The organism is Clostridium gasigenes (assembly GCF_900104115.1).
Classification (GTDB): Bacteria; Bacillota; Clostridia; order Clostridiales; family Clostridiaceae; genus Clostridium; species Clostridium gasigenes.
Genome location: NZ_FNJM01000008.1, coordinates 57,672 through 115,342, shown reverse-complemented (window position 1 = coordinate 115,342; position 57,671 = coordinate 57,672). Strand labels below are relative to the sequence as shown.

Below are 57,671 nucleotides of genomic sequence, written 5' to 3'. Positions count from 1 at the left end.
ATTATTCGACATAATATAATTAATTCCTTCTTAAAATATGATTTAATTATATTTTAATACATTTTATTTTTTTATATTTCAATTTTTGTTTTTTTATTATAAAAATATTTTCCCCAAAAACAAATTTTATATTTATACTTTTTAGTAAATTACAAACTTTGGTACAAAAATAGAATTAAATTTATTTAAACAATAATCATCACTCATCCCAGCTATATAATCAGCTACTGCTCTTTTCAAGCCTTCTTCTTCCAAAATAATTTTATACATATCTGGAAGTTCTTCTGGATTTTTAAAATAATGATCTATTAATTGTGTTAATATAAATTTAGCTTTACTTCTTTCTACGTTTAAAATATCCCCTAAATACACATTCTTAAACATAAACTGCCTAAGTTCCGTCATAGCTTCCCAAATTTCTAAGCTTAATGTTACATCAGGTATATTTTCATTGATATTTTTTGTAGTATTTTTAATCATATCAAGTACAAGAGTTTCTATTCTTTGTGAATGAGTATTTCCCAGTAATTTTATAACTTCTTTAGGCAATTCTTCTTCTGTTAATAATCCAGCTCTTATAGAATCATCAATATCATGATTTAAATAAGCAATTTTATCGCTATATTTTACAACACAGCCTTCTAACGTCATCGCTTTATTAGATCCCTTAGACAAACCACTATGATTTAAAATCCCATCTATAACTTCTGCCGTTAGATTTAACCCTTTTCCTTCTCTTTCCAATTTTTTAACTACTCTAACACTTTGTTCGTTATGTCTAAATCCTTCATCTAGAAAGTCTTTTAAAACTTCCTCTCCGTTATGAGCAAATGCTACATGACCTAAATCATGACCTAATGAAATTGCTTCTATTAGATTTTCATTTAATCCTATACCAGCACCTATAGTTCTAGCCACTTGAGCTACCTCTAAAGTATGCGTTAATCTTGTTCTATAGTGATCTCCAAAGGTTTTTATATAAACTTGTGTTTTATGTTTTAGCCTTCTGAAGGATTTGCAATGAATTATTCTATCTCTATCAACCATAAAACAAGTTCTTATAGTATCTCCTTCTTCATATCGCTCTCTTCCTAAGCTTTTACTACTAAATGTTGCTTGTGGTATAAATGTCAACTCTTCAAAACCTTCTATTTTCTCTCTTACGTTCACATATCTCACCTCTATATAACATATTCTATATATTTCTCCAAAAACCTTTATTTAATACAAGAATATAAAATATATTTATCATTAAATAGTCTATTTAACATTTAAAAATAATATCCTAATAATAAGTAATTTTATAAGGAGACTATTTATGGAAAATACTATATGTCCCTCCACTAAAGATTTACTATCCATTGAAAGCATGAAATCTTTTGTTTTACCACATTATGACCTTCAATTTGCAAATGTTACAATGGTTAAATTTAAAGATACAGATAAACAAAGAGCCGTTTATCGAGTTGATTTTAAAAATAAAAGTTATTGTTTGAAAAAAGTTTACTATGATGAATCTAATCTTCTATATGTATATTCTGCTATGGAATGGCTATATAGAAACAATTTAAATGTACCAAAATTATTACCTACAAAATCTAACAACAGATATATTAAGTATATGGGTATGTTATTTATATTAACACCTTGGGTAAATGGTTTAAAATGTGATTTTGACAACAAATATCATATGGAACTTTCATCAAAGGATCTAGCAAAGTTACATAAATCTTCCCAAAATTTTGTTCCAATTAGTGGTAGTTGCACTAGAATAGGTTGTGATGATTATCATATTTCTGTAGATAAACATTTAGAACAAATCTTAATTAGTGCAAAGCAAGCAAAACATCATAATGATAGATTTTCTAAAATATTTTTAAAAAATCTTAATATTAATTTAGAACTTGCTAAACTTTCCTCTAAAATATCATCTAGTATTAACTGCTCCGAACTTTCAAAATCATTATGCCATGGTGATTTTGTAAATAAAAATATTTTAATTGCTGATTCTAATGTTTGGATTATAGATTTTGATAAATGTAAAATGGATTATTCAGCTCATGATATTTCATATTTTTTAAGACGACTTCTTAAAAGAGAAAATACTAATTGGGATACGGATTTAGCATTAAAAATAATTGATGATTATATGAAAGTTAATCCTTTAACTCCCTCAGATTTAAAATATATCCTTGCTTATATTGCTTTCCCACAAAAATATTGGAAAATTTCTAGAGATTATTATAAAAATATTAAACGTTGTAATAAAAATGCCTTTATTTCTTTACTTGAGAGAGGTCTTGATAGAACTGATTCTCAGCTTAAATTTATTAAGGAAATGATGGTATTATTAGAAAAAGATTATGAAGTTAACTTTAACTAAAAAAGGAGCGCATATAGCGCTCCTTTTAATTTATTATCTTCTATTTTTCACTTGTGCTTGAGCTGCTGCTAGTCTAGCTAGAGGCACTCTAAACGGTGAACATGAAACATAGTCTAAGCCTATGTTATGACAGAACTCAACTGAAGATGGATCTCCACCATGTTCTCCACATATTCCAAGTTTAATATTTGGTCTTCCTTCTCTTCCCTTTTGAACTGCGAGTTTAATTAATTCTCCAACGCCTTTTTGATCTAATTTAGCAAATGGATCTTGTTCGTAAATTTTATTTTCGTAATAGTCTACTAAGAATTTAGCTGCATCATCTCTTGAGAAACCAAATGCCATTTGTGTTAAGTCATTTGTTCCAAATGAGAAGAATTCTGCTTCTTTAGCTATTTCATCTGCTATTATACAAGCTCTTGGAATTTCTATCATAGTACCCACTTTGTACTCTAACTTAACTCCTTTTTCTTTCATTACAGCTTCAGCAGTTCTAACTACTATGTCTTTAACATATTTTAATTCTTTAACATCTCCAACTAATGGTATCATTATTTCTGGAATTATATCATATCCTTTATTTTCTTTAACAGCTATTGCAGCTTCAATTACTGCTCTTGTTTGCATTTCTGCAATTTCTGGATAAGATACAGCTAGTCTACAGCCTCTATGCCCCATCATTGGATTAAATTCATGCAATGATTCAACTGTTGCTTTTAATTCTTCAAATCCAATTCCCATATCCTTAGCTAGTGATGCAATATCTTCATCACTATGAGGCAGGAATTCATGTAATGGTGGATCTAAGAATCTAATTGTAGCTGGCATTCCTTCTAAAGCTTCATAGATACCTATAAAATCTTCTTTTTGCATTGGAAGTATTTTATCTAATGCACGTCTTCTTTCTTCAACATTTTTAGCAACTATCATTTCTCTAACTGCTTTTATTCTGTCTTCAGCGAAGAACATATGCTCAGTTCTACATAACCCAATACCTTCTGCTCCAAATTCAACTGCTTGTTTAGTATCTTTTGGAGTATCTGCATTTGTTCTAACTTTTAACTTTCTTATCTCATCTGCCCAACCCATGAATTTAGCAAAATGTCCTGATATTTCTGGTGTAACAGTTTTAACAGCTACTCCATATATATTTCCAGTTGATCCATCTATTGAGATGAAATCATCTGCTGTATAAACTTTTCCATCTACTTCTAAAGTTCTATTAACTTCACTTACTTTTAATTCTCCACAACCTGCAACACAGCAAGTTCCCATTCCTCTAGCAACTACTGCAGCATGAGATGTCATTCCACCTCTAACAGTTAATATACCTTTAGCTGCAATCATACCTTCTATATCTTCTGGTGAAGTTTCAAGCCTTACAAGAACTACATTTTCACCCTTTTCAGCTCTTTCCTTAGCTTCTTCAGCTGTGAATGCAATTGTGCCGCATGCAGCTCCTGGAGATGCTGGAAGTCCCTTACCAATAACCTTACTATTCTTTAAATCTTCCACATCAAAGGCCGGATGAAGTAATGAATCTAATTGTCTTGGCTCAACTTTTAGTATTGCTTCTTCTTTAGTTAAAGTTCCATCTTCAACTAAATCAACAGCAATTTTTAAAGCTGCTTGAGCTGTTCTCTTACCATTTCTAGTTTGCAAGAAGTATAACTTTCCTTCTTCAATTGTCATTTCCATATCTTGCATATCTTTATAATGTTTTTCTAAAGTATCTATAATATCAGTGAATTCTTTATATATTACTGGGTTTTGCTCTTCTAATTTTGAAATTGGAAGTGGTGTTCTTATACCAGCAACAACATCTTCCCCTTGTGCATTCATTAAGTATTCACCATAAACTACATTTTCACCAGTAGAAGGATCTCTTGAGAACACAACTCCAGTTCCTGATGTTTCGCCCTTATTTCCAAATACCATTTCTTGAACACTTACAGCTGTACCCCATTCTCCTGGAATATCATTTAATCTTCTATATACTATAGCTCTTGGATTATCCCATGATCTAAATACTGCAGTAATTGACTCTATTAATTGTTGCTTTGGATCTGCTAAGAATTCTTCACCCTTTTCTTTTTTATAAAGAGCCTTAAATCTCTTTACTAATTCCTTTAAATCTTCACCTGTTAAGTCGGTATCAACTTTAACACCTTTTTCTTCTTTTAATTCATCTATTATATTTTCGAATAATCTTTTTTCAATTCCCATAACTACATCTGAGAACATTTGTATAAATCTTCTATATGAATCATATGCAAATCTTGGATTGTTAGTTAATTTAGACATAGCTTCTACAGCTTCATCATTTAAACCAAGATTTAAAACAGTATCCATCATACCAGGCATTGACACTCTTGCTCCTGATCTTACTGATACTAATAATGGATTAGTAGTACTTCCGAATTCTTTACCTGTTATTTTTTCTAGTTTCGCAATATTTTCATGGATTTCTTTAATGATTTTTTCTGCGATTACTTTTCCATCCTCATAGTACTTATTACAAACTTCTGTTGTAACAATAAACCCTTGTGGCACTGGAATTCCTAGTATGCTCATTTCTGCTAAATTTGCCCCTTTGCCCCCTAGAAGATTTTTCATTGTTGCGTTGCCTTCACTAAAAAGGTAAACGTACTTCTTATTATCCATCTCAATACTCCTCCGTTCGATACTAATTCGATTATATACTATCGGAACTTGTGCCCCGTAGCTACCCATTTAAATTTACCCATTTTCAAACTTCACTCTTCGAATTACTATTTATACCCCAAGGGTATAACAATTATTAACTTCATAAAAAAAACTAAATTTGAAGTTAAAAATCATTTTACAAACTACCATTTTCGAACTTCTCTTAAGTACTTTCTCCAAGCTTTACAAATAGCTTTGTTATGTTAGTCTTTGAAATCTTACCTACTATTTTAAATTGCTCTTTTCCTTCGCACTTCTCATTAATTTTTTCAACTATAGGAACACTGTCTATTTCATGTTCTATAATTTTTTTAGCAACACTATATGCACTTTCCTCTGCATATGCACAAACTAGGTTTGGCATTCTTGTCATTATTACTCCTACTGGAACTTTATAAATATCGGTGCCTCCAATTGCAATTTTCAAGAAATCTTTTCTAGATACAGCACCTATGAGTATTCCGTTATTTTCAACAAATAATGTACCTACATCGTTTAAAAATAAGAATACGATTGCATCATATACCATAGTATTCTTATTAACAGTGATAGGTTTCGACATTATATCCCCAACCAATACTTTAGATATGTTATCCAAAATAGCAGTATCTGTAGGGTTACCAGCGTAAATATAACCAACCTTTGGTTTAGCATCTAATATTCCTATCATAGTTAGTATTGCAAGATCAGCTCTAAGTGCAGCTCTTGTAACCCCTAACTTTTCAGCTAATGCTTCACTTGTAATGGGCTGTCCTTCTTTTACTAACTTTATAATTTCCTCTTGTCTTCCTGATAACTTCAATTTTATACCTCTCTCCAACAACTTAAGGAATATTCAGATAATTTTGATTTGTTTGATATTTACAGTATAATTATAACATTTTATAAAAATTTGACTATGCTTAATTTTCTGAATAATTAGTCAAATTCGCTGAATATCCTTAATTTGTTCATTTTATTGACTTATATTACCTGTTTTACTTTCATTTACTCCTTATTTATCCGTTTCTTCAAAATTAGCAGTATAAGTATATACAGATTCTTCATTAGAATCGGCTTTATTACTACTTTTAGGACTCTTATATCCTTTAAAATTAACTTCATTAAATTTATTTTTTACTTTTTCAGCAATATCACTTGCTTTTTCTTTTACTTCACTTGTTGCCTTAGAAATATACTTATTTACAACTTCAACACTACCATCTGCCATAGTTAATTCTATAGTAATTTTAGTTACTACTGCTGCTATAACTCCAAACGCTAATACTTGAGGTAATATTATCCCGATCATTCCTGCTGCAATACCTGCATTTACTGGAATATCTATTAATTCTTTTTCATCTTTACTAATTCTTATTCTTGAAACATTTCCTTTATTGATTAAATCCTTTAACCAAACTTTAAATTCTTCAACAGTTTCTCCATTTTTATCATTTTCACCTTTTTCACCTTTTGATGATGTTTCAATAATAGGTAAAACTCCATTTATGCCTTTAATTTCTTCTATATATATTATTGCATCTAAAACTTCTCCATGACTAATTTCTAATGCATACTTTGCCTCAGCATAACTTGATCCTGTTCTTTCTTTTACTTTATCTACCTTTTCTAATGTTATTTCCATATATAATCACTCCTTTATATAATTTAGCATTTCTAAACTTTTAGGTTTTCTAGCGTAATTTGAAGATATAAGTAAAGTATTTACTTTGCTTATATCTTTTTTCACCTCTGAATTAATATTAAGTCTATAAACCTTCTCCATATCAGTGTTATTTAAGAATCTTAGCGCATTATATGCTGGCTTTGAAATATACATCCCATGTTGCCTATTACACATTTCACACACCCCACCAAAATGAGAAATAGATATATAATTAGTTACTGTTATTTTTTTTCTGCAACTAACACATTGATCTAAATTTAGTCCATACCCTGTTGATTTTAAAAGTTTTAATTCAAAAGATCTAATAAGCATTTCATAATTTAACGCATCTGTATTTAATAAATATAAACATTTAATAAAATCTTTATATAACTGTTTATTATTTTCACCATCTTCTAAACATATATCTATTAACTCACAAATATAGGATGAATAAGTAAGCTTCTCTAAGTTACTTAACAAACCTTGAAAAGAATTCTCTATTTTACCCTCTTGTAAATTAAATAGGTTTTTTCCTTTAAAGAGAACATAATCTGCATAACATAAAGGTAAAGTAAGAGCAAATAATCTGCTCTTACTTTTTTTAGTTCCTCTTGCTATAGCTGTTACCTTCCCGAATTCTTCAGTATATAACCATACTAATTTATCATTTTCTTTATAAGCCTGTGCTTTTATAACTACTGCTTTTGTTTTCTCTAATGACAGCAGAACCATCCCCTATTTTATCTTTTTGTATCCTAACTCTTTCAAGAAATTTTGATTATCTCTCCATTCTTTTCTAACTTTAACCCAAACTTTAAGGTTAACCTTAGCATTTAAGAATCTTTCGATTTCATATCTTGCTGTTTCACCTATCTTCTTTAATCCTTGACCCTCTTTTCCTATTATAATTCCTTTGTGTGAATCTTTCTCACATATCATATCTACTTCAATATGCCAAGTTCCACTATCACTTTTTTTCATTTGAATAATATCTATAGCTATTCCATGAGGAACTTCTTCTCTTAAAGTTCTTAATGCTTTTTCTCTAATTATTTCTGATATAACAAATTTTTCTTGAACATCTGTTATCATATCTTCTGGATAATATTTTGGCCCTTCTGGCATATTTCCAACCATTAACTCTATTAATTTATCAACATTTCTACCTTTTCTTGCTGATATAGGGATTATTTCCTTAAAATCCATTTCTTTTGCAAATAGTTGTAATGTCTTTGCTACTCTTTCTTGTGTACTTTCATCAATCTTATTTAAAACTAGGAAAACAGGAGCTTTTTGATTTTTTAAAGCTTCTAAGATAAAAGCATCTCCTCTTCCTATTTCTTCATCTGGATTTACAAGGAACAACACAAGATCTACTTCTTTCATAGAATCCTTTGCTGAATTTACCATGTATTCACCTAATTTATGTTTAGGCTTATGTATCCCTGGAGTATCTACGAAGACCATTTGATAATCTTCTTTTGTTAAAATTGTTTGTATATTATTTCTTGTTGTTTGAGGTTTATTTGAAACTATTGAAAGTTTTTCACCCATAATTTTATTTAATAATGTTGATTTACCTACATTTGGTCTTCCTACTATTGTTATAAATCCTGATTTAAACATTTGTCCTCCTAATTTTCTAAATCTTTCTTAGTAAATGCTCCTGGCATTATCTCTTCAAAAGTCTTTAGAATATATTCATCTTTATTTTTTATAATTATAATCTTTGTATCTTTGTCTTCTGCAAACTCACCAATTACTTGCCTACATATTCCACAAGGATATGTAAATTCTTTTGTATCTCCAATTAATGCAATTACCTTTAATTTTCTATTTCCTTTTGATACAGCACTAAATATTGCGCTTCTTTCCGCACAGTTAGTAGCCCCATAAGATGCATTTTCTATATTACATCCAGTATATATCTCACCATCCTCAAATAAAACAGCAGCACCAACTTTAAAGTTAGAATAAGGACAATAGGCTAATTCCCTAGCCTCTATAGCTTTTTGTATAATATTATTATAATCCATAATTATGCCTCCTACTTTGTAATTTGTGTGTTATTATTAGGTTTTATTATATCACTATTTAATCTTAAAGTAGAGTATTAAATTTAAACCTATCTATAGTCTAAATATCGTGAATATAAACACTGTTAATAAAGTTCCAAATATTGCTCCAACTATAACCTCTAAAATGGAATGCACTTCTGAATCCACTCTGCTTTGAGCTGTAATAAAAGCCATTAAATAGCTTAAAAGTATGCATACAGGTTCTTCTGTAATAAGAGCTATAGCTGTTGCTACTGAAAATGATAATGCACTATGACCACTTGGCATTCCACCTTTTAATGGAGTTCCCTCTCCAAATATAGCTTTAACTATTACTGTTGCTATTGTTACAAATACTAACACTATAAAAATCATATAAGGCTCAGACTCTCTCACTTTATCTATCATTACATATGAAATATCTGAAAGTTTACCCCAGAAAATTATATATCCAACTATTAAAGCATTAATTGCAGTTACTAAAACCCCTCCAGCTGCAGCATTTTTAGCAACTTTAGCTAAAGGATGATAAAAATTTGTAGTCATATCTACAGCAGCTTCTATAGCTGTATTAATAAGTTCCGCTGTTATTACAAGCGTTATAGTAATTGCCAAAATTAAGAACTCACTTTTAGAAATATCAAAAAAGAAACATGCAAGTAACACACATAGTGTTACAAAGAGATGTATCTTCATATTCCTTTGAGTTCTTACTGTATCTAAAACTCCATCTATAGCATAGTTAAAACTTTCTAATAGCCTCTTAAATTTCATATAATCATCCTTTTCTTTAGGCATCTAAAAAATTTCTAGTCAATGCTATTATTTTTTCAAAAGCGCCTTATCTTATAATCTCTAATTTATTTAATATTTCCTCTTCTCTTTTTCTCATTATTATTTTTTCAGAATCTTCCATATGGTCATATCCAAGCAAATGTAAAATAGAATGAACTATTAAGTACGAAACTTCTCTTTCATAAGAATGGTTATACTCTAAACTTTGCTCTAAAGCCTTTTCTAAAGAAAGTACCATATCACCTAAAACTAATTCATTTCCATCCATATATGTTTCATCAAATTCATATCCTTTATACATGTTTTTATATACTTTTTTATCTTCATAATCAAGCATAGGAAAGGATAACACATCTGTTTCCTTATTTATTCCTCTTGTTTCTTTGTTAATTTCTTTAATTTTATCATTATCAACAAATAGCAATGAAATTTGATATTCTTTATCTAGCTCTTCTTCTTTTAAAGTAAAGCTACAAACCTCACTTAATTTATCAATAAATTTTTCAGTTACTTTTAATTTATCTTGTCTATTATCTGTATATAACATCTTTCTCCTCCTATGGAGCTTCACAGAAACAACTAGTTTCTATGATTTTTTCGAGTACCTTAAATAATATTTAAATTTTTAAGGGAAAGGCAGATGCCCCTCCCCACTTTTTTTAGCTGTCTAACTTCTAACTTTTTCTGTCGGATATTCTATTCTTTTATGATATATTCCATTTAGAACTTTTAAGAAACATTTTCTTATTTTTTCTAAATCTCTTAAAGTTAAATCACAATTAACTAATTGGTCTGAATGTAACTTATCTTTAATTATATTATTTACCATTTCCTCTATTTTACCCTTAGTTGGCTCATTTATAGACCTTACCGCAGCTTCCACGCTATCTGCCAGCATTAATATACCAGCTTCCTTACTACAAGGCGTAGGTCCTGGATACCTGAAATCTTCTTCTTTAATATCTTCAGGTTTCTCTGCTGAATTTTTCATTGTATAATAAAAATATTTAACTAATGTAGTTCCATGATGTTGCTCTATTATATCTTGAATAACCTTTGGAACTTTATATTCCTTAGCCAGTTCTATTCCATCTTTAACATGAGATATTATTATAAGGGTACTTAAATTCGGAGTAATCTTATTATGTGGATTTTCTTTCCCCATTTGATTTTCTCCAAAGAAATATGGCCTTTTAATTTTACCAATATCATGATAATATGCTCCTATTCTAGCAATTACAGGATTCCCTCCGACTTCTTCAGTTGCAACTTCGGCTAAGTTAGCTACCATTACACTATGATGATAAGTTCCCGGTGCCTCCATTAGTAACCTCTTCATTAGAGGATGGTTTGGATTCGACATTTCTAAAAGCTTAATATTAGTAACTATATCAAATGTTGATTCTAAGAAAGGTAAAAACCCAACTGCCAGCACTCCTGACATAATTGATCCTAAAATAACAAATCCAGTATCTATAAAAATACCTGTTAAGTTATTAGATAACAGCATACCAGTTGATAATGTAACTAATGCCGAAACCCCTGCAATATATATAGTTGAATATAATATATCATTTCTTTGTTGTAACTTCCTAAGCGTTGTTGATCCAATTATCACATTAACTATAGAAAGTATTATAATATGGGGACTAAACCCTACAACCACACTTACAAGTAAAATATTTAATGAATTTATAACTAATGAAGTTTTATAATCTAAAAGTAGTGTTAATAAAATTGGACCACAGGCTAAGGGTATTAAGAATGGTGATATTATATTTAATCCTCTTGCAAGTAAAAGAGATATTAAGTTAATAACACTTATCATAATAATCATCTTTATATTATTATAAATTTCTTTTTTATCCTTTGATAAATAAGAATATTGCATACCTAATACCATTGCTACAAATACTGCCAAAATCAAATAAGTATACATATAAGTTTTTCCAAGCCCTTTATCTAATAATCCAAGTTCTCTTAATATTTCTATTTGACTTGATGTTATAGGTTCTCCTTCTTTAACTATGGTTTGATTTTTCTTTATTATTTCTTTTTGCAGATTTTTCTGTGCTTCCTTTACTTTTTCATCTGTCTTTTCTTTGTCAAAGAACAAGTTAGGTTTTATTTGGCTAAATGCAATATTACTTAGTGCTAATTCTAATTCTCTTGAAATATCTTTTTTACTTAATTCATAGCTTACTATTCCATGTGAATTTTGAATATTTTCAATGTTATTTTCTTGAATATTATTTACATATACCAATTTCATTATTCCAAGTAAACTTTGTTCAAATTGAGCAATTTCTTCTTTAGTTGATGATAGTATAATTTTAAATTCATTTTCAGTTAAATTAAAACCTTCTATTTTTTTAGCTGCTGCTATTTTTTCCTTTTCATCAGTTATAGTGGCATTTATATTACTTATCTTATTAAATAACTTTGTAATATTTTCTTCTGCAGAAAGCTTTACTTCACCCTTTACAGTGTATTGCTTATCTACTTTTTCTAATATTTCCTCTTCCTTTTCTTTAGTTGCCCTTTCGTCTACAGTATCTCTTGGTGCCTTAATATCCGCATTTGCAATATCTCCCTCTGTTAAATTATATTTCTTAGGGGCTATTGCTGTAATAAGCAAAATATAAATAAGAACAAATACTATTGTAAAAATAAACATTCTTTTTGATCTATCCTTTGGTTTATAACCATTTCCATTAAAAAACATGTTTCCCACCTTCTTATCTACATAGTTTTAATATTCAATAGTATTATTGTCTACTATGTTTTGTTCAACTACAAAAACAATTCTAACTTTTATACTTTCATCGCCAATATCTTCTGTATTAACTATCTTATCTACTATTGTAGCTTCTCTAGTTAACTCATTAAGCAATGATTCTTCTGAACTTTTTATTGAATTTTCAATTGCCACTTCTTTTGTTAACTTAACATTTTTTTCTTCTCTTTCAAAATATACCACTTTATTTAGCATTTTACTACTGTCTTCTATTTTATCATATTCTTTAAAACCTTTTATAGCTTTTTTTATATAAATTTTCTTTCCAAATATATTCAAATAAACGTCACTATCCTTATTTCCATTTCTCTCCATGGATGTTCCGTTAATTTTAACTTCCATTGATTTTTCATAGAATGTATTAGCCATAACAATTCCATTTGGCGGAACTTGAAATTCTTCTCCCTCTTTTCCATCAATTCCTTCTATAACAATATCTCCAGCTTTAATAACATCTCCTGTTTTAACAACTGTTCTCCCAGCGTAGGCATAAACTCTATTTATTTGGCCATCCATTTTAGCAACTAGATTACCTAGCTTCGGTTTTTTTTCTTCCGGTGGATTTACCTTTTCTTCTATTAAAACTTTCAACGTAGAGCCTTCTATCCTCACTCTAAGCCATAAAATATCTGAGTTTATATCTTCAAGTTTTTTTTCTATATCTTTTACTTCAATAGATTTTTTTAATGTTCCCGGCTTAATGCCCATATCATAAAGTTGTTGTCTTACTTCAAATGGAGATACATTTTTCTTTGTTTTTATTTCAATTCCCCAAATATAAGTGGATAAATAAAATATTATTCCAATAAACATTATTGCCCCAATTGCTAAAGAAGAGCGTTTTTTTAGTTTTCCTAGTAAAAATAATGGTCCATCACGCCCTACAATATCCATTTTTCCATTTATTCTATTTACAACTTCTCTTAACTGTGTATAATCATTATAGTCTATATCTACTCTTAAAGTAGCTATGTCTATTTTTTTGACATTAGACACTTTAATTTCATTATTCCATAATATGTTTAATATTCTTTCAGGGTTTAAAACTTTAATTTCAACTGAAACTTTCCCATTTTTAAATTTATTTAACCCCATATATGTTACCTCTCATATGCTATCGATTTAAACTTACCACTAATTGTTGTAGTTGAACTTCCTATATATAGTATTTCAAAGTTCTCTCCATTTATGGTTATTGGTCCAAACCTACTATTTATTTTTATTATATTTCTTTCAAATACAATGATTCCTTTATGATTTTCTATAGTTATTTCTCTATCCCCTATAACTATAATTTTAGGAACATCCAAAATAACATCTTTAGGTAAATCAAACTTCTCTATAATAATTTCCCTACTTTTATTTAATTTTTCTTCCATAAAGCATCCTCTCCTTATTTAATAATCCCTCTTTGTACTTTATGATTAAATAAAAAAAAAAATTACTTTTTTAGACAACAAAAAGAACTCAATAAAATATTGAGTTCTTTTACTATTTATTAGTTAAATATTATTTTATAATTAATTAATAAATTTATCATCTGATCTACCAATTATTTCTGGTATAATTGAAACCTTAACTTTTTTCAATATATCTAATGTTATTTCAACTGTTATTTCCACCCAATGGTGTAGCTGTTTTTTTAATAATTTCTAATATCATTATAACTGCTGAGGAAGGTAACTAACTAAGATTTTTATTCAGTTTGTGACTGACCTTCCAAATCTTGTCTGTTTCCCTTTTTAAATTCAAGCGTTGTTCTTTTTGCTTGACTTCTTTTTCTAAAATTTCTATAACTTTATCTTGTTGAAGTCTATCTTTTACTGATGGCATTTTCATAAATTCTTCAAAAAGAATTAAACCCTACTTGAACTTTCTCTTTCTTGCAGCTTCTGATTTTTTCTTCTTCTTTACACTTGGCTTTTCATAGTGTTCTCTTTTTTTAACCTCTGCAAGAACTCCAGTTCTAGCGCATTTTTTCTTAAATCTTCTTAATGCACTTTCTAGCGTTTCATTCTCTCCAACTTTAATTTCTGACATCCTATATCCCTCCCTCCGTTAGCTCAAATTAATTAATTTAATTCAGCTACGGGCTTAACAACACATGCTATATTATACAATATTTGCAATTGCAATGTCAATAATAGATTGGAAAACTGTTAACCCGGTGGCCACTTTAACCCTCGCCCACCTAAAACATGAAAATGCATGTGATCAACAGTCTGTCCCCCTAATTCGCCGCAATTATTAACTATTCTATAACCCTCTTTATTAATTCCAAGCTCTCTTACTAGCTTATTAATAACAAGGAATATATGTGAAATAATATTCGAATTTATTTCACTTATTTCATTAGCACTTATGATATGTTCTTTAGGTATTACTAAAAAATGTACAGGTGCTTCAGGATTTATATCATAAAAAGCATAAACTTTTTCATCTTCATAAATCTTTTTACTCTGTATTTCACCATTAATTATTTTGCAAAATATACAGTTCATAAATTCACCGCCTTATATATATAAATAAATTTTTTCTAAATTCCTAAACTAATTTAGCTACAGCAAAATTAGTTTCTGCTTTTTCTATATTAATCTTTAATATCTTCCCTCTAACATCCGTACAATTGCAAGGCACTTCTACTTTTATATAGTTCTTAGTGTAACCTTCTACTATTCCAGCTTTTCCAGGTACTTCAAATTCCATTAAAGCATCCATCTCTTTACCTACATATTTCTCTATAAATGATTTTTCATTAATTCCATTTAACTTTATAAGCATTTTACTTCTTTGTTCTTTTATCTTTCCATCTAACTGATTAGGCATATCAGCAGCCTTTGTTCCTTTTCTTGGGCTAAATTTAAATATATGAGTTTTAGTTAACTTTAATCTTTTTAAATACTCATATGTTTCATTAAATTCTTCTTCTGTTTCTCCTGGGAACCCCACAATAACATCAGTGCTTATTGAAACATCTTTTAAGGTTTTTCTTAAAAGCTTAACTGACATCTCATATTCTTTAGCCTCATATCTTCTATTCATTCTTTTTAAGGTTCCATCACTACCACTTTGAAGAGATAAATGGAAGTGTGGACATAACTTTTTAAAGCCTTTAATCTTTTCTATTACTTCTGGAGTAAAGAATGCCGGTTCAATAGATCCTATTCTAATTCTTTCAATCCCATCTACTTTTTCTATTTCTTCTATTAAATTTATTAAAGTTATGTTTCCTTCTAATTCTAAGCCATAAGAAGCCGTGTGAATACCTGATAGTATTATTTCCTTAAACCCATGGCTTGCAAGGCTCTTAACCTCTTCTATCACCTTTATAGGATCCTTTGAGCATACAGCCCCTCTAGCATACGGAATTAAACAATATGTGCAGAATCTATTACATCCATCTTGTATTTTTAAAAATGCTCTTGTTTTATCTTGATATTCTTCTATATTCAAGTTTTCAAACTTTTTATTTTTAAGTACACCTTCAACATGAACTTGATTCTGCCCTTCATCTTTAGCTTTATTCACAAAATAAACTACATCACCTTTATTTCTAGTTCCAAGCACTACATTAACGCCTGGAATTTTGGAAACTTCCTTTGGAGCCATTTGAGAATAACAACCAACTACAGCTATAATGGCATTTTCATTTAATTTTCTTGCTCTTCCAATAATTTGCCTAGATTTCCTATCACCCATATTAGTAACTGTACATGTATTAATTACATATACATCTGATACTTCATTGAAATCTACAACACTATATCCTTCTCTTATAAATTTTTCTGCCATAGCCTCTGAATCATATTGATTAACTTTACACCCCAGTGTGGCAAATGCAACATTCATTAAATATCTCCCCCTAAGTCACCTAATTCATATTGAATTAAAGAAGTAGCTACAAATCCAGCTGTTTCTGTTCTCAATATTCTACTTCCTAAAGTTATAATATATGCACCCTTCTCTTTAAGTATGCTTATCTCTTCATCTTCAAATCCACCTTCTGGTCCTACAAATATACCAATATTTTTAATAGTTCCTAAGTCAACATTTTTATCTTTTAGTTCTTTAAACAATGTTTTTACACCAAAATTTTCTGCATTTTCATAAGGTACTAACATTAAATCCACAGTGTTTATTCTATTTAAAACCTCTTCAAATGCTATAGGTTCTAAAACCTTTGGCACAATCGTTCTTTTGCTTTGTTTTGATGCTTCTAAAACAATTCTGTTTAATCTATCTAATTTTTTAAAATCACCTTTAAGCTTAACATCAACTCTTGAGGTTATTGTTGGTATAAATTCTGCAATGCCAAGTTCAGTCCCCTTTTGAACTATTAAATCCATTTTTTGAGATTTTGGTAACCCTTGGAACAAATATATTTTAACTTCACTTTCATTATTTATGTCTAATTTTTCTAAAATTGATATAATAACTTCCGTTTTCTCAACACTTTTCACTTCTCCTAAAAACTCTTCACCAACGCAGTTATTAAGAACTACTTTTTCGCCCTTTGCTAGTCTTAACACCTTGTATATGTGTTTTACATCATCACCAACTATTCTTCCTTCTGTTTCAGAAAAATTTTCTTTTGGTGTAAAAAACTTATGCATATATCCTCTCTCCTAACCTTCTAGGCATCTCCAAATAAATACCCTACTTTAATTTTGCAACTATACAGTTCCACTCTCCATCTTTATTCTTCTCTAAAACTTCAAAACCACTCTCTTCTAATTTACTAACAACCATTTCAACTCTGTCATGAATAATTCCTGATGAAATAAAGTATCCACCATCGTTAAGAACCCTTTTAACATCATCTGTTAAAATACATACTATTTCAGCTAAAATATTAGCTACAACAATATCAGCCTTTCCACTTATAACTTCTACTAAATTTCCATATAACACTTCAATATTTTCTAATTTATTATGTGCTACATTTTCCTTAGCTACTTCTACTGCAACTGGATCTAAATCAACCCCTATAGCCATTTTAGCTTCAAGTTTTGCTGCTGCAATTGCAAGTATACCAGTTCCACAACCTACATCAAAAACAGTACTATCTAAATTAACATATCTTTCTAAAGCTTGAACGCACATTCTTGTTGTTTCATGAGTTCCTGTTCCAAAAGCCATACCTGGATCTAATTCTATTACTAACTCATTTTCTTTTGCTATATACTCTTCCCAAGTTGGTTTAACTACTATTCTTTCACCTAAAAGAGTTGGTTTATAATATTTTTTCCAGTTATTTGCCCAATCTTCTTCAAATATTTTTTCATTTTCTACTATACCCTCACCAACATCAATTCCAAGGTCTCTAATTTCTTCAACCTTCTCCTTAACATAGGCTATTATCTTTTCAATTTCATCTTCTTCTGAGAAATATGCTTTAACAACAGCACATTTACCTTTATGTTCCAAAACATTAATATCCGCAAAATCCCAAGTTAATGGACCTTCTTTTGTTTCTAGTATATCATTTGGATCCTCTATAGCTACACCCTTACAATCTAATCCATAAAATATTCCTGAAATTGGTTCTAACGCCTCACTTTTTGTGATTACTCTAATTTCTATCCAAGTTCCTTGCATTTAAATCAATCCTTTCTTTACATCCTTTGACTAATTCTATATTTTACACTTATGTAAAGATTGTGTCTAGTATTATGTTAATTAACCTTAGGCATCATAAAAAAAATAATAGACCAGTATCCTTGATTTTTGGTCTATTATTTATTTTACGATGCCTTATTAAAAAAACACTGAAATTTAATTAATTTCAGTGCTTTAAGAGCTGTTAAAATTCTATTTAGCTAACTTTATAGCTTCTAATATTTTTTCATAATTAGGTTCATTAGTTACTTCTTCAAGATATTCTACAAATGTTACCTTATCTTCAGAATCTACAACAAATGATGCTCTTGTTAATAACCCTAACTCTTTAATATATGTTCCTGTAGCCTCTCCAAAATTTCTATCTTTATAATCAGATAGAATCTTAACATCCTCTACCCCCGCATCTCCACACCATCTTGATTGTGCAAAGGGTAAATCCATTGATATTGTATAACAACTTGCACCTTTTATGTTACCTATCTCCAAATTGAATTTTTTAACTTCCATATCACATACACCAGTATCTATTGATGGTACTGATAAAAACACTCTAACTCCACTTGTATCCTTTAATGTAAATGGACTTAAATCATTAGCTGATACCGTAAAAGCCCTCATTTTTTCCCCAACCGAAACAGTATTGCCTTCTAGTGTTAGAGGGTTACCCTTAAATTTAATTTTTTTCATTTTTTATTCCTCCTTCATATATTTATTTCATTAATATTAATCATTCCAAAAAACATTAATTATTATACTTAGATTATACCCCTTAACAATCTCCTTGTAAATGATAATTGTTATCATTTATTATATGAATATATTTTTTATACTAAATACTTCTTAACTATTGCTTCGAATTTTGTTTCTCTATTAATTATAAACTCAGTAAATGTTATATTTTCTTCCTTAATCAACAAAGCTAGTTCATATAAAAATTTAGGTATTTCTGTGTTTATTAGGTCACCATAAACTTTTCCAAGCCTTGCATCGTATGCTTTGCATTCTCCACCTATATGAAGTTCAAAACATTCTTCTACTTTATCATTAACTCTTTTCTTTTTACCAGTAAATCCTACTCCTCCTATTTGATGAACTCCACATGAATTTCCACATCCCGATATATATACTTTTGGTAATATATCTTCATTAAAATTTTTATCTTTAAAGTACTCAATAATACTATTTAAAACACCTTGGCTATTACATAATCCAATTTGACATGTAGGTGTTCCTATGCAAGCTATGCTTTGCTCTAAGTTAGTTTCCCCTCCCATTCCGTGTGTAAGTTTAAGAAGACCCTCTGCTTCTTTTCCATTTAAGTTTCTAAACCAAACACCTTCAGTCATTGATAACCTTATTTCAGCATCCTCACAATTTTCTAATTCATCTAATATAAGATCTAATTGCGGTAATGTTAATTGACCACCTATTGGATGAAGGTAAACACTATATAAGCCTTCTTGCTTTTGTCTATATAACCTTGGATGTTTAGTATTTATTATTATTCCCTCTTTATTATAAACTTTAGCTTCTAGTTTCAAGTCAAAGCCCCCATTAGCTTTAACTTCACTTACGTGCTTTTTATAGCACTTCAAGAACTCTTCTTTACCCATTCTTTCTAAAATATATCTAACACGAGCCTTATTCTTATTTTCATAATCTCCTTCTGCCTTAAACATAGAAATCATACCATCAACATAATACAAAATATCATTTGTTTCTATAAGTTCGTCTAACATAACCGCAAGTTTAGGATTTCTACCTAACCCACCACCTAAATAAACTTTAAAATATTCTTTCCCATCTTTATTTACTGCTAAGAAACCTAAATCTTGAACACTGCAATGCGCACCATCTTCTTCACTACTTGAGAATGATACTTTTAACTTTCTTGGTAGTTTATAAGTATATATCTCCTCCATAAAATAATTACCTACAGCTAATGCATATGGTGTAATATCAAAAGCTTCATCCCTATCTACTCCTGATAATGGTGATATAGCAACATTCCTTGGAAAGTTACCTCCAGATCCCCTGGTATAAATGTCTAATTCTAAAGCTTCTTTCATAATGTCACAAATTGGATCTATATCCAGCTCATGTAACTGAATAGCTTGACGTGTTGTAAAATGCATTCCACCTAAATTATACTTTTCTGTTATATCTCTAATTAATCTCATTTCACGAATATCTGTCATTCCTGAAGGTATTCTAAATCTTATCATAAATTTTTCCCCACCACGTTGAGCATATACCCCCATTCCACCTGAATCATGTTTAAATTGCATCATATTTATTTCTTTATTAATAAATCTATGTCCTACCTCTCTAAACTCTTCTATTTCACCTAATAAGACTTCTTTTAACTTAGTCATGTTATCACTCCTAAAAATATTTTCTTCTATTTTTAATTATATCACTAAAAAATATACTTACTTATTGGAAATATCTATATCTCTCATACCTATTTACCTATTTACTTTCTTTAGGAACTTAGTTTTTAATATATCTTGTTAAACTTATTTACAGAAAAATAAAGAGCTCAGGAAAATCCTGAGCTCTTTATTGTCTATTATTTTTTATTAAACAAGTCTTTTATGCCCTTTTTATGAGCCACTTCATCAAAACTTTCTCCTGATGCTTCTATAAGCATTTTTAAAGCTTCTCTTTGTTTTTCATTAAGAGTTTTAGGTATATCAACTATTACTTTAACGTATTGATCCCCTCTACCTGTTGAGTTAACTCTTGGAATACCTTTATTCTTTAATCTGAATAATGTTCCTGATTGAGTACCTTGAGGTATAGTATATTTAACATCTCCATCAACAGTTGAAACTGTAATTTCAGTTCCAAGTGCAGCTTTTGCCATAGAAATATGTGTATCTATATAAACATCTACACCTTTTCTAGTAAACTTCTTTGACGGAGTTACATTTATTCTAATATATAAATCCCCTACAGGACCCCCATTAGTTCCATGTTCACCTTCGCCTCTAAGTGGCATTACATTTCCAGTATCAACACCTGCCGGTATATTAACACTAATTTTTCTATTTTTTCTAGTTTTCCCTCTACCACTACATGATGGACAAGGTGTTTCTACAATTTTACCTTTTCCAGCACATTTGTCACAAGTTGAAGTGCTTGCAAAACTTCCAAGAGGTGTTTGTCTTTGAACTCTAACTTGCCCACTTCCATTACATGAAGGACATGTTTTAGCTGTTGTACCAGCCTTAGCTCCTGATCCACTACAATATTCACAGTTTTCACTTCTATTAATTGAAACATCCTTTTTAACTCCAAAAACAGCTTCTTCAAAAGTTAAAGTAACGCTATATTCAACATCAGCTCCTCTAGCCGGACCATTAGCTCTTCTGCCTCCGCCTCCGCCTCCAAAGAAACTTTCGAAAATATCACCAAACCCGCCCATATCTGAGAATCCACCAGCTCCACCGCCGCCAAATCCTGGGTCTCCATCAACTGTTCCAAATTGATCATATCTAGATTTCTTTTCTGGGTCTGAAAGAACTTGATATGCTTCATTTACTTCTTTAAATTTTGCTTCAGCTACGTCATTTCCCTGATTTTTATCAGGATGATACTTCATAGCTTGCTTTCTAAAAGCCTTTTTAATTTCATCTTCACTAGCGCCTTTTTGAATTTCAAGGCTTGCATAGTAATCTTTATTTGCCATGTATATTTTCACCGCCTAGATAATTTTGTTCTTTAAGGAGTTTCTTTAAAATAACAGTCCAAGGTTCCATGTACATTGACTAGTTATTTTTTACTATACCTTATAAAAGGGAAGACATCTAAGGTCTTCCCTTTTTTATTATAATCCATTATAACATATAGTTACTACTATTTATCTTCTTTAACTTCAAAATCTGCATCAACTACATTATCATCATGAGGTGCTCCTGCATTTGCTCCACCCATATTGTTTGGATCAAATCCTTCAGCTCCTGGTTGTGCTCCTGCATCTGCATACATTTTAGAAGATATAGCATAGAATTCTTGATTTAATGCTTCTATTGCTGCTTTTATAGCTTCTACGTCTTCTCCATCTTTAACTTCATTAAGTGCCGCTACTTTTTCATTTACCTTAGCTTTATCTTCTTCTGAAACTTTTTCTCCAAGTTCAGTTAAAGTTTTTTCTGTTTGGTAAATAACTTGTTCTGCATTATTCTTAACATCTATTTTTTCTTTTCTCTTTCCATCTTCTTCAGCAAACTTAGCTGCTTCATTAACTGCATTTTCTACCTCTGCATCGCTTAAGTTAGTTGAAGATGTAATTGTAACATTGGCTTCTTTACCACTTGCTTTATCTGTTGCTGATACCTTAACAATACCATTAGCATCTATATCAAATGTAACTTCTATTTGAGGTTCTCCTCTTCTTGCTGATAAAATTCCTGAAAGAGTAAATCTTCCTAAAGCCTTATTATCTGCAGCCATTTGTCTTTCACCTTGAACTATATTAATTTCAACTGATGTTTGACCATCTGCTGCTGTTGAGAATGTTTGACTCTTTTTAGCTGGAATAGTTGTATTTCTTTCTATTAAAGCAGTAGCAACTCCACCTAAAGTTTCGATTCCAAGTGTTAGAGGCGTAACATCTAATAATAATACATCCTTAACTTCTCCTGTTAACACACCTGCTTGAATAGCAGCTCCCATAGCAACACATTCATCTGGGTTAACGCCCTTTGAAGGTTCTTTTCCTGTAAAGTTCTTAACTGCTTCTACAACAGCTGGTATTCTTGTTGATCCTCCAACTAATACTATCTTTTGGATATCTCCAATTGATAATTTAGCATCACTTAATGCTTTCTTCATTGGTTCTATTGATCTTTGAACTAAGTCATGAGTAAGTTCATTGAACTTAGCTCTTGTAAGGTTCATATCAATATGCTTTGGACCAGTTGCATCAGCTGTGATGAATGGTAAGTTAATGTTTGTTTGTGTTGATGATGATAATTCAATTTTAGCTTTTTCAGCAGCTTCTTTTAATCTTTGAAGAGCCATTTTATCTTGTCTTAAATCAACTCCATATTCATTCTTGAAAGTATCAGCAATATAATTCATTACTTTCTCATCAAAGTCATCTCCACCAAGTTTTGTGTCTCCGTTTGTTGATAGAACTTCAAATATTCCATCTCCAAGTTCAAGAATTGATACGTCGAAAGTACCACCACCTAAGTCATAAACAAATATCTTTTGGTTTGTATCCATTTTATCTAAACCATAAGCTAAAGCTGCAGCTGTTGGTTCGTTTATTATTCTTAAAACTTCAAGCCCTGCTATTTTACCAGCATCTTTTGTTGCTTGTCTTTCAGCATCATTGAAGTAAGCTGGAACTGTTATAACTGCTTGAGTTACAGTTTCGCCTAAGTAAGCTTCTGCATCTATTTTAATTTTTTGTAATACCATTGATGATATTTCTTGTGGTGAATGTGATTTTCCATCTATATCTACTTTGTAGTTTGTTCCCATATGTCTCTTTATTGATATTATTGTCTTATCTGGATTAGTTATTGATTGTCTCTTAGCTACTTGACCTACTAATCTTTCTCCATTTGCTTGGAATGAAACTACTGAAGGAGTAGTTCTAGCGCCTTCTGCATTAGTGATTACTACTGGTTCTCCACCTTCCATTACTGCTACACATGAATTTGTTGTTCCTAAATCAATTCCTATAATTTTTCCCATTTTTTTGTTCCTCCTAAATTTTTTATACTTATTAGCTTTTTATATTTATATTTGTCAAATTAATAACTATTTTATTAATTTGCAACTTTAACCATTGTATGTCGTAATACTTTATCGCCTTTTTTGTATCCTTTTTGGAATACTTCAGCAACTACATTTTCCCCTAATTCTTCATCTTGAATATGCATAACTGCTTGGTGAAGATTTGGATCAAATTGTCCTGTTGTATCTATTTCATTAACACCTAACTTTTCAAATGAAGTATTAACACCTTTAATAGTCATTTCTATACCTTTTTTAAGGTCTTCTATATTTCCTTCTACACTTAACGCTCTTTCTAAATTATCAATTACAGGTAATATTTCCTTTAATACATCTACGCAAGCATCTGTATATATACCTTCTTTTTCTTTAATTGTTCTTTTTCTATAATTTTCATATTCTGCACTAACTCTAAGTAATCTTTCTTTTAGTGCTTCATTTTCATTAGAAAGTCTTTTATTTTTATCTTTAAATTTCATAAGTGTTTTTAGAGGGTTTTCTTTTTCTTCCTCTTCTCCCTTTTCATTAGGATTTTCTTCTGAAACTTCATCTGTTGATTCTTCATTTTCTAAATTTTCCACGTCCTCAGTCTCAACTTGTTCAGCTTCAACTTGTTCGGCTTCAACTTTTTCTATTATATCTTCTTCAACTTCTCTTTTTTGTTCCATTTAACTACACCTCATTTTATTTTATTCTATACGTTGGTTTGTAATACTTTTATTTAATTCTTTCATAACTTGAGCCATAATTGCTATAACTTTAGAATAATTAATTCTTCTAGGTCCTATAAGTCCAATAGTTCCAATTGCATTTCCACCTAGAGAATATTCTGCTGAAATAATTGAACATTCCTTTGCTCCAGGAAAAAAGTTTTCATCCCCAATTTTAACACTTATATCACCCGATTGTTCTAAAAGTTCAATTACACAGTCTTTATTATTTAAAAGAGAAATTATCTCCTTAGCTTTATCTATATTGTTGTACTCTGGATAATTAAATATATTAGTAGTTCCTTCTACTAATATATCTGTACTCTCCGATTGACTCAACGTTTCATATAAAGCTGGTAACATACCATTAAATATTTCATCATATCCTGTTAATTCAATTTTTAGACTGTTAATTACTTCTAAATTTATTTCTTCTATTGTCAAATTTTTAAGTCTTATTTGCAAAACTTCATTTATTCTTTGAAATTCACTTTGTTCTGGCATTTCAACTACTCTTATTCTATTATTTTTAATTAAACCACTTTGTGTAACAACTACCAAAACCAAATTATGGTTATCTATCTTAAGTAATTGTATAGATTTTATATAGCTTTTTCTAACTGAAGGAGTTTGTACTATACAAGTTAAATTTGTAAGTTCAGAAAGTAATGTACTTGCTTGTTTTACAATTTTATCAACTTCATACAATGCGGAGTTTATAATGTATTCCTTTATCCTTAACTCCTCTTGAAGAGTTAAAGGGTCAACTTCCATTAAACTATCTACATACAATCTGTAGCCCTTACTTGAAGGAATTCTACCTGCTGATGTATGAGGTTGTTCTAAATAACCTAACTCTTCTAGGTCAGCCATTTCATTTCTGATTGTAGCTGAGCCAACTCCTAAGTCGTATTTTTTTGCTAATGTTCTCGAGCCCACAGGCTCTCCTGTGCTGATATAGTCATTAATGATAGCCTGAAGCACTTTTATTTTTCTTTCATCAATAGCCATGACATCACCTCTATCTGTTAGCACTCATTCAAGTCGAGTGCTAATGACTATATTACTAATATATTATTCTTTAGGATTTTTGTCAATTTAAAATGCCATTAAATTTTATTAAATAACATCATTTAATTTAAATAAATGCTATTTACTTCACTTTTCTAATAATTACTCCATTTTCCTAAATATTAAATTCAAAAAATTATTTATCTAATATAAACTCACTCATTACTTTATTAGATAACTCAATTCCCTTTTCTGTTAGAAACACCTTATTGTTTTTCTCTCCCATTAAACAACACAATATATTTTTATCAATTATATCTTTATATATACTTGTTATATTAATTCCAAATCTAGCTTTAAATTCATTTTTATCTATTCCCTCTAAAAGCCTAAGTCCCATAAACATAAATTCTTCTATATTATCTTCCTTAGAATTTTGTCTTCTTTCTTCTTCTACACTACTTTTTAAACTTATATTCTCTATATATTTTTTTATATTATTTATATTTTTAAATCTATAGTTATCCATAAATGAACTAGATGAAGATCCAACTCCTAGATATGGCATACATCTCCAATAAACTTTATTATGTTCACATTCGTATCCTTCTTTTGAATAATTAGATATTTCATATTGATTATATCCATATTCCTTTAAAACACCTTTTGTAATTTCATACATTTCTCTTTCATCATCTTCTGATGGTAATATTAATTTATCTTCATTCCACATTTTGTAGAAACATGTTCCCTCTTCTATTATTAAACTATATGCAGAAATATGCTCTGGATTTATTTTAGCTATAGTTTCCAAAGTTTCTCTCCACTGCGAAACCTTCTGATGTGGAAGTCCAAACATCAAATCTATATTTATATTCTTAAATCCAATTTTTCTAGCTAATTTAAAATTCTTTTCAAATTGTTTAAATGTATGTATTCTACCAATATCTTTAAGAAGTCCATCTTGAACTGCTTGAAGCCCCATACTTATTCTATTTACTCCACCTTCAAACATAGCAATTAATTTTTCACCTTCTAAAGTTCCAGGATTACACTCCATAGAAAACTCCATATTTTCCATTAAGTTAAGTCTAGATATACAGTTTAAAACTTTTCTTATTTGATGAGTTTCTAAATAAGACGGAGTTCCACCACCTATAAATATACTTTTTATTAAATATCCACTAGCTTTTTCTTCAATTTCAGTGCATAAAGCCTCTACGTAATCCTCCATTAAACTTTCTAAGGCTGCATAGGATGGGAAATCACAATAAAAACACTTCTGTTTACAAAATGGTACATGCACATATAATGATATCTCTTTATTTTCTTTTATTATATTCATTTGTTCAGCTCTCTTCCTAATTCATCTTTTAATTAGCTTTATATTGCTATTAAAAAAATAAGGCATTTTATTCAATGCCTTATTTAACAGAATTAATTTATTATTTACTTTTTATATTACCAAATAAAATTGGAATTACCCATAATATTTTTCTAATAGTTTGTAAATATTTTTAGCATAGTTATTTTATTTATAATATCTTTAACCTAAATATTAAATTCGAATATATTATTTGTATAATTATTTTGTATAAGGGAGTTTTAACATTGAAGACATTGAAGACATTTAAAATTTTATCCTTTGATGGTGGTGGAATTAAAGGCGCCTTATCTGCACGAATTTTGAAAAGAATTTGCGAAAAATTTCCGAATCTTTTAGATGAAGTTGATTTATTTGCAGGCACTTCAACCGGTTCTTTAATTGCACTTTCCTTAGCTTATGGTAAAACTGCCAATTTTGTTGATGATTTATATAGCTATAGCAATACAAAGAAAATTTTTTCACCAAGTCAATATAACATATTTAAACCCAAGTACAGTAATTACAACTTAAGCCAACTTTTATTAGATTATTTTCCTGAAGATTTATTAATTAAAGATTTAAAGAAATATGTTTTCGTACCATCCTTTAATGTTAAGGGATTTACTAAAGATAGCTTTGAAGTTGTTTTCTTTAATAATCTTTGTAATAACTCAACTTATAATTCTAGAGTTATAGATGTAGCACTTTCGAGTTCTGCTGCTCCTACTTACTTCCCTTCTCATAATAATTTTATAGATGGTGGGGTAGTTGCAAATAGTCCTACTGCTGCTGCTGTTTTTAGCGCTATGAATTGCTTTAGTACTCTATCATCTGGAAATGATTTTAGACTTTTATCCATAGGTACAGGCGATAGTCCTGATACAATTATAGGTGATACTTCAAAATGGGGTGCAGCTCAATGGGCATTTCACCCTTTTGCAAAAATGAAATCACCTTTTCTATCCTTAGTTATGGATGGAAGTAGCTATTTAGAAGATATCTATTGCAAAGAATTTTTAAAAACTAATTATTTTAGAATAAATCCTAAAGTTTCAAAGTTTATAGCAATGGATAAGCCCCAGTTTGTCCCCTTTTTAAAAAACTTAGGAAATGAAGTTGACTTAACAGAAACTTATAAATTTATAGAAACTACTTTTCTTAATTAATTATTTATTTTATGATGCCTTAGTCATCTAATGAATTATAATTTAAAAGAGCCAGATGCCCCTAAGGTAATCTGACTCTTTTAAAAACGCTTATAAAGATTCTACTAACTCATATAAAACATATAGTATTAAAATATTGTTTACTTTTGAATTTTCTAAATACTAATCTACTTTAAGGATAGACATAAATGCTTCTTGTGGTATTTCAACTGATCCCACTTGTCTCATTCTCTTCTTTCCTTCTTTTTGTTTATTTAGAAGTTTCTTCTTTCTTGATATATCTCCACCATAACATTTAGCTAAAACATCTTTTCTCATTGCTTTTACTGTTTCTCTAGCTATTATCTTAGTTCCTATGGCAGCTTGAATTGGCACTTCAAACATTTGTTTTGGAATAATTGCCTTTAATTTTTCTGTTATTGATTTACCCTTTGCATAGGCTCTTTCAGCTGGCACTATCATAGATAATGCATCTACTACATCTCCATTTAACATAAGGTCTAACTTAACAAGTTCTGTTTTTATATATCCCTTGAAGTCATAATCAAGAGATGCATAACCTCTAGTTCTTGATTTTAACGTATCAAAGAAATCATAAATAATTTCATTTAACGGAATATCATATTTAATTGAAACTCTAGTTTCTTCTAAGTATGTTATTCCAATAAATATTCCTCTTCTTTCTTGACAAAGTTCCATTACTGCACCAACGTATTCTGTTGGTGATATAATTGTACCCGTTACAACTGGTTCTTCCATATAATCTATTTCAGTTGTGGCTGGAAGATTTGTTGGGTTTGTTAATTTAATTTCTTCACCCTTTACTGTAATAACTTTATAAATAACTGATGGCGCAGTTGTGATTATATCTAAGTTAAATTCTCTTTCTACTCTTTCTTGAATAATTTCCATATGAAGTAGTCCTAAGAATCCACATCTAAATCCAAATCCTAAAGCTATTGATGTCTCCGGTTCAAAATTTAATGCTGCATCATTTATTTGCAATCTCTCTAAAGCATCTTTTAACTCCTGATATTTTGCTCCATCTACTGGATAAATACCTGAGTAAACCATTGGTATAGCAGGTTTATACCCTTCCATTGCTACCTCTGCTGGTCTATCTGCTTCAGTTATTGTATCTCCAACTCTTGCATCTCTTACATTTTTAATCGATGCTGCTATGTATCCAACGTCTCCGGCTCTTAATTCTGATATTGGTAATAACTTAGGAGTAAATATTCCTACCTCTGTTACTTCGCAAATCTTGTTTGTTGCCATTAACTTAATCTTTGTTCCAGGTTTTACAACACCATCAAATACTCTTACATATGAAACTACACCTTTATAGCTATCATAACATGAGTCAAATATTAGCGCCTTAAGTGGAGCTTCTTCATCACCGTTAGGTGCTGGTATCTTTTCTACAATTGTTTCTAACACATCTTGTATATTTAAACCTGTTTTTGCAGATATCATAGGTGCATCTCCAGCTTCAATTCCTATTACATCTTCAATTTCTTGTTTAACTTCATCTGGCCTTGCTGATTGCAAATCAACTTTATTTATTACTGGTGCTATTTCCAAATTATTATTTAATGCTAAATAACAGTTTGCTAGTGTTTGTGCTTGAACTCCTTGAGTTGCATCAACTACTAAAACAGCTCCCTCGCAGGCTGCTAAACTTCTTGAAACTTCATAAGTAAAATCTACGTGTCCTGGAGTATCTATAAGATTTAATATATATTCTTCTCCGTCAACTCTTTTATAAACAAGTCTAGCTGCTTGAGACTTAATAGTAATTCCTCTTTCTCTTTCAATTTCCATATTATCTAGAACTTGTTCTTCCATTTCTCTTTTTGTTAAAGTTCCAGTTAACTCTAATAATCTATCTGCAAGAGTTGACTTGCCGTGATCTATATGTGCTACTATTGAAAAATTTCTAATATTATCTTGTCTATTTTTTTCCATATATTTAAACTGCTAACCCTTATGTTAAGTTAAAGCAGTTACTTCACCCCCATTATAATTAAATCAGCTAATTATATCATAGAAAGCTTATTATGTGTCAATAATAAAAGTATTTTAAAATACTTTTATTATTAACTTTCTAAATTTACTATCTGTACAGTACAACTTAGCAATATTAAAATGCCTAATTTTGTGAATCTTCCTGTTTTATACTTTCCTCTATTGGTGCATTCTTCTGGTCAATAATAGCCTCTTTATCTTTATCAGTTTCTAAATTTTCTTCACCCTTAGTTTCTTCATTTCCTTGTTCTTCTATACCATTTTTATTTTCCCCTCTACTTTTTATAAAATCATCTACTTTTGAATCTAGTTCCTTATTTGTATTTTCTTTTTCTGTATTATTTTTATTTATATCTTTTATTTTATTATCAATTTTAGCTTTACCACTTAAAAATGCATTTTCAATTTTTGTTCCTGCAGTTATAACTACTTTTATAAATGGATTTTCTTTTTTTAGACGAAGTTCCTTCTCTTTAATTCTTATTGACGCGTCCTCTTCCCCTTCACCTGTATAAATTTTAACGTCTGCATTATCTTTAATAAATTCTGTGAAGTCTTCTCCAAATTCTTCACTAACTAATGCATAATTATCTTCAGTATTCCCAATAGGAGATAGAGCCTTAGTATTTATTATATTTATTCTAATAAACCCTACTATTCCTAATAAAATTATAATAAACATTGATATAGCAAACTTCTTATTAAACATAAATGAGCACTCCCTATAGTTTTATCTATAAGAGTGCTCATTTTAATAAACTTCTATTCAATTTATTAATATTAAAATAAATAATCCTTTTAGACAGCTAAAAAACAATTCAATATTTTCATGTGTATTGGCTTGTTTTTATTTCTCTTATTCTGAACCATTTAAGTACTCTGCTAAAATTCTTGCTATATATTTACCTGTAAGCTTTGCTTCTTGAGCTGCATTTTTATGGGAACCAACTTCTATAATCATACTACCTTCACAAAATCCTTGATTAAATCCATTTATTCCACCTAATCCTTCAAATATCTTAGTTGGCTTTATAAGCTCTGGGAACAATTTACTGCCTATGCCATATAACTCATCTACAGTTTTTTGATTTGCATCATAAGTTGGAACATTTTGAGATGTTACAAACATAAACTTAGCTAGACTTTGATCATTTAAAGTTGTTGTTACTAGACTCTTATTTTCTACCGAATCTCTATGCAAATCAATTACAATTTTAAATTTTCCATATTCACTTAAATATTTTTGTAACCCCTCTCGAGATCTATCATAAGCATCGTTATATGATACGCTATAATTTGTTTTATCATGAACAACAGAGATTCCATAACCTTCTTCTAGTTCTTTAGCTAATACATCTCCAACCCCAACTACATTAGCATCAGAATTATTTGTTTGAGCTACTCCTGATTCAGCATACTGCTCCATTGTATGGGTATGATAAATAAATATTTCTGGTTTAGCTGAATTTAATGTTTTCTTAAGGCTTGGATTATAAGCCTTACTAACATCATTTAACTCTGCAATTTCTTCAGGTGTTAATTTAGCTATAGTATTTTCATTTACCTTAAATTTTTCAAATCCTCTATTATGATCTCTTACTTCTGGATTGTTTATTGTAGCCTCACTAAAATAACTTACTTCATTTCCTATAATTCCAATTAAATTAATATTGGATAATCCTAATGCTTCTGCAACTACACCTTTTACCGATAACTTATTTTCTGCATATGCCTCATCTTTATACACCTGTGTTTTAACCATTGGCATACTTAAATTTAACATTTGAACATATGCATACCCCCCTCGTTCACTATTAGAATTTACAACTCCTACAGCTCTGGCTAAAAATATTATTACAAAACCTATAATTAAAAAGTATCCTAAATTTAAAGACGGTAACCTTCCTAAACTCTTTACTCTAACACTCCTTTTTAAAGGACTTATATTATTTCCTTTTTTAAAACCTATCATAGTAGCTCCTCCCTTATCCCTTAGAGAGCTTCAAAAACATTATTCTCTTTCAGCTCCCTTATATGTATATGGTAAGAGTTACATAATTATTAACACTTTTTTATTATTTTTTTTATTATTTTTTATGGATAACAGCCCATTTATGTTAGGGATCTAATTCATAAATTTATTTATATCTTCCATATCTAAATTCGGTTGTATAGCCATATTTATTCCGTTAGCAATTATTTTAGCTAATGAATTTACAATTGTATCTATATCTTTTGGAGTAACCATCAAATCTCCAATAAATGGATTTAACACTTCTTTTATTAATGCACTTTTTTCATTTTTATCAATAGACTTTAGCATATTATAAAATTCTTTACCTTCTTCTGCTTTCCCTATTAATTCATCCAAAAGTAAATCTATAGTATCATTTGCCATAGTTGCAGCATCAACAACTGTAGGAACTCCAATTGCAATAACCTTAACACCTAGAGTTTCTTCATTTATTTTCATTCTATGATTTCCAACTCCAGCTCCTGGAGAAATCCCAGTATCTCCTATTTGAATAGTTCTGTTAACTCTTTCAAGTTTTCTAGATCCTAATGCATCTACGCATATTACTAAATCTGGTTTTATTTTATTAACTAATGATTTTATAACTTCACCTGTTTCGATTCCTGTTATTCCAAGAACCCCCGGTGCTATTGTACATACAGATCTTACTGAATCATCTATAACATCTGGCATAACCTCTTTTAAATGTCTTGTAACCATTATTTTCTCTGACACCTTAGGTCCAAGAGCATCTGGAGTTACATTCCAATTACCAAGTCCAACCACTAAAACTGTTTTTTCATCTGGCATACTAACCATTCTTTTTAAAACATTCGAAACTACATAGGATACCTTATCCATAGACTCTCCATCGTAGTGTGTATATTCTGGGAAATCTATAGTTATGTAATTACCTTTTGGCTTACCAATTTTTTCACCAGCCTCATCAGTTTCTATTGTTACCGTAGATATTTTTATCTCTCCGTCTTTTTCTTCTTCTACAATAACCCCATCAATTTCACTTTTATTATCTCTTTTATACATTTCTCTAGCTTCTATTGCCAAATCTGTTCTTACGTTTATCATATAATACCTCCCTATTTTTATTTAAATCATTTTCTTGAAAAACGACAAATTAAATACCTATGCTTTATTATTTTGCCTTAATGTTTAAATTTAATACTTGAAATACTAGACTTTCAATGATATAATATGGTATGTTAAAAACGAACTCGGTCACAGTTTTCCCCAAAGCTGTGAAGAGGCAACAAATAACCTAAGGGGGGTGAATTACAGATGGCAAATATTCAATCATCAAAGAAGAGAATAAAGGTTACAGAAACTAAAACTGCTCAAAACAGAATGATTAAATCAGCGTTAAAAACTACTATAAAGAAGTTTGAAACTGCTCTTGAATCAAACAGCAAAGACGAAGCTACAGTTTTATTAGTTAAAGTTGTTAAAGCTTTAGACATGGCTGCTCAAAAAGGAGTGGCTCATAAAAACATGGTTGCTAGAAAGAAGTCAAGATTAACTGCAAAGTTTAACGCTATGGCTTAATAAAATAAAAGCCGGTCTATTTAGACCGGCTATTATTTTTCTCAAAATTAACATAATTAAAAATATGGCACCCTTAAAAAAATATTAAAATCCGTCTTGGATTATTATTTCCTTAAGAATGCCTATGAATTTAAATTTTATTATTTATTTACCATAAATGTTTTAAAAAGCATTAATTCCATTTCAGTTTGCTTATCTATGCTACTAGATTTAATTTTCCTTTCAGTTTCTAAACAAATTTTCATTAATTGTTGTAATTGTTTAATGGAAAATCTGTTACATTGTGCCATTGTTTTTTCACAAACATAAGGATGCAATTTAAGATATGATACTATTTGATCTAATTTTTTACCATTTAACATTAATACCTTAACTTCATATAATCTTTTAAAATGATTTTCTATGGATACTATTATAAGCATATGTTGATCTGCTTTAAATAAAAGTTCATCCATTAAATCAATTGCATTTTCTATTTTCTTTTGAGCTATAAAATCAACTAAATCAAAAATATCATCTTCACTTTTGTTTGGTATTAATTTATCTATATCGTTTTTTTGAATTTCTCTACCATAGGTATAATTTATTAACTTATCTACTTCTCTTTTTATAATATCAAAATTATTTTGAACCTTCTCTGAAAAATATCTTAATTCATTTTTACCAATTTCTTTTCCTTGATTTTTAAATACTTCTTCAACTTTTTTATAATACTTATCTTTTTTAAGTTTTTCACTGTGCACTATTTTGCAATTTTTACCTAAAGTGATTAATTTCCTATTTTTTTTTGGTGTCTCTCTTTTATCATTAAAAAGATAATACATAATAAGCACTGTATAGCTTGGCATATCCTTTAAATATGTTGACATCTCTCCGTAGGTTTTCTTATCAGTTGAATCTGTTTTATCTTTCAAAAAATTTGCTCTATAAACTAAAACAACTTTCTTTTCTCCCATAAAAGGTATTGTTTCACAAGCATTCATTATTTCATCAAATGTAGTTGTTGATCCATCTAATTTAATATAATTTAAATCTTCAAAACCGGGTTCTACGACTTTACTCTTTATTAATTCTATACCTTCTTTTATTAATTGCTCATCTAAACCACAAAATATATATGAATTATCAATTACGCCTTTTTTAATTTCATTTTCTAAATTTTCAATATTAATCAAGATAATCCACCTTTCTTTACTATATCCTCAAAAATAACGCATTAAATATAAACCTATTATTTTTAAAAACCTCTAATCTAATGGTACAACTTCATCCTTTAATATAATAATTTCATTAAAGTCGCCCTTGCTAAAATCTATTATATCATATTCAGATTTGTTTTTCTCTCTCCATCTTTTCAATAAATATTCCTTATTTAAGTTCTGCAAAATAAAATCATCACCATTTTTTCTAAGTATAATATTTTCTCCTATTTTAATATTTTTAGGACTATTATAAATTTTATTTGCAATACATATTTTTTCAAGCCGTTTAAAGTCAGCATCTTTTTTCAAGGTTATTAATATTCTATCACCTTTATAGCTTAATAAATAAGCGCCTTCTCTATAATATTTAAGCTTTGGAATTGGGCTATAAATTGATATCATAATATAAATAATTGCGATAAATGGCATATACACAATTTTTTTATATCCTTTTTTATAAAAGTATCCACTCATTAACAATATTAAATACATAAAACTAGTATTTTCATTAAAATAAAATATTGGCAACATAAATTTTTCTAATAAATCTATTATCTTATCCATAACTATAGTTACATAATAAGTAATAAAACATAGATAATTAAAAATAAACGGCATCCACCAAGTTATAACCAATAAATTCCCAATTAAGACAATTACACTAATAACAGGTGCTAAAATTATATTCCCAATAATAAAATTAAAAGAAAACTCCTTAAATGTTAAAACTAAGGCTGGAAATGATAAAATTTGAGCTGATAAAGTTAATGATAATCCCTCTCTTAAAAACTTAGGAAGCTTATATAATTTTTTATTTAGCTTCTTATTAAATAAAATAATACCTAATGTTGCTAAAAACGATAATATGAACCCTATTTCAAAAGCCCCATAAGGCTTCATAATTAAAATAATCACTCCAGCCAATGATAATCCTGCAGTGGGATTATAGTTTCTTCTTAGTGGCGTAGCTAGGCTAGTACATAAGAGCATAATATATGCTCTTATTGTAGATAGAGCTGCCCCTGTAAACAATACATATAACAAAGCTATAAACGGCGTATATTTTCTCCCAAATATTTTTCTTAGAACGCCATAAACTAAAGCCATATGAAGACCAGACACTGAAACTGCATGAAGAAGTCCAAGACTTTTCATATTCTCTTTATCATCCTCATCTAAAAACTCTGTATAACCAAAAGCTATAGAACTAACTAAAGAAGCTCTTCTCCATCCAAGCTTTTCCTTTATGCTATAAAATATTTTTTCTCTTATTTTATAAAGCTTTGAAGTAAAATTATCTTTAAGTTTTTTATTCTCTACTATATTAAAAGTCCCAATATTCCCTCTAGCAATTTCTAATTCACTTATAAACTCTCCTCTAACTAATATCCTTTCCCCAATTTTGACTTTATCTAATTTTCCCTCTAAATATACCTTTCTCCTATTAATTTCACCACTTACAGAATAAGGCTTTACTGAAGTTATTGTAACTTTTTCAGTCACCCCTGGGGTGTAATTATAGTAAAAACTGTTATTTATTACTGCAACAACGAAAAACAACATCATTATCAATGTAATTTTTATTCCTTTTAAAAAATAAATAAGGGCAAAAAAACAGCTAGCAATAAAAATTGCTAGCCATTGATATTTATAAAAACTTTTATAAGTTATAGTTCCTAAAATAAACATTCCAAATATATAAGGCATAGGATTTACTATGTTCTTATACTCATTTAAAATCAATGACATCACCTCATATTATGAGTCTTGCCATTTTGTTATAATTAAATCACCAATTAAATAAATTAATATTAATCCACCTATTATAATAGCTAAATTCTTTGAATATATAACAGAATTCATAAATCCTATTAAAACTCCACCTAATATATATATAATAATTGTTATTAACAATAATTTCACTCCTGTATTAAATGTTCTAAACGATAATTTAGAATTCACCATTCCATAAGAAACTAACATCCCACCTATAATCATATAAGCTGCAAACTCATTAAATTCAGAAAGTAAACCTATTGATAATACTGATAATAAAGAAAATAAACTACCCCTTATAAATGCCTTCTTTTTGTTTAATTCTTTTCTTCCCGAATTCATAACTAATAAGACTACTGGAGTTAACAAGAAAAAATTCATAAACATTAATGTATATAATTCAAATAATCTTAAATCAACTAGAGCATAATACCAATTTAAAGTTACAATTTCTGCTACTAACAATGTACTGTAAACTTTAATCCCGTTTTTTATAGATTTATCTAGTCCTATTCCTTCTTCACTAATTTTAAAGAAAGCTTTTAATCCATTTTCCTTTACATATAACTCTCCGCATCGTTTTAATAGTGTAGATGCTTTACCTTTTAATATAGAAAAGTGAGCTGATTTTACAATTGATAAATCACCTAGAGTTTCACCTTCTACTGCAACCTTAAACCCATCATCATTAAATATTGATATTACCTTGGTTTTAAGCTCTGGAGTTAATCTACAAAATATTCTTGTTCTTGAAATTACCTTATATAATTCTGTTTCGCTTAATGAATCTAATTCAACACCAGATATTACTTCCTTTGATGATGCTATTAATCCTATTTTTCTTCCTAGCATTTCTGCAACAATTTTATTATCATCTGTAAATATTAAAGGTAAAATCCCATTATCCATTAATTTTTCTATATCTTCACTAACATCTTCTACAAATAAGCTTTCTAAGGCAACTAACCCTACAAATACCAAATTACTTTCAATGTTTTCTGATTTTGAGGGCTGATAACTAAAACTTCTATATGCAAAGGCTTCAGTTAATAAACTTTTTCTTGAAAAACATAAATCTGCTAATTTAATTTTCTCTATATCTTGAGAATTTAATTCTCTTTCTATTCCATCAACTAATATATGTGTGCAAAACTCTAATACTCCATCTATAGTTCCTCTAGTGTTTGCTCTATATCCCTTATCGCATTTGTTAACTGTTGTTATTACATTTTTATTTGTATCCTTAGAAATTTCAAATTTCCTTTTATTTTCTCCATCTATAACAGCTTTAAACATTCTTTGTTCAGTACAATATTTAACATATGCTATTTCATACATATCACCTTTTGTCCAATTATTATCATTATTGTATTTAGAATCATTAGCTAAAAGTGATATATCTAATATCCTTCTTATATTTATATCTTTTATGTCTATTTCTCTATTATTGAATATTTTTTCATTTGTGTACATTTTATCAAAATACAACTCATTTTTTGTTATATTTCCAAACTTATTTATAAATATTACTTTAACATCATTCACTAAATTAAAAGATGAAAAATTTATAATATCAATATCTTCTTTTAAAAGCCTTTTTTTTATTATTTTTGAGTATGAAAAAATTATTATTGGAATACAAACATTAACTATAGAAAATAATCCATACATAAATATTTCTTGTTTATTAAATCCGCTACCTGGTAATACTAAATAAATTATTAACTCTACTAATATTAAGCATAACATTGCTTTTAATATAATATCCTCAATTTTCTTCTCCATGGTATGTTTATTATAACTATTCTCATTTATAATATCTAATAGCTTTCCAAGTTCAGTGTCATTACCAGTTTGAACCACTATCCCCATAGCTGTGCCTTCTTTAACAAAAGATCCTCTAAATAACATATTATTCATTTCTCCTAAGGAAGAAACTTGTCCATGAATTTTACTTTCGTATTTTTCCTTTATAAAATCTTCTCCTGTTATACTTCTTTCCTCTACTTTTAACCCATTACTTTTAACCAATCTTAAATCTGCTGATACAAATGAATTCTTTTTAAGAAGGACTATATCTCCTTTTACAATTTCATCAGCTTCTATTAATCTTTCAATCCCTTCTCTTAACACTATTACTTTTGATTTATTTAAGTTTTGTAATATATCTAAATCATTTTTTCTTTTAAATTCATAATGACTTTTAAAAGCTATGTCAAATACTAATAATAAAAAATTTATAAGTGCCAAAATATTTAATCCCTTTAATAAAAAAAACAAACCTATTAAAATTGATGCATATATGTATTTTTTCTTCAATAAACCCTTAGCTATTGCCCATTTCCCATCCGTTTTTCCTAAGTTAATTATGTTATCTCCATATTTTTCTCTTCTTAATGTACAATCATACTCTAAGAGCCCTTTATCTATATTGCTTCCTAATGACCCAACAACTTCGATCCAATTTCTTCCGTAATACTCTTGCATAGTTTTTTCACTTCTCCTCTAATATTAATAACTACCCCTTAAGAGAGCTTCAAAAAAATAACTAGTCAGATCCCTTAGGTTATTCTTTAACGGTATTATTATATATGTATTTATAAAATAATAAAAGCATTTTTCATTACCTGCTTGTCCCAATGCCTTAATTAGGTGTTTGAAAAAAATAATATACCATCAAATCAATATATATTTTTTTAAAAGCACCTTATGTCTAATCTATAAAAGCTATGAAAAAAAGGTGCTAAGAATAAAACTCTTAGCACCTAAAGGACCTTCAAAAAAATAACTAGTCATATTATAGTCTATAAATCATGATTTAGTTTTTGGTGTAAATATTACTGCCATTAAATATCCAAATACAATTGCTGCTGTAATTCCACCTGCTGTTGCTGTAATTCCCCCTGTAAAAGCCCCAACTAAACCATTTTCATTTACTGCTTTAATTGCACCTTTAGCAAGTGAATTTCCGAATCCAATTAAAGGTATAGTAGCTCCAGACCCACCAATTTCAATTACCTTGTCATAAAGCCCAAAAGCTCCAAGAGCTACTCCCATTGTTACAAAAAGCACAAGAATTCTAGCTGGAGTTAACTTAGTTGTATCCATTAATATTTGTCCTATTACACATATGGCTCCACCTATTACAAATGCATAAAAAAATTCCATTTTATTCACATCCTTTAATTATTAGCTTTAATCATAAAAAAATTAATAGTCTACTGTTTAATATAATTGACTAGTTATTTTTTTAAAGGTGAATAATCATCCTTAAATTCTATTGCAACTGCATGAGCTATTCCTGGGATACTTTCTCCTTGAAGTGATGATGTAGTACTCATTAATGCACCTGTAGAAATCAAAAGCATAGTTGTAATTTCTTTTCTCATAAGTTTTTTATAAAAATATCCTGCCATTACAACTGCAGAGCATCCACATCCACTACCACCAGCATCTGTTTTTTGAACTTTCTCATCAAAAATTATATCTCCACAATCCACATAATTAGCTCTTATATCACATCCATATTCATTTAATAATTTTGATGTTATTTCTTTGCCTACTCTTCCCAAGTCCCCCGTTGCTATAACATCATAATAATCAGGTTTTCTTCCAGTATCTTGAAAGTGTCTATAAATAGTGTCAACAGCTGCAGGCGCCATTGCAGCTCCCATATTATTAACATCTTTTACTCCATAATCCTTAACTACTCCTGTTGTGACATAAGTAATCCCTGGAAAATTCCCTTCCTTTGACAGTACCATTGCTCCAGATCCTGTAACTGTCCATTGACAAGTTCCACATCTTTGACATCCATATTCTAATGGAAATCTAAATTGTCTTTCCGATGAACTAAAATGTGATGAAGTAGATGCAACTACATTTGTTGCAAAATCTCCATCTATAAACATTGCTGCTATACTTAATGATTCTGCCATAGTAGAACAAGCTCCATATAGTCCAAAGAAAGGTATATTTAATTGTCTTGCCGCAAAAGTTGATGAAGTAATTTGATTTAATAAATCTCCCGCAAACAAATAATCTATATTTTCTTCCTTTAGTTTCACCCTTTCAATAGCACTTTTTATAGCTGTATGCATCATATCACTTTCAGCTTTTTCAAAACTATCTTTTCCACAAGTATCATCACTTAAAATTTCATCAAAATAAGTTTTAAGCGGTCCTTGGCCTTCCTTTGGTCCAACTATTGAATATGTAGAAATGATTTTTGGTGGGTTATCGAACTTTATAGTATGTTTCCCAACCTTTTTAGTTTTATTTTTCATAAAGTCTTCACCTTGTCCTCTCTATCTAATGTTTTTATATAATCCTCTTTAGAAAAATTATCCTCCATATACCTTTTATATTAATGATTTTTTCAATACAATTTCATTTATGATCCCTTACTAACCCATAAATCTTTGGATTAAGAAGTATATAATACCAACTATTACAGAACTTCCGATTCCATATACTAAAACTGGACCTGCAATTGTAAACATCTTTGATGCCACTCCAAATACAAATCCTTCTTTTTTAAATTCCATTGCTGGAGATACAATTGCATTAGAGAATCCAGTAATAGGCACAACTGTACCTGCTCCTCCAAAAGCAGCAATTTTATCATATATTCCTACTCCTGTTAATAATGCTCCTAGTAGTATCATTATAATAGATACTACGCCTCTTGCTTCTTCTTCTGGACTACCGTATTTGACTAATATAAATTGAAATATCTGGGCAATTGTACATATTGCTCCCCCAACTAAAAAAGCTAATACACAGTTTTTAGCAATTTTAGGTTTTGGCACTGCAGCTTTTGTAATACTTTCAAATTTTTTAACTATTTTCTGTTCTTTATTAGCCACTTCTTTCACTCCTTATTCTTTTAGTCATTGTAAAATAAATAACGAACCAAAGATTCTTTAAATATGCTTTATATATTTATTATCTCTAAAAAAACCAAATTAAAACTGGTATTTATATGCAAAAAGGCTTTTTGATTATTTTAGTCATCTAAAAAAAATAACAAGCCAATGTTCTATTCATATTGGCTTGTTATTTTTTTGAAGATGACTTATCAAAAAGCCTTTTAATTATTCTTCTAACTTTTTCCTCATAACAACTAAAACTTTTTTTTCTATTCTAGATACTTGTACCTGACTAATACCTAATAATTTTGCAACTTGTACCTGAGTTTTATCCTTGAAGTACCTAAGCATTATTATTTGTCTTGATTTTGTATCTAAACTTCTTAAAGCTTCCTTTAGTGCTATTCTATCTATCATTTCGGTATCTTCTACACCTTTTTCACTTAATTTATCTATTAAAAGAACTGGTGCTCCATCATCTTGATGTATAGTATCATAAAGATAGTGTACGCCTGTAGATGCTTCTATTGCAAACACTATATCTTCCTTAGCTATTTGAGAGTATTTTGAAATTTCTTCTATTGTAGGATCCCGTCCTAGGTCTTTTGTCAATTGTTCCTTATCAAAGTGTATTTTTCTTGCTAAGCTTTTTACAGTTCTACTTACTTTAATAATACCATCATCTCTTATAAATCTCTTTATTTCTCCGATAATCATTGGAACTGCATATGTTGAAAATTTAACATTAAAGGATGGGTCAAAGTTTTTTATTGCTTTTACTAGACCTATAGAGCCAATTTGAAATATATCCTCATAGTCATATCCCCTATTAAGAAACTTTTTACTTATAGATGATACTAAAGGTAGGTTCATTTCAATAACCCTATTCATAGCTTTTCCGTCTCCAGCCTTTGCTAGAGGTATTAATTTTGAATTATCTTCATAATTATATTCCTCTTTTTTTACATTTATATTTTCCATATTTTTTTCACCTAACTTACTGAATTGAATTTCTTCTTCATTACAATTCTAGTTCCTTGTCCGTCTTTACTACTAACTTCTAAATCATCCATAAATGTTTCCATCACTGTAAACCCCATACCAGATCTTTCAAGATCAGGTCTAGAAGTGTATAGAGGTTCCATTGCTTGGTCTATATCTGGTATACCTTTACCTTTATCACTAATAATAATTGTTATTTCATTACCAGTAATACTTGCCTCTATTTTGATTATTCCCTCTTTTCTATTTTCATAACCATGAATTATAGAATTTGTTACTGCTTCTGAAACAGAAGTTTTTACATCTGTAATTTCTTCTACAGTTGGGTCTAATTGAGCTACAAATGCTGCCACTGCAACTCTTGCAAACCCTTCATTTTGGGATATTGAGCAAAATTCAATACTTACTTTATTATCTTCCATTTCTAAACCCTCCATTAAATGCATCTTACTGCTTCATCTACACTGCTATAAGCATCTATAATTTTATATAGTCCTGAAAGTTCAAAAACTTTATTTGCATTTCTACTTACATCAGCGACACAAATTTTTCCAGATCTACCTTGCATTTTTTTAAACCTTCCTATAACAACACCAATACCTGAACTATCCATAAATGTAACTTCATTAAAATTTAACACAACTTTTTTTATATTATCTCTATCTATTCTATCGTCTATTTTCACTCTAACTTCCTCTGAACTATGATGATCTAATTCACCTATTAAACTAACAATTAGTTTGTCTTCACTTTTGTCAAACTTTAGATACATATAAAACTACTCCAAAGATTTCTCTCTAAGAGCAATTCACCTCCCCGCCTTATATTTTTCCTTCTTTTCCACATTTTAACATATTAACTTATTCATAGTCAAATACTTTTAGAACTTTATATGAAAATATTTTTAAAATAGATACTAAAAAATAACACAACCCTCCCATACGCCTATTTAAAATAAGGATATTAAAACTAAATAACTTATAGTTCTAATATCCTTATCTTAGTTTATTAAATTACTTATCTTTATCTTTATCTTTATCTTTATCTTTATCTTCATATTTTTTCAATTCTTCATTTATAGTTTTAAAGAAATCTTCTATAGTTTCTCCATCTTCTAATATCATCACCTCTATTGCATCATTTAAGGTTTCCATAGTATATATATGAAAATCACCATTTTCTATAGATTTCTCAATTTTTGAATTCAATATTATTTCATCCTTATTAGAGCTTGGTACTAAAACGCCCTTGTTTTTTACGTTATCAACTAACTTGCATACTTTATAAAATCCTTCTATTTTTTCATTTACTCCACCAATTGGCTGCACTTCTCCAAATTGATTAAGTGATCCAGTTACTGATATATTTTGCCTAATTGTTTTTTTACTTAATGCTGATAATATACATATCATTTCAGATACTGAGGCACTATCCCCCTCTATTAACCCATATATTTGTTCAAAACTTAAATGAAAATCTACAGTCATTGATTCATATGGATCTAATATACTACTTAATAAACCCTTTAAAATGTTTATAGATTTTTCATGTATTTTCCCACTTAAATTACTTTCTTTTTGAATGTCTACAATTCTTCCAGTGCCTTTATATGCAACACATGTCACCCTCATAGGTTTTCCAAAAGAATGATAACCTGTATCTAAAACTGCAAGAGCATTTATAGATCCTACCTTTTTACCATTTAAACTTAAAAGAATTTTATTTTCCTTAAACATTTTCATATATTCTTCTTCAACTTTTTCCTCTTCATAAGCAATAGCTGTTACATCTTCTTTTGATATTGTTTCCCCACCTCTTTCTTTGGTGTAGTTATTTGTTAATATAATTAACTTATCAATATCAATATCATCTATATTTATTTTACTCTTACTATTTGCTCTTCTACAAAGGTATTTTAAGACTTCCATTATTGCATCATCATCTATCTCTTTAATATTATTTTCTTTTATCCTATTTTTAACATAATCTTTAAGATAAAAAACAACTTCATCCTTCATCTCTACTATATCTGTAAATTCTGCTCTTAGAGGAAATAGCTTTTTGAAATCTTCATCCGCATTATAAAGAGTATCGTAGCTTTCATAATCTCCAATTAATATTACCTTTAACTTAATTGGTATTGGTTTTGGCTTTAATCCATTAATTGATACTACCTCAGAATATACTCTCGAGGTATCATAGCTTAATTTATTCGTCATTAATGCCTTCTTTAAATAGTAATAACTATATGGGCTCGTGGCAAGGGAACTTATTCTAATAATTATACAGCCCTCATTTGCTCTAATCATAGATCCGGAATTAATTAATGAAATATCAGTTGTATACACCCCATTATTATTCTCATACTCTACGCTTCCCATTAAATTATTTATACTTGGATCCTCCTCATATATAACTACTGGACTAAGATTAATTGAATTATCCACTAAAATTTTCACAGCATATTTATTTATTATTTCATAAAGCCCAGCTTCATCGTCTTCTATACTCATGGTATAGGTATTTACAACTTCTTTTTCAATTTCTATGAATAGTCTTTCTAAATATTCATAGGACTCATCATCATTTACGAATTCTAGTAAAGCATTATCTTTATACTCTTCCATTTCTACGATTAAAAATTTACTATAAATATTTTTAAGTTTCTTTATATATCTAACTTCTATTTCTTTTAGTGTATCTAAAATCCCCTCTGCCTTTTTCTTTAATGAAGCCGCTTTTAAACTTATTGATTCTTTTTTTTCTTTGTCTAAATCATCATATTGTTCTTCTGTTAAAGCTTCACCATTATTTATGGGTATAAAAGCAAACCCTTTTGCACTTGCTTTCACATCAAAACCTTCTACCTTTGCCATATCCATAAGTTCATTTATATATTTAGTTCTTTTTGATTCAATTTCATCTATTAACTTATCTTTCTTTTCATTTGATGAACTATTATAAAAGTCTTCTGCAAATTCAAGGTACTTAGTCTTCAAACTTTCTACAGTTTCTTTTAATTGTTTTCCTTTTCCATTCTCTACAAAAATAGCCTCAGGTTTCTTCGCATCTTCTACTACTACATAACAAATATCCTTTGGAGGTTCTAATTTTTTGTACTGTTCCTTTATATATTTAATTAACTGTTTTAGTTTATTTTTCGAAAAAGAATCTATTACATACAGATTGAACCCGTCCTTTTCTATACTTAACGCCCTACCAACTCTTTTATATGAATCTTGAATTTCAGGAATTATCCGTTCCTTCTTTTCCTCAGCCTCATTGCATATTATTTTAAATATTACTTCCTTTGGAGTTAACTCTCTTTTCATATTGATTCCCACTTAAAAATCGTATTTACTACAATTTTCTTGAAGCAGTTCCCCCCTCTTTTATTAATATATTATATTAATATTCATAACCTTCCCTTTTAGATATTATTTTTTAAAATAAAACTGTATCTCTATTAATTTTTAAGCGTCTCAATAGTATTTAATGCACTATTAGTTAAATCATTACAACTCCGCTTATTATTTATTATTAAATGTACATTCCACCTTTAATATTATTAATATCAGTATACTTTTATAGGTTACTATTTGATATTGTTTATTAAGAGTTTTCACCACATATTTTACGACAAAAAAACACCAGAGCTTCCACGCTGGTGTTTTTTAATAACTAGTCAGATTCTAGTCTATTTTTTCCTTGCTCTTCTTTTAATAATTTGAGTTTGATTTTGTACCATTACAAATTGCAATTGATGCTGAAGCTCCAATTCTAGTTGCTCCATTTTCTATCATTATCATAGCATCTTCATTACTTCTAACTCCACCAGATGCTTTAACTCCCATATCAGGTCCAACAGTTTGTCTCATTAATCTAATATCTTCTTTTGTTGCTCCTCCACTTGAGAACCCAGTTGAAGTTTTAACAAAGTCTGCCCCTACTTCTTTTGCAATAGCGCAAACTTTTACTTTTTCTTCATCCGTTAAAAGACAGCTTTCTATTATAACCTTAGTTAAAGCTTTTCCTTTTGCTGCATTTACTACTGCTGCTATATCATTTTTAACATATTCTAAATTATTTTCTTTTAATTTACCAATGTTAATTACCATATCAACTTCAGTTGCACCATTTTCTATTGTTTGCTTAGTTTCAAAAACTTTAACCTCTGTAGTTGTTGCACCTAAAGGAAAACCTATTACTGTACAAACCTTAACTTCACTACCCTCTAATATTATAGCTGCTTTTTTCACCATTGATGGGTTAATACAAACTGATGCAAACCCATATTCTAACGCTTCCTTGCATAATTGCATTATTTCTGCCTCTGTTGCCTCTGGTTTTAATATAGTATGATCTATCATTTTTGCTAATTCTTGTTTATTCATAAAAATTACCTCCTCTTTTGATTTCTTCTTAATTATAAAGTATGTTCAAAAAAGTAACTAAACAATATGGCTTATAATTAGAATAGTGTAAGCTGTTCTATTGTATTTTCTTTAAATGAAGATATTGTTAGCCCTATCAACCTTATTCCAGTAGTAAAATCTTCCCCTTCTATTATTTCTTCACATACTTTATAAAATTCTTCAACTTTATTTGTATAATAATTTAGTGTTTTACTTCTTGTATGACTTTCAAAAACACTACTTTTATATTTTACTGTTATTGTTCTTCCTTCTAAGCTTCTCATAATTAAATCATTACTTATTTGAATACAAAAATCTTTTAAACAAATTAATAATTCTTCCTTATCCTCTGTATCTACTTTTAGAGTTCTCTCTTTCCCATAAGATTTTCTATCTTTTTCTATAATAACTTCTCTTTTATCAATTCCTCTAATCCTATCATAAATTTCCATGCCCCACTTACCTAAATATTCAAAATAGAAGTTCTTTGGCAGTTCATATAAATCTCTTATATAAAATATTCCCATATTATTTAATTTCTTTACTGATTTAGCCCCTAATCCATATATTTTAGAAATAGATAATGGTAATAGTATATCCGGAATCATATCTTCATTAATTACCATAATTCCATTTGGTTTATTCCAATCTGATCCAAGCTTTGCTAAAAATTTATTATAAGATATTCCAACTGAAATAGTTAATCCTAACTCTCTATAAACTCTTTTTTTAATAAAGAGTGCTGCTTCCATTCCATCTTTAAAGTTACTTTGACTTAAATCTAAATATGCCTCATCAATAGAGAGAGGTTCTACCAAAGGTGTAACCTCTCTTAATATTTCAAATATTTTTAATGATATTTCTTTATATCTACTATATCTAGTGAGTACATATATTCCATTTGGACAAAGTTTTTGAGCTATAAAAATTGGCATGGCTGAATGAATTCCATATTTCCTAGCTTCATAAGAACAAGTAGATACAACTCCCCGTTCACTTATTCCACCAACTATAACTGGCTCTCCTCTTAGCTTTGGATTATCTCTTTGCTCTACAGCAGCAAAAAAAGCATCCATATCTACATGCAAAATAATTTTGTCCATTTTCTGACCTCCTAGACATAATAGAGAAAATAACAAGTCAAAAATTCTTATTTGTTATTTATTTTCATGCCCCTTACACTAAAACTTCAGAGAAAACCCCTTTGTTTTTAGATTTTATAAAACAATACACTCCATGTCCTAGTAATTCATCTATATATCTTTTTTTTTCTGAAACTGCACAAAATGAAACTATTACAATAGCAATAATTGTTCTAAAGCCTTTGTCCATATAATATTCATATTCATATTCTTTCTCACAAAGATCTTCTATTACACCTTCTACCATATCTGCATATTTTCTTGGTGTAACATTAGATAGCACACCAAGTAATGGTAAAAACTGATGTGCTAGCTTTATTTCTCTTTTCTCCAACTGAAGTATAAATTCCATAGTTCTATACATATCTCCTGAAGAACCATTTAATATTATTGCATTAGCTAATCCCTGTACTCCATTTTTCGATTTTATATTAAGCTTTCCTATTTGATTAAATACAGTATCTATAAATTCATCAATAGTCTCTACATCTATATCATTTAATGCCCAAAGAGCACAAACTAAATAATCATCCTCTTTAGTTATATTATAGTATTTTTCTTTTAGTAGATAGAAAACTTCTTTTGTTTTCTTAATAACCTCAATTTTATTTTTGTTTTTACCATATTTCGCTATTACAAAAGCTGTTAGTGCTAAATGATCGCACTCATTAAAACCTTCTTGAACTAGCAAGTCCATTATTTCATATATATCATCAATAATTTCTTTTTCATCTAAATTATCTACCGCTATTAATAAAGAAAGTATATATAACATATCTCCTCTAAATGGTGATATTCTTGAGGATGTAGCTTTAATATATTTTCTTATTTCTTTTACCCTGTCTTCTGGAATTTCTTTTTCATAATGAGCATAGACTAATGAGGCATAATGATTTAACAGGTCCCCATCATTTCTTAAAAACTCTCTTGCTTCTCTATAATTTTTTACCGTCAATTCAATTCTCTCATGGAGAAAATTTTCCATAACTTTCCCTCACTTTTACTTTTCAGCATATTATTTGTTCTCTAGGAGCTGAATTAAAATAACAAGTCAAAGATTCATAGGATATCTTGTGCTAGTGGAATAACCATAGCTTAGAATCTTACTAGTTATTTTTTCAAGCTCCCTTATATTATACTATAATATTTGTGTCAATTTCATAACAAATTTTTAACAATTGTTTTTTTATTTTTAACTATATTGAATAGTAAAATTCCTGGTGTTATACTTAGTGTATATACACCTGTAAATTTTTTATGAAAGGTAGTGTAAACATGACATTAAAAGAAGATATATTAAAATTAAAAGTTGAAAAAAATGCACTAATACTATCTCACTTATATGAATTAGATGAAATTCAAGAAATTGCTGATATTGTAGGCGATTCCTACTTTTTAAGTAAAAAAGCATTAGAAAGTACCAATGACTTAATTGTTTTTTGTGGAGTTCAATTTATGGCTGAAAGTGCGAAAATACTTTCTCCAAATAAAAAAATCCTTATTCCCTCTAATGAGACAACCTGTCCTATGGCCGACATGGCATCATTAGAAAAGCTTGAAATTTTAAAAGACAAGCATCCTAATGCAAAAATTGTTACTTATATAAATTCTAATTTAGATATTAAAGCAGTTTCTGATGTTTGTGTTACTTCTTCATCTGCTAAAAATATATTAGCAAATATTGATGAAGAGGAAATAATTTTCTTACCAGATAGAAATCTTGGTGAATATTTACAAGAACAAAATCCAAACAAAAAATTTATACTTTATAATGGCTTCTGTCCCACTCATGAAAGAATTGACAAAGAAGAAATAGTAAATTTAAAAAATAAATATAGAGACTTTAAAGTTTTAGTACATCCAGAATGTAATAAAGGAGTTCGTGATCTAGCCGATTTTATCGGTAGCACATCCGAACTTATAAATTATAGTGCTTCATCCCCTTTTAAAGGTTTCATTGTTGTTACCGAAGAAGGTGTTTTATATAAAATGAAACTTAAAAGTCCAAGTAAAACATTTATTAAAACAACTACTGGAATGATTTGTCCTAATATGAAAAAAATAACCCTGGAAAATTTATATACCTGTTTATTAAATGAAGAGTATGAAATTATTCTTCATGAAGGTTTACGAGTTAAAGCTCTTAAATCATTAGAAAATATGCACAGGCTTTCTTCTAAATAATTATGATTAAAAATACTGATGTTTTAATTATTGGAACAGGTATTTCCGGGCTATTCACCGCATTAAATTTAAAGGACAATATTAATATCATATTAGTTACTAAAGATAGGGTACGAGATTGTAACAGTTATTTGGCTCAAGGTGGTATTTCTATAGCATTAAATTCAGAAGATATTCCTTTATTTATAAATGACACTTTAACTGCAGGTAATTATAAAAATGATATTTCTGCACTTAATGTTTTAGCTAAAGAATCTTCAAGTGTTATACAAAAACTTATTTCCTTTGGCGTGTGCTTTGACAAAGAAAATAATAAATACCACTATACAAAAGAAGGTGGTCATAGTTGCTCTAGAATTATGCACATTAAAGATGAAACTGGAAAAGCTATTATGGAATGTTTACTAAAAGAAGTATCTAAAAGAAAAAATATCACTATTTTAGAAAACACAAAATTATTAGATATTATAGATGATAAGAAATGTATTGGTGGATTATTTAATCAGAATTTCCATAGTATATATATCTATTCAAAGTTCACAATTATGGCAACTGGTGGGATAGGTGGATTATTTAATTCTTCTACTAATATCGAATCATTAACTGGTGATGGATTATCTATTGCTTTAAGGCATAATATTAAATTAAAGGACATGAACTATCTACAACTCCATCCAACAGTTTTATACGAGCCTACTATAAAAGGTAGACGACTTTTGCTTTCCGAATCCCTTAGAGGCGAAGGTGGATTACTTATTAATACTAAAGGAGAACATTTTGTAGATCCTCTTAACTCAAGACATATAGTATCATCTGCAATTTTGAAAGAAATATCTAAAACACCTAATACTCCATTTACTTATTTAAATATGACTATATTTCCTAAGGAATATTTAATTAATAGATTCCCATTTCTTTATAATGAATGTTTAAAGAGGGGCTATTCTATGGAACGTGATTTTCTCCCAGTATCCCCTGCTCATCATTATTTTATGGGTGGAATACTTGTTAATCTTAATTCAAGAACTTCATTAGATTCGCTATATGCAATAGGTGAAGTTAGTTGTACTGGAATCCATGGATCAAATAGACTCGCTAGTAATTCATTGCTAGAGGCTATTGTTTTTGGCAATAATTGTGCTAGTGATATTAATGAAAATATCATTAAAGAAGACTTCCCTACTCATGTGATTAACTCTTTAAACTATTCAAATGAAATAAACATAAATTTTGTTAATTTTTTAAAAAGAAAGGCGGATAATAGATATGCTAAACTATTTAATTATTGATGATATAATTTTAAATTCACTTAAAGAGGATGTCCCTTTTGGTGATATTACAACCTCTTGTATTGTAACTGATGATGAAATAGCACAAGCTACAGTAATTTGTAAGGAAGATGGTATATTATGCGGTTTGCCTGTATTTAGCCGTGTTTTTCATCTACTAGGTAATGTTGAGTTTACTCCTTTTATTAAAGAAGGAACCCCTTTAATCTGTGGCGATGAGATAGGTATTTTAAAAGGAAATGCAAAAAACATATTAATTGGTGAGAGGGTAGCTTTGAACTTAATACAAAGAATGAGTGGAATAGCTACTTTAACAAAAAAATATTCTGATATTTTAGAAGGATTTAAAACTGAAATTCTTGATACTCGAAAAACGACTCCTTTGCTTAGAATTATTGAAAAATATGCAGTGAAAATTGGTGGAGGAAAAAATCATAGATATTCTTTATCTGATGGAATACTTATAAAAGATAATCATATTAGTTATGCCGGTAGTATAACTAATGCGGTTTCCCTTGCAAAAGAAAACTGTTCATTTGTAAGAAAAATAGAAGTTGAAACTGAAACTAAAGAAGATGTTTTAGAAGCTCTAGCCTCTGGCGTTGATATAATAATGTTGGATAATATGTCGCCTAAAATGGTTAAAGAAATGGTTCTGTTAATAGATAAAAAGGCATTAATTGAGTGCTCCGGAAATATAACCCTTGAAACAGTATGTTCTTATGCAGAGTGTGGTGTTGACTATATATCAAGTGGTTCTTTAACTCATTCATTTAAAGTTCTAGATATAAGTCTTAAAAACTTATCTAAATTATAATTTTTTTAAAAATTTCTAAACTAAAAACTGCTAAGATGAATTCTTAGCAGTTTTTATTCTTTAGAGATAACTATCTACTGTACATTAGAATAAGAAAAGTAATAATAACCATTCCAATCCACAGCCGCATCCACATCTTCTACCTACTCTACATCCATTATTTGATCTAAATCTATTATTTGATCTACAGTTGCGAGAAGAACAAAATCTACAACTTCTTTTTTTATTAAAAACGAAAGTTATTTTTATAGTTTTATCTTCATCACAAATAAATATTTTTGGGAATCTGCATAAAATTTGTGATGTACGAGGATTATTCGAAGTTACAATCACGCAAAATTTCTTAGGTTTACAACCTTCACTTGTTTTGACTGGTCTTAAATTTGAAAGAGATATAGGTCCAAAACTTTCACATCCAAATGGACTTATAACGGCACGACTAAATTTAACAATAACATTAACAATAATATCATTATCACTATCAGTCATACAAACTGGAAGAGTATTCCTTATTCTTTGTGCTTCTGCACGGCTACAACAGTTAAAAATCATATTATACTTAGCGGGTGTACCTTCACAATGAGCAATTCTTTTTAAACATACTTTCATAATTCTGCCCCCTATTTCATCTTAGGGATCCAAATAACTAACTAGGTAGTATTATTATCTTTTGGCACTGCCCACCTTTGGTGTCACACTATGCTTCGTCAGTAAATATAGCTAATAATAACAATATTAATTGCCTTTACTTCCTTGCCATAGTACAAAAAGCCTAATAATCTTTGACTAGTTATTTATTTTACGATTCCTTAAAGTTTAGTTTATATACTCCATACTATGCTAATATAATTTTTCTGATATTTAATTTTCAATATTTCTTTCTAATTTAGAAATTTATTAGAACAACCCTTCTATTTTACATGTATATGGCTAATTTTTTTAAAATGGATTATATCATTTTTACATAAAATCCATTATTATAAACTTCTTTATCATATTTAATTTCTATATTTGAACATAATTTTTTATCTTCCTTTGAAATTACAAATTTTATATCATTTATAATTACTGTTATATCATTATCTCCTTTAAAACTAGAATAAATATTATATGCTGGCTTTCCACAACCATTTCCTACAACTTTAATTCTTGCATAATCCGCACTACTACTTTCAATTAAATTTAATAATCCAATTTTTGTTTTTTCATCAAACTTTATATTCATTTCCATTATAAAAACTCCTCTTTAATTAGATATTTTAGCATTTGTTATTCACCCACTAATTATACTAAAAATAGATTTAATAAAATAGTTTAATATATATAATAGTAAACTATTTCATTGTTTCAGCAATAGTGTGATTAATCTATTAATTAAACATTTTATATCCCTATAAAGTATGTTATAATATTTATTGTTATTATATTTATAATTTAAATTTTTATTTTATAAAAAAAGGAGTTTTTAGTATGGGTTTCAAAGATAAAATGACTAAGCATTTTAGTGATGCATATATACAAAAATATGGAGATAGAATGACTAGTGCTAATGGTACAGTTCTTTCAGTTAAAATCGAAGAAAAAAGTTTTCTTGGAATTATACGATCAATTGCTGTTTCACTAGTTTTAAAGCCAGATCAAGGAAAACAAATAATTAAATGCGCATATAGAAAGAAAAGATGGTTCAAAAAGCCAGAATTTATAGACATAAAACCAGGTCACAAATTAATAATTATGGGTCTTAGTGGTGAAAAAGGTAAAGAGCATAGTGAGGTTATAATAGCTTCAAATATAGCAAACTTAACAACTAAAAAAGATCTTCAACCCTTTGATCATAGCCAACTAAAAAAAGCTAGACAACAAGCAACGAAAATGAAAGCTAGATAAATTTTATCTAGCTTTATCTTAAAAAAGCCAGTCAAAATTTTGACTGGCTTTTTATTTTTTAGGATTCTTAGTTATCTCCCCAAAAATGCTTTATTAAAATTTGAATAGTTCCATATCATTAATAGCCTTTTCTACTAATTCATCTATTGCTAATACTGATTCTGACTTTCTAATTAATTCAAGCTTTGGCTTAATTTTTGGGTGCTTTGGAACAAATATAGTGCAACAATCTTCATAAGGTAAAATCGAAGTCTCAAAAGTTCCTATTTCCCTTGCAACCTTAATAATATCCTCTTTATCCATTGCAATTAATGGTCTAAATGCAGGTCTATCAGCACAATCATCACTTACTATTAACCCTTCCATTGTTTGACTTGCAACTTGGCCTATACTTTCCCCAGAACAAACTGATTGGACTCCATTTTTTTCAGCAACTCCGCAAGCTATTCTCATCATAAATCTTCTCATTATAATTGTAAGTTCATCTTCTCTACACTTATCCATAATCTCCATTTGTATTTCTGTAAATGGAACTACGTATAAATTAACTTTTTCTGTGTAGCTTGAAAGTATTTTTGCTAAATCTTTTACTTTATCCTTAGCTCTTTCTGATGTATATGGGTGACTATGATAATATACACAATGAAGTTCAACTCCACGTCTTGCCATTTGATACCCTGCAACTGGCGAATCTAAGCCTCCTGATAACATAAGCATAGTACTACCATTCATTCCGTAGGGAAGCCCACCTGCACCCTTAATTTTGTCCTTATTTGTATATATATAAACTTTTTCTCTAATTTCAATATTCACTCTACATTCTGGGTTCTTAACATCTACTTTTAATTCTCCTTGGAAGTTATTTAATACATATCCTCCAACTTCTCTTGATGTTCCAAGCGAATCAGTTTGGAATAACTTATTTGCTCTATTAGTTTCTATTTTGAAAGTTTTTTGGTTAGCTTCTATAACCTTTCTTAAAGATTCTTCTTTTATTGCTTGCATATCTCTTTCAATAACTGTTACTATACATACTTCTGCAATTCCAAATACTCTTCTTACTCTATCTGCTGCTTCTTCAATATTTTCAGCTTCTATAAAATATCTTCCTTGATCTGAAATTATCTTAAAGTCTAATCCTTTTAATTTTAATTTAATATTATTTCTTAACTGCTTTTCAAACTTCCCCCTATTTTGCCCTTTTAAAAATATTTCTGATGCGTATTTTACTAATATTAATCTATTCATTATTTACCTCTCCTTAAAAACATTAATGATTTTTGTAACACTTCTATTGTTTTATCTATTTCTTCTTTTGTATTTTCTCCACTAAATGAAAATCTTATTGCACTTTCTATATCTTTATTTGATAATTTTAAGGATTTAATAACATAACTACCATGTACTACACTAGTTTTTGAAGTACATGCAGAACCTGTTGAAACATAAATATCTTCTGATTCTAATAAATGAAGTAATGTCTCTGCCCTTACTCCTCTAAAAGAAACATTTAATATATAAGGTGAATAATCATTTGTTATCGGACTATTAATTCTTATATCTTTAATTCCCTCTAGTTTTTCTATCATGTATCCTTTTAAAGCCCAAGCCTTATTATAATTTTCATCACGCCCTGATATAGTAATTTCTGCTGCCTTTTGAAGTCCCATTATTGCAGGTAAATTTTCTGTCCCTGCTCTCATGCCCTTTTCCTGACTTCCACCTTTTATTAAAGAGTTTAAAACTAAACCTTTTTTTAAATAACAAAAGCCTATACCCTTAGGTCCATGTATTTTATGAGCTGTTACAGATAACATGTCTATATTCATTTTTTTAACATCAATAGGTAACTTTCCATATGATTGAACTGCATCTACGTGAAATTTTGCCCTACTGCTTGTTTCTTTTATTAATTTTCCAATTTCCTCTATATTTTGAATTGATCCAATTTCATTATTTACGTGCATAATTGATACTAAAACAGTATTTTTACATATGCTTTTCCTTAAATCCTCTAATGAAATCATTCCATTTTCATCTACATCTAAATATGTAACTTCAACACCTTTTTCTTCTAATTCAATACAAGTTTTAAGTATTGATTGATGTTCAAAAGCAGTGGTGATTAAATGATGTCCAGGTTTAAGTAAACCCTTTAACATTAAATTATTTGCTTCGCTTCCACTTGATGTAAAATATATTTCATCTTTACTTGCGCTTATAGTTGATGCTAAATATTCACGAGACTCAGTAAGTCTCTTTTCAGATTTAACACCTAATTTATGAAGCGAAGATGGGTTTCCGAAAAACTCTTTCATAGATACACAAACTTCATTTATAACTTCATCATAAGGTTTAGTTGTCGCACTATTATCAAAATAAATTTCCATATATTATTTTCTCCTTATAAGTCATTAAAACTCTGACTATTATGTTAAATATTTAATTCATATTAGTTCACTATGTTTAATAGTATTTATACTATATCAGAAATTAATTATTTAATAAAGTATTTTAATAAATTAAGACTGCCATACAAAATGAGTATGGTAGCCTTAATTTATTTCTAGACTTCTATATTTCCTTCCTTATTTAACTCAATATTTTCTTTGCTCACAAGCTTATTTTTTTGCCTCATACTTAATACTTCTACTCCCTTAAAAGCACATATCAAGAATGAAAAAGAGACAATATACCCATATCTAACTTGCTTTTCAGTTATTAAATATAAAATAATAAATCCTCCATAAATTAAATAGCTTAAATCTAACTCTTTATTTCTCTTCTTATCATATAATCCTATATACATTAAAATTAGGACAATTGAAAATAACAATTGGGTTCCTGGAACTACGGCATATGCATAAGCCGCTACCTTATTTGTATTAGCGCTATCTAAGGTAGCCCAATGATATGCTAAGGAATCTCCACTGCCCCAAAGAACTGCATATTTTATAAAATAAAATGCTATTACTACTATAACAGGTGGTCCCGTTAATCTTTCTTTAATTATTTCCCTGCTAACTTCCGATATCTTTTCTTTATCATAATTATACTTTTCTGGAATTGCTGCATCTGCTTCATTCCAGCTTCCTAAAGCTAAAATATTTGTTCCTTTTAAAACAGAAGTTATTTTAGGCTCAGAGCCATTCCAAAGTTGGTACTCTGAAACCTTCATGGATACTAATATATTACTAATTAATATTAGTGGTAATATATAGGCCATAATTATCTTAGCTAAAGACCTTATCAATTTCTGTTTTGTTTTATATATTATTAAATACATTATATACGCTACTAAAATTACACTCCCAACCATTCTAAATAAATTTCCAAAAGATAGTGAAAGTCCACATAATAATAAATAATTATTATTTAAACTTCCTTTTATTACTCTTATAAAAATATATATACTTAAAATATAAAATGGCATTGCAATATTTTCAGAACAGGTAACTGAGTTGTACAT

The 57,671-nt window shown here is 29.0% G+C and carries 54 protein-coding genes (1 of these 54 only partly in view); 7 read left to right on the top strand and 47 right to left on the bottom strand.

What is annotated here, in order from left to right; translation table 11 throughout:
- Positions 1-141 precede the first annotated feature (141 nt).
- On the bottom strand, positions 142-1,170 hold the full coding sequence (locus BLS77_RS13285; RefSeq protein WP_089970743.1) for a deoxyguanosinetriphosphate triphosphohydrolase: 1,029 nt from the start codon (positions 1,168-1,170) through the stop codon (positions 142-144).
- Between the two features lie 148 nt (positions 1,171-1,318).
- Between BLS77_RS13285 and BLS77_RS13280 the strand changes: the two genes are divergently transcribed.
- Positions 1,319-2,383, top strand: a complete 1,065-nt coding sequence (locus BLS77_RS13280) for a CotS family spore coat protein (RefSeq protein ID WP_089970741.1) — start codon at positions 1,319-1,321, stop codon at positions 2,381-2,383.
- A gap of 33 nt (positions 2,384-2,416) precedes the next feature.
- On the opposite strand, the gene ppdK is transcribed toward BLS77_RS13280, so the two are convergent.
- The 24 genes from ppdK to hemW form a co-directional block, all read right to left on the bottom strand.
- Complete coding sequence (ppdK, locus tag BLS77_RS13275; RefSeq protein ID WP_089970738.1) at positions 2,417-5,047, bottom strand: pyruvate, phosphate dikinase; 2,631 nt, start codon at positions 5,045-5,047, stop codon at positions 2,417-2,419.
- Positions 5,048-5,252: 205 nt separating this feature from the next.
- Positions 5,253-5,891, bottom strand: coding sequence for a transcriptional regulator CcpN (gene ccpN / locus BLS77_RS13270; protein ID WP_089970737.1), 639 nt, complete (start codon positions 5,889-5,891; stop codon positions 5,253-5,255).
- A gap of 192 nt (positions 5,892-6,083) precedes the next feature.
- Positions 6,084-6,713 (bottom strand): DUF4342 domain-containing protein, encoded by a 630-nt coding sequence (locus tag BLS77_RS13265; protein ID WP_089970734.1) that lies wholly within the window; start codon positions 6,711-6,713, stop codon positions 6,084-6,086.
- Positions 6,714-6,719: 6 nt separating this feature from the next.
- Complete coding sequence (gene recO, locus BLS77_RS13260; protein ID WP_089970732.1) at positions 6,720-7,469, bottom strand: DNA repair protein RecO; 750 nt, start codon at positions 7,467-7,469, stop codon at positions 6,720-6,722.
- Between the two features lie 3 nt (positions 7,470-7,472).
- Positions 7,473-8,363: a GTPase Era gene (gene era / locus BLS77_RS13255; RefSeq protein WP_089970729.1), complete on the bottom strand. Its 891-nt coding sequence runs from the start codon at positions 8,361-8,363 to the stop codon at positions 7,473-7,475.
- 8 nt (positions 8,364-8,371) lie between these two features.
- Positions 8,372-8,773: a cytidine deaminase gene (locus tag BLS77_RS13250; protein WP_089970728.1), complete on the bottom strand. Its 402-nt coding sequence runs from the start codon at positions 8,771-8,773 to the stop codon at positions 8,372-8,374.
- A gap of 93 nt (positions 8,774-8,866) precedes the next feature.
- Complete coding sequence (locus BLS77_RS13245) at positions 8,867-9,568, bottom strand: diacylglycerol kinase (protein WP_089970725.1); 702 nt, start codon at positions 9,566-9,568, stop codon at positions 8,867-8,869.
- Positions 9,569-9,635: 67 nt separating this feature from the next.
- Entirely contained in the window at positions 9,636-10,136 is a 501-nt protein-coding gene (gene ybeY, locus BLS77_RS13240) for an rRNA maturation RNase YbeY (protein WP_089970724.1), read from the bottom strand.
- Positions 10,137-10,256: 120 nt separating this feature from the next.
- Positions 10,257-12,314 carry an HD family phosphohydrolase gene (locus BLS77_RS13235; RefSeq protein ID WP_089970722.1) on the bottom strand — a complete coding sequence of 686 codons (2,058 nt, stop codon included), beginning with the start codon at positions 12,312-12,314 and terminating at the stop codon, positions 10,257-10,259.
- A gap of 27 nt (positions 12,315-12,341) precedes the next feature.
- A complete protein-coding gene (gene yqfD, locus BLS77_RS13230; protein WP_089970719.1) occupies positions 12,342-13,481 on the bottom strand; it encodes a sporulation protein YqfD in 1,140 nt (379 codons plus the stop codon).
- Between the two features lie 5 nt (positions 13,482-13,486).
- On the bottom strand, positions 13,487-13,765 hold the full coding sequence (gene yqfC / locus BLS77_RS13225) for a sporulation protein YqfC (RefSeq protein WP_089970718.1): 279 nt from the start codon (positions 13,763-13,765) through the stop codon (positions 13,487-13,489).
- Between the two features lie 304 nt (positions 13,766-14,069).
- The gene (locus tag BLS77_RS19935) at positions 14,070-14,225 is read right to left on the bottom strand and encodes a hypothetical protein (protein WP_175490859.1); all 156 of its coding nucleotides are present in this window, start codon (positions 14,223-14,225) and stop codon (positions 14,070-14,072) included.
- A 24-nt stretch (positions 14,226-14,249) separates the two neighbouring features.
- A complete protein-coding gene (gene rpsU, locus BLS77_RS13220) occupies positions 14,250-14,426 on the bottom strand; it encodes a 30S ribosomal protein S21 (RefSeq protein ID WP_089970717.1) in 177 nt (58 codons plus the stop codon).
- Positions 14,427-14,545: 119 nt separating this feature from the next.
- Entirely contained in the window at positions 14,546-14,887 is a 342-nt protein-coding gene (locus BLS77_RS13215; protein ID WP_089970714.1) for a histidine triad nucleotide-binding protein, read from the bottom strand.
- Positions 14,888-14,930: 43 nt separating this feature from the next.
- The gene (gene mtaB / locus BLS77_RS13210) at positions 14,931-16,235 is read right to left on the bottom strand and encodes a tRNA (N(6)-L-threonylcarbamoyladenosine(37)-C(2))-methylthiotransferase MtaB (RefSeq protein ID WP_089970711.1); all 1,305 of its coding nucleotides are present in this window, start codon (positions 16,233-16,235) and stop codon (positions 14,931-14,933) included.
- Positions 16,235-16,999, bottom strand: coding sequence for an RsmE family RNA methyltransferase (locus tag BLS77_RS13205; protein WP_089970708.1), 765 nt, complete (start codon positions 16,997-16,999; stop codon positions 16,235-16,237). The genes mtaB and BLS77_RS13205 overlap by 1 nt, the downstream gene beginning before the upstream one ends.
- Positions 17,000-17,042: 43 nt before the next feature.
- On the bottom strand, positions 17,043-17,984 hold the full coding sequence (prmA, locus tag BLS77_RS13200) for a 50S ribosomal protein L11 methyltransferase (protein WP_089970707.1): 942 nt from the start codon (positions 17,982-17,984) through the stop codon (positions 17,043-17,045).
- Between the two features lie 213 nt (positions 17,985-18,197).
- Entirely contained in the window at positions 18,198-18,695 is a 498-nt protein-coding gene (tpx, locus tag BLS77_RS13195; RefSeq protein ID WP_089970704.1) for a thiol peroxidase, read from the bottom strand.
- A gap of 137 nt (positions 18,696-18,832) precedes the next feature.
- Positions 18,833-20,383, bottom strand: a complete 1,551-nt coding sequence (locus BLS77_RS13190) for a nitrite/sulfite reductase (protein WP_089970702.1) — start codon at positions 20,381-20,383, stop codon at positions 18,833-18,835.
- 197 nt (positions 20,384-20,580) lie between these two features.
- Positions 20,581-21,702 (bottom strand): molecular chaperone DnaJ, encoded by a 1,122-nt coding sequence (gene dnaJ, locus BLS77_RS13185; protein ID WP_089970699.1) that lies wholly within the window; start codon positions 21,700-21,702, stop codon positions 20,581-20,583.
- Between the two features lie 167 nt (positions 21,703-21,869).
- Positions 21,870-23,720, bottom strand: a complete 1,851-nt coding sequence (gene dnaK / locus BLS77_RS13180; protein ID WP_089970696.1) for a molecular chaperone DnaK — start codon at positions 23,718-23,720, stop codon at positions 21,870-21,872.
- A gap of 74 nt (positions 23,721-23,794) precedes the next feature.
- A complete protein-coding gene (grpE, locus tag BLS77_RS13175; RefSeq protein WP_089970693.1) occupies positions 23,795-24,430 on the bottom strand; it encodes a nucleotide exchange factor GrpE in 636 nt (211 codons plus the stop codon).
- Between the two features lie 21 nt (positions 24,431-24,451).
- Positions 24,452-25,483 (bottom strand): heat-inducible transcriptional repressor HrcA, encoded by a 1,032-nt coding sequence (gene hrcA / locus BLS77_RS13170; RefSeq protein WP_089970690.1) that lies wholly within the window; start codon positions 25,481-25,483, stop codon positions 24,452-24,454.
- 196 nt (positions 25,484-25,679) lie between these two features.
- Complete coding sequence (gene hemW, locus BLS77_RS13165) at positions 25,680-26,828, bottom strand: radical SAM family heme chaperone HemW (RefSeq protein ID WP_089970687.1); 1,149 nt, start codon at positions 26,826-26,828, stop codon at positions 25,680-25,682.
- Between the two features lie 266 nt (positions 26,829-27,094).
- Between hemW and BLS77_RS13160 the strand changes: the two genes are divergently transcribed.
- Entirely contained in the window at positions 27,095-28,015 is a 921-nt protein-coding gene (locus tag BLS77_RS13160; RefSeq protein WP_175490858.1) for a patatin-like phospholipase family protein, read from the top strand.
- Between the two features lie 162 nt (positions 28,016-28,177).
- Here BLS77_RS13160 and lepA read toward each other — a convergent pair whose 3' ends face one another.
- The 4 genes from lepA to gpr form a co-directional block, all read right to left on the bottom strand.
- Complete coding sequence (gene lepA, locus BLS77_RS13155) at positions 28,178-29,983, bottom strand: translation elongation factor 4 (RefSeq protein ID WP_089970682.1); 1,806 nt, start codon at positions 29,981-29,983, stop codon at positions 28,178-28,180.
- Between the two features lie 184 nt (positions 29,984-30,167).
- Positions 30,168-30,752 carry a hypothetical protein gene (locus tag BLS77_RS13150; protein WP_089970679.1) on the bottom strand — a complete coding sequence of 195 codons (585 nt, stop codon included), beginning with the start codon at positions 30,750-30,752 and terminating at the stop codon, positions 30,168-30,170.
- Positions 30,753-30,899: 147 nt separating this feature from the next.
- A complete protein-coding gene (locus tag BLS77_RS13145; protein ID WP_089970676.1) occupies positions 30,900-32,015 on the bottom strand; it encodes a stage II sporulation protein P in 1,116 nt (371 codons plus the stop codon).
- A gap of 153 nt (positions 32,016-32,168) precedes the next feature.
- Positions 32,169-33,143, bottom strand: coding sequence for a GPR endopeptidase (gene gpr / locus BLS77_RS13140; RefSeq protein WP_089970674.1), 975 nt, complete (start codon positions 33,141-33,143; stop codon positions 32,169-32,171).
- A gap of 210 nt (positions 33,144-33,353) precedes the next feature.
- On the opposite strand from gpr, the gene rpsT reads away from it, so the two are divergent.
- Entirely contained in the window at positions 33,354-33,617 is a 264-nt protein-coding gene (rpsT, locus tag BLS77_RS13135) for a 30S ribosomal protein S20 (RefSeq protein ID WP_089970671.1), read from the top strand.
- A gap of 140 nt (positions 33,618-33,757) precedes the next feature.
- Here the strand turns inward: rpsT and holA are convergent, their stop codons facing one another.
- The 13 genes from holA to BLS77_RS13070 all read right to left on the bottom strand — a co-directional run bounded on the left by holA (position 33,758) and on the right by BLS77_RS13070 (position 49,010).
- Positions 33,758-34,792 carry a DNA polymerase III subunit delta gene (gene holA / locus BLS77_RS13130; RefSeq protein WP_089970668.1) on the bottom strand — a complete coding sequence of 345 codons (1,035 nt, stop codon included), beginning with the start codon at positions 34,790-34,792 and terminating at the stop codon, positions 33,758-33,760.
- A 72-nt stretch (positions 34,793-34,864) separates the two neighbouring features.
- Positions 34,865-36,562 carry a ComEC/Rec2 family competence protein gene (locus BLS77_RS13125; RefSeq protein ID WP_242873989.1) on the bottom strand — a complete coding sequence of 566 codons (1,698 nt, stop codon included), beginning with the start codon at positions 36,560-36,562 and terminating at the stop codon, positions 34,865-34,867.
- 15 nt (positions 36,563-36,577) lie between these two features.
- On the bottom strand, positions 36,578-39,082 hold the full coding sequence (locus BLS77_RS13120; RefSeq protein ID WP_089970665.1) for a P-type ATPase actuator domain-containing protein: 2,505 nt from the start codon (positions 39,080-39,082) through the stop codon (positions 36,578-36,580).
- Positions 39,083-39,406: 324 nt separating this feature from the next.
- Positions 39,407-39,763: a stage V sporulation protein AE gene (spoVAE, locus tag BLS77_RS13115; RefSeq protein WP_089970662.1), complete on the bottom strand. Its 357-nt coding sequence runs from the start codon at positions 39,761-39,763 to the stop codon at positions 39,407-39,409.
- A 74-nt stretch (positions 39,764-39,837) separates the two neighbouring features.
- The gene (spoVAD, locus tag BLS77_RS13110; protein ID WP_089970659.1) at positions 39,838-40,881 is read right to left on the bottom strand and encodes a stage V sporulation protein AD; all 1,044 of its coding nucleotides are present in this window, start codon (positions 40,879-40,881) and stop codon (positions 39,838-39,840) included.
- A gap of 120 nt (positions 40,882-41,001) precedes the next feature.
- Positions 41,002-41,463 (bottom strand): stage V sporulation protein AC, encoded by a 462-nt coding sequence (gene spoVAC / locus BLS77_RS13105; protein WP_089970655.1) that lies wholly within the window; start codon positions 41,461-41,463, stop codon positions 41,002-41,004.
- Positions 41,464-41,691: 228 nt separating this feature from the next.
- Positions 41,692-42,447, bottom strand: a complete 756-nt coding sequence (gene sigF, locus BLS77_RS13100; RefSeq protein WP_089970652.1) for an RNA polymerase sporulation sigma factor SigF — start codon at positions 42,445-42,447, stop codon at positions 41,692-41,694.
- Positions 42,448-42,458: 11 nt separating this feature from the next.
- Positions 42,459-42,890: an anti-sigma F factor gene (gene spoIIAB, locus BLS77_RS13095; protein WP_089970649.1), complete on the bottom strand. Its 432-nt coding sequence runs from the start codon at positions 42,888-42,890 to the stop codon at positions 42,459-42,461.
- A 14-nt stretch (positions 42,891-42,904) separates the two neighbouring features.
- Positions 42,905-43,240 carry an anti-sigma F factor antagonist gene (spoIIAA, locus tag BLS77_RS13090; protein ID WP_089970645.1) on the bottom strand — a complete coding sequence of 112 codons (336 nt, stop codon included), beginning with the start codon at positions 43,238-43,240 and terminating at the stop codon, positions 42,905-42,907.
- 241 nt (positions 43,241-43,481) lie between these two features.
- On the bottom strand, positions 43,482-45,800 hold the full coding sequence (locus BLS77_RS13085; protein WP_089970642.1) for an AAA family ATPase: 2,319 nt from the start codon (positions 45,798-45,800) through the stop codon (positions 43,482-43,484).
- A 387-nt stretch (positions 45,801-46,187) separates the two neighbouring features.
- A complete protein-coding gene (gene deoC / locus BLS77_RS13080) occupies positions 46,188-46,862 on the bottom strand; it encodes a deoxyribose-phosphate aldolase (protein WP_089970641.1) in 675 nt (224 codons plus the stop codon).
- A gap of 77 nt (positions 46,863-46,939) precedes the next feature.
- Positions 46,940-47,986 (bottom strand): DNA polymerase IV, encoded by a 1,047-nt coding sequence (locus BLS77_RS13075; protein WP_089970639.1) that lies wholly within the window; start codon positions 47,984-47,986, stop codon positions 46,940-46,942.
- Positions 47,987-48,059: 73 nt separating this feature from the next.
- Positions 48,060-49,010, bottom strand: coding sequence for a DUF4003 family protein (locus BLS77_RS13070; protein WP_089970636.1), 951 nt, complete (start codon positions 49,008-49,010; stop codon positions 48,060-48,062).
- Between the two features lie 290 nt (positions 49,011-49,300).
- On the opposite strand from BLS77_RS13070, the gene nadA reads away from it, so the two are divergent.
- From nadA to nadC, 3 genes are read left to right on the top strand one after another with little or no spacing between them, the layout of a single operon-like run.
- Positions 49,301-50,209: a quinolinate synthase NadA gene (gene nadA / locus BLS77_RS13065; RefSeq protein ID WP_089970633.1), complete on the top strand. Its 909-nt coding sequence runs from the start codon at positions 49,301-49,303 to the stop codon at positions 50,207-50,209.
- A 2-nt stretch (positions 50,210-50,211) separates the two neighbouring features.
- The gene (locus BLS77_RS13060) at positions 50,212-51,498 is read left to right on the top strand and encodes an L-aspartate oxidase (RefSeq protein WP_089970630.1); all 1,287 of its coding nucleotides are present in this window, start codon (positions 50,212-50,214) and stop codon (positions 51,496-51,498) included.
- The gene (gene nadC, locus BLS77_RS13055; protein WP_089970627.1) at positions 51,476-52,315 is read left to right on the top strand and encodes a carboxylating nicotinate-nucleotide diphosphorylase; all 840 of its coding nucleotides are present in this window, start codon (positions 51,476-51,478) and stop codon (positions 52,313-52,315) included. The genes BLS77_RS13060 and nadC overlap by 23 nt, the downstream gene beginning before the upstream one ends.
- Positions 52,316-52,399: 84 nt before the next feature.
- On the opposite strand, the gene BLS77_RS13050 is transcribed toward nadC, so the two are convergent.
- Complete coding sequence (locus tag BLS77_RS13050) at positions 52,400-52,924, bottom strand: hypothetical protein (protein WP_089970624.1); 525 nt, start codon at positions 52,922-52,924, stop codon at positions 52,400-52,402.
- Between the two features lie 340 nt (positions 52,925-53,264).
- Positions 53,265-53,546: a hypothetical protein gene (locus BLS77_RS13045; RefSeq protein ID WP_242873988.1), complete on the bottom strand. Its 282-nt coding sequence runs from the start codon at positions 53,544-53,546 to the stop codon at positions 53,265-53,267.
- A gap of 239 nt (positions 53,547-53,785) precedes the next feature.
- Here BLS77_RS13045 and BLS77_RS13040 point away from each other — a divergent pair, with 239 nt between their 5' ends.
- The gene (locus BLS77_RS13040; protein ID WP_089970621.1) at positions 53,786-54,202 is read left to right on the top strand and encodes a hypothetical protein; all 417 of its coding nucleotides are present in this window, start codon (positions 53,786-53,788) and stop codon (positions 54,200-54,202) included.
- 93 nt (positions 54,203-54,295) lie between these two features.
- Here BLS77_RS13040 and thiI read toward each other — a convergent pair whose 3' ends face one another.
- The 3 genes from thiI to BLS77_RS13025 all read right to left on the bottom strand — a co-directional run.
- Positions 54,296-55,450, bottom strand: coding sequence for a tRNA uracil 4-sulfurtransferase ThiI (gene thiI, locus BLS77_RS13035; RefSeq protein WP_089970618.1), 1,155 nt, complete (start codon positions 55,448-55,450; stop codon positions 54,296-54,298).
- On the bottom strand, positions 55,450-56,592 hold the full coding sequence (locus BLS77_RS13030) for a cysteine desulfurase family protein (RefSeq protein ID WP_089970615.1): 1,143 nt from the start codon (positions 56,590-56,592) through the stop codon (positions 55,450-55,452). Before BLS77_RS13030 ends, thiI begins: the two co-directional genes overlap by 1 nt.
- 176 nt (positions 56,593-56,768) lie before the next feature.
- Positions 56,769-57,671 carry the 3' portion of a glycosyltransferase family 39 protein gene (locus BLS77_RS13025; protein WP_089970612.1) on the bottom strand. It continues 621 nt past the right edge of the window, so 903 of the gene's 1,524 nt are visible here — the last part of the coding sequence; the start codon falls outside the window, past its right edge — the gene reads right to left on this strand; it ends in the stop codon at positions 56,769-56,771.

Bases quoted from the DNA above. Each gene is read 5' to 3' on its own strand.
- BLS77_RS13030 (WP_089970615.1), bottom strand. From the start codon at position 56,592: ATGGAAATTTATTTTGATAATAGTGCGACAACTAAACCTTATGATGAA.
- spoIIAB (WP_089970649.1), bottom strand. From the start codon at position 42,890: ATGGAAGATAATAAAGTAAGTATTGAATTTTGCTCAATATCCCAAAAT.
- thiI (WP_089970618.1), bottom strand. From the start codon at position 55,450: ATGAATAGATTAATATTAGTAAAATACGCATCAGAAATATTTTTAAAA.
- sigF (WP_089970652.1), bottom strand. From the start codon at position 42,447: ATGGAAAATATAAATGTAAAAAAAGAGGAATATAATTATGAAGATAAT.
- recO (WP_089970732.1), bottom strand. From the start codon at position 7,469: ATGGTTCTGCTGTCATTAGAGAAAACAAAAGCAGTAGTTATAAAAGCA.
- grpE (WP_089970693.1), bottom strand. From the start codon at position 24,430: ATGGAACAAAAAAGAGAAGTTGAAGAAGATATAATAGAAAAAGTTGAA.
- prmA (WP_089970707.1), bottom strand. From the start codon at position 17,984: ATGCAAGGAACTTGGATAGAAATTAGAGTAATCACAAAAAGTGAGGCG.
- spoIIAA (WP_089970645.1), bottom strand. From the start codon at position 43,240: ATGTATCTAAAGTTTGACAAAAGTGAAGACAAACTAATTGTTAGTTTA.
- BLS77_RS13265 (WP_089970734.1), bottom strand. From the start codon at position 6,713: ATGGAAATAACATTAGAAAAGGTAGATAAAGTAAAAGAAAGAACAGGA.
- tpx (WP_089970704.1), bottom strand. From the start codon at position 18,695: ATGAAAAAAATTAAATTTAAGGGTAACCCTCTAACACTAGAAGGCAAT.
- rpsU (WP_089970717.1), bottom strand. From the start codon at position 14,426: ATGTCAGAAATTAAAGTTGGAGAGAATGAAACGCTAGAAAGTGCATTA.
- yqfD (WP_089970719.1), bottom strand. From the start codon at position 13,481: ATGGGGTTAAATAAATTTAAAAATGGGAAAGTTTCAGTTGAAATTAAA.
- ybeY (WP_089970724.1), bottom strand. From the start codon at position 10,136: ATGTTATATACAGATAATAGACAAGATAAATTAAAAGTAACTGAAAAA.
- era (WP_089970729.1), bottom strand. From the start codon at position 8,363: ATGTTTAAATCAGGATTTATAACAATAGTAGGAAGACCAAATGTAGGT.
- rpsT (WP_089970671.1), top strand. From the start codon at position 33,354: ATGGCAAATATTCAATCATCAAAGAAGAGAATAAAGGTTACAGAAACT.
- BLS77_RS13070 (WP_089970636.1), bottom strand. From the start codon at position 49,010: ATGGAAAATTTTCTCCATGAGAGAATTGAATTGACGGTAAAAAATTAT.
- dnaK (WP_089970696.1), bottom strand. From the start codon at position 23,720: ATGGGAAAAATTATAGGAATTGATTTAGGAACAACAAATTCATGTGTA.
- BLS77_RS13245 (WP_089970725.1), bottom strand. From the start codon at position 9,568: ATGAAATTTAAGAGGCTATTAGAAAGTTTTAACTATGCTATAGATGGA.
- BLS77_RS13085 (WP_089970642.1), bottom strand. From the start codon at position 45,800: ATGAAAAGAGAGTTAACTCCAAAGGAAGTAATATTTAAAATAATATGC.
- nadC (WP_089970627.1), top strand. From the start codon at position 51,476: ATGCTAAACTATTTAATTATTGATGATATAATTTTAAATTCACTTAAA.
- BLS77_RS13280 (WP_089970741.1), top strand. From the start codon at position 1,319: ATGGAAAATACTATATGTCCCTCCACTAAAGATTTACTATCCATTGAA.
- BLS77_RS13050 (WP_089970624.1), bottom strand. From the start codon at position 52,924: ATGAAAGTATGTTTAAAAAGAATTGCTCATTGTGAAGGTACACCCGCT.
- BLS77_RS19935 (WP_175490859.1), bottom strand. From the start codon at position 14,225: ATGAAAATGCCATCAGTAAAAGATAGACTTCAACAAGATAAAGTTATA.
- yqfC (WP_089970718.1), bottom strand. From the start codon at position 13,765: ATGGAAGAAAAATTAAATAAAAGTAGGGAAATTATTATAGAGAAGTTT.
- BLS77_RS13235 (WP_089970722.1), bottom strand. From the start codon at position 12,314: ATGTTTTTTAATGGAAATGGTTATAAACCAAAGGATAGATCAAAAAGA.
- lepA (WP_089970682.1), bottom strand. From the start codon at position 29,983: ATGGAAAAAAATAGACAAGATAATATTAGAAATTTTTCAATAGTAGCA.
- nadA (WP_089970633.1), top strand. From the start codon at position 49,301: ATGACATTAAAAGAAGATATATTAAAATTAAAAGTTGAAAAAAATGCA.
- hemW (WP_089970687.1), bottom strand. From the start codon at position 26,828: ATGAATATAATAAAAGAAAATAAAGAGATATCATTATATGTGCATGTA.
- spoVAD (WP_089970659.1), bottom strand. From the start codon at position 40,881: ATGAAAAATAAAACTAAAAAGGTTGGGAAACATACTATAAAGTTCGAT.
- spoVAE (WP_089970662.1), bottom strand. From the start codon at position 39,763: ATGGAATTTTTTTATGCATTTGTAATAGGTGGAGCCATATGTGTAATA.
- ppdK (WP_089970738.1), bottom strand. From the start codon at position 5,047: ATGGATAATAAGAAGTACGTTTACCTTTTTAGTGAAGGCAACGCAACA.
- BLS77_RS13215 (WP_089970714.1), bottom strand. From the start codon at position 14,887: ATGAACTGTATATTTTGCAAAATAATTAATGGTGAAATACAGAGTAAA.
- gpr (WP_089970674.1), bottom strand. From the start codon at position 33,143: ATGATAAACGTAAGAACAGATTTGGCAATAGAAGCTAGAGAAATGTAT.
- deoC (WP_089970641.1), bottom strand. From the start codon at position 46,862: ATGAATAAACAAGAATTAGCAAAAATGATAGATCATACTATATTAAAA.
- BLS77_RS13145 (WP_089970676.1), bottom strand. From the start codon at position 32,015: ATGATAGGTTTTAAAAAAGGAAATAATATAAGTCCTTTAAAAAGGAGT.
- mtaB (WP_089970711.1), bottom strand. From the start codon at position 16,235: ATGAATGTTGCATTTGCCACACTGGGGTGTAAAGTTAATCAATATGAT.
- BLS77_RS13045 (WP_242873988.1), bottom strand. From the start codon at position 53,546: ATGGAAATGAATATAAAGTTTGATGAAAAAACAAAAATTGGATTATTA.
- BLS77_RS13190 (WP_089970702.1), bottom strand. From the start codon at position 20,383: ATGACTAAGTTAAAAGAAGTCTTATTAGGTGAAATAGAAGAGTTTAGA.
- BLS77_RS13250 (WP_089970728.1), bottom strand. From the start codon at position 8,773: ATGGATTATAATAATATTATACAAAAAGCTATAGAGGCTAGGGAATTA.
- BLS77_RS13150 (WP_089970679.1), bottom strand. From the start codon at position 30,752: ATGTTTAATAAGAAGTTTGCTATATCAATGTTTATTATAATTTTATTA.
- BLS77_RS13075 (WP_089970639.1), bottom strand. From the start codon at position 47,986: ATGGACAAAATTATTTTGCATGTAGATATGGATGCTTTTTTTGCTGCT.
- BLS77_RS13205 (WP_089970708.1), bottom strand. From the start codon at position 16,999: ATGCATAAGTTTTTTACACCAAAAGAAAATTTTTCTGAAACAGAAGGA.
- hrcA (WP_089970690.1), bottom strand. From the start codon at position 25,483: ATGGCTATTGATGAAAGAAAAATAAAAGTGCTTCAGGCTATCATTAAT.
- BLS77_RS13040 (WP_089970621.1), top strand. From the start codon at position 53,786: ATGGGTTTCAAAGATAAAATGACTAAGCATTTTAGTGATGCATATATA.
- BLS77_RS13120 (WP_089970665.1), bottom strand. From the start codon at position 39,082: ATGCAAGAGTATTACGGAAGAAATTGGATCGAAGTTGTTGGGTCATTA.
- BLS77_RS13060 (WP_089970630.1), top strand. From the start codon at position 50,212: ATGATTAAAAATACTGATGTTTTAATTATTGGAACAGGTATTTCCGGG.
- dnaJ (WP_089970699.1), bottom strand. From the start codon at position 21,702: ATGGCAAATAAAGATTACTATGCAAGCCTTGAAATTCAAAAAGGCGCT.